Raw genomic sequence first — 57,671 nt, forward strand, 5'->3', positions numbered from 1 at the left:
AACACAGGGCTGAAGCGCCCACATTCTGTTCGATGGCGTACATAACGAGAGCCAATAGTGGACCCCCAGAGTCGGTTATGCGATCCCCCTGTGCTCCAAGCATGGGGTAGTGCCGAAAAAGGTTGATCCAGGTCAATCAGGTGAACAGGGGCGCAACTCTCTAAAAGTAGAAGCCCAGATCCCCGCTGGGAACTCTTGTGTTCGCTAGCGCACGGTGGATATCTCTGCCTACAGGCATGATGACCATTGCTCATGATCTGGCATGCATAAGCATCACCTGTTCGGGGTGGATGAGCGACAACTGACAGGAGGGCCCGGAATGACAGCGTCTGAATCTGGTCCCAAGTCCGACGTGGGCAATCTTGGCACCATCGTCACCGTCCGTGGCAGCGTCATCGACATTCGCTTCGACGGGACACTACCGCCGGTCAATAGCCTACTGCATGCGGGCGACGGTGATCGGGTCACTATCGAGGTGCTGGCTCAACGCGATGAGCGCCACGTTCGAGGAATCGCCCTTACCCCGACCCAAGGCCTGTCGCGTGGGATGCCTGTGAAGGACAGCGGTGGACCGCTGAAGGCACCGGTTGGCAAACCCATACTGTCGCGCATGTTCGATGTTTTCGGTAACACCGTCGATCGCGGCCCACCGCTGGAAGGCGTGGAATGGCGTTCGGTACATAACGAGCCGCCCCCCTTGATTCGCCGCTCGATCCGCTCCGAGGTATTCGAGACCGGCATCAAGGCGATTGATGTACTCACACCGTTGGAGCATGGCGGCAAGGCGGGACTGTTCGGCGGCGCCGGCGTGGGCAAAACGGTACTGCTGACCGAAATGATTCATAACATGATCGGCCATCAACAGGGCGTCAGTATCTTCTGCGGCATTGGCGAACGTTCGCGTGAAGGCGAAGAGCTGTACCGCGAAATGAAGGCTGCCGGGGTACTGCCCAACATGGTGATGATCTTCGCGCAGATGAACGAGCCACCCGGCGCACGCTTTCGCGTAGGACACGCAGCGTTGACCATGGCCGAGTACTTCCGGGATGACGAGCATCGCGACGTACTACTGCTGATCGACAATATCTTCCGTTTCATTCAGGCCGGTTCCGAAGTTTCAGGACTGATGGGGCAGATGCCATCGCGCCTTGGGTATCAACCGACCATGGGGACCGAACTGGCAGCGCTGGAAGAGCGTATCGCCAACACCGACAACGGCGCCATTACTTCGCTTCAGGCGGTCTATGTACCCGCGGACGACTTTACCGACCCTGCCGCCGTACACACCTTTTCGCATCTGTCGGCATCCATCGTGCTATCGCGCAAACGCGCCAGCGAAGGGCTGTTCCCGGCCATCGACCCGCTGCAATCCAGCTCGAAGATGATCACCCCGGGCATCGTCGGCGAATATCACTATCGGATAGCGCAAGCCATTCGGCGCACGCTGGCACAGTATGCCGAGCTGAAGGACATCATTGCCATGCTCGGGCTGGAGCAGTTGTCGCCCGAGGACCGCAAGGTCGTGGCGCGAGCACGCCGCCTGGAACGCTTTCTCACCCAACCGTTCTTCACCACCGAACAGTTCACCAACCTGACCGGCAAGCTGGTCAGTCTGGAAGACGCGCTGGACGGTTGCGAGCGCATTCTCGCTGACGAATTCAAGGACTTACCCGAGAGCGCGCTCTACATGATCGGCGCGATTGGCGAGGCCCGAATAAAAGCTCAATCCAGCGCCGAGGCAGAAGAGCGACCGTCCGAGGAGACCACGCATGCCGATGATGACGCTTAAGGTGCTGCTGCCCTTCGAGGTTTTCGTCAACGAAGCTTGCGTCTCGCGCATTGTGGTCGAGACGGTACACGGTTCATTTGGCCTGCTGCCACAGCGGCTGGACTGTGTCGCTGCACTGGTACCGGGCATCCTGGTTTTCACCGACGACGAGCAGTGTGAAGCGTTCGTGGCACTGGATGCCGGCGTACTGGTCAAGACCGGTCTCGACGTGACGATTTCCGTGCGACAAGCGCTACGTGGCAATGACCTGGCTTGCCTGCACGAAGCCGTGACAGAGCAGTTCATGACCCAGGATGCGCAGGAAGCGTCCATGCGGGCAGCAATGGCCAGGCTGGAAACCGGATTCATGCAGCGGTTCGCATCGCTGCAGGATCGCTCGCCATGAGTCAGGACCCCAAGCGCCAATCTCCGGATTCAAGGCCAGCCGAACCGACCCTGGCGCGGCAGGTTGGCGTCAAGGCGGCGCGTAAGCTCAAGGCACGCCGCAACGGCACGCCGAAGGTCTGGTTCGGGCTCGGCATGATGGGCCTGATCGGCTGGTCGGTGGTGGTACCCACACTGCTGGGGGCCGGACTCGGCCTTTGGCTCGATCAACGCTACCCCGGCGGTCGTTCACTGACGCTGGCACTACTGATGGCCGGGCTGACCGTTGGCTGCCTGAACGCATGGTATTGGGTCTCTCAGGAGGACCGGGCAATGCATCAAGAACAGGAGGACGACGATGCCTGACAATATCAGCTGGATACTGGGCGGTGCAGCGGCGCTGATCGCCGGCTTCACACTGGGAACGATTTTCTTCGGAGGTCTCTGGTGGACCGTGCAGCGTGGTGCCGTATCAAAGCGCCCGGCACGGTGGTTCTTCGGCAGCCTGTTTCTGCGCACGGGGATCGTACTCGCGGGCTTCTATCTCATTGGAACAGGACAGCCCTTGCGTCTGGGCCTGTGCCTGCTGAGCTTTCTGTTGGCGCGCGCGTTCATCCTGCGTGTGACACGCGGCCTGCCTGCCACCATTGTGCCAGGCATGGCGCACACGACGGGAAGACCACCATGCGCCTGACCCCCGATGCCTGGATCTTCTGGCAGTACGGCTTTATCTCGCTGAACGCCACCATCGTGTTCACCTGGGTGCTGATGGCGGTACTCGTTCTGGGCGGCGCGTTGATCACACGCCGCCTGACCACCAGTCACGAACGTTCGCGCTGGCAGAATCTGCTGGAGATCGTGGTTACCACGATCATGAGTCAGATCAAGGATGTCGGTCTGAAGAACCCTCACCACTACCTCGCTTTCCTCGGCACCCTGTTTCTATTCGTCGCCATCGCGGCGCTGGCCACCGTCCTTCCCGGCTACGAGCCACCGACCGCGTCGCTGTCGACGACAGCGGCACTTGCCCTGAGCGTGCTGGTCGCCGTACCGCTGTTTGGCATCTCCAGTCAGGGGCTAATGGGCTATCTGAAATCCTACCTTCAACCCACACCCATCATGCTGCCCTTCAACCTGATCAGCGAAGTCTCACGCACCATGGCGCTGGCCGTGCGCCTGTTCGGCAACATGATGAGTGGCGCCATGATCATCGCCATTCTGTTGTCCATTACGCCTTTTTTCTTTCCCATTGTGATGACGCTACTGGGTCTACTCACCGGCATGGTGCAGGCCTACATCTTCACCATTCTGGCAGCGGTTTACATCGCTGCGGCCACACGCAGCAGCAAGGCGGTCAAGGTCCCCTCTCCGGCGCCAGCCGCATGAATCAAAGCCCTATCTCCCATCGACCCTCACACGAAGGCACACTTTATGGACGCTCTCACCTGGATCGCCGTCGCTTCCATCATCATGGCTGGCGTGACCACGGGCTTCGGCACAATGGGACCGGCTCTCGCCGAGGGCCGTGCAGTAGCCGTTGCACTTACCTCGCTGGCGCAACAGCCCGATGCATCCGCGACCATTACCCGCACGCTATTCGTCGGCCTGGCGATGATCGAGTCCACCGCAATTTATTGTTTCGTGGTGTCGATGATTCTCATTTTTGCCAATCCATTCTGGAATGCCGCACTGGCTGCGGTCAGTCAGGCATCGGGCCAATAGATCATGCTAATCGACTGGTTCACCGTCGGCGCACAGCTGCTGAACTTCATTGTTCTGGTGTGGTTGATGAAGCGATTTTTGTATCAGCCCGTGCTGAATGCCATCGCTGCGCGTGAGCAGAAAATTGCGGCAACGCTGGCGGACGCCGCCACGACCGAGGCGGAAGCGCGCAGGCAGCAACGGGAATTCGAACAAAAGAACCAGGCCTTCGAACAACAGCGCGCAGACCTGCTGCAGCAAGCCACGAAGGCGGCAACGGCCGAAGGCGAACGTCTACGCGCCGAGGCAGCCCGGGTCGCCGACAAGGCAAGCGCCATGCGCGCCAAAGCCTTGGCGACCGACACCGAACACCTGCATGCCGAGATCGTCCGTCGCACCCAGCAGCAGGTATTCGCTATCGCACGCCAGGTGCTGGATGACCTTGCAGGTGCCAGTCTGGAGCAACGGGTCTGCGAGGTATTCGTCCAGCGGCTGCAGGCCGCCGATGACGAGGCACTGTCTGCGCTTGGCAAGGCACTCAGGGACACCTCAGAGGCGACTCCCGCCCTGTTGCGCAGTGCTTTCGAGCTCCCTGCCGCACAACAAACGGCGATCCAGGCCGCAATGGACGAGACGGCCGGACAGACCATAGCGCTAAAGTTCGAGACAGAGCCTGATCTCGTTGCCGGCATCGAAATCAGTGCTCAAGGGCAGAAACTGGCCTGGAGTATCGAGGACTACCTGAGTGCCTTGTCCTCGGCCCCTCACACGGCGCACGAGTCCGATGCGACGGTGGCAGCATGATCACCGCAACACCCGATAGCCCTGACCTGCAATCCGTCCTTGATGGCGCGTTCGTAGACATCCAGCAACGCCTGCAGGCCTTCAGACCGCAACTACGGCTACGCGAAGTGGGCACGATCACCAGTGTTTCCACCGGTATCGTGCGTGTTCACGGCTTGCGGCAAGTCAGCTCCGAGGAGCTACTGGCATTTCCCGGCGGCCTCTTCGGTATCGCCTTCAATCTCAATGAAGACAGCATCGATGTCGTACTGCTGGGAGACTACGCGCATCTTCATGCCGGCCAGGAAGTTCAGCGCACCGGCCGGGTAATGGACGTGGCCGTAGGCGACGCCTTGCTGGGCCGGATGATCGACCCGCTCGGGCGACCGTTGGACGGCCGGGGGCCGGTAGTGACCCATCAGCGTCTGCCTATCGAACGACCTGCAACGCCCATCATGGATCGAGCGCCAGTCACGGAGCCACTACAGACCGGGTTGAAGGTCATGGACGCATTGATTCCCATCGGCCGGGGGCAGCGTGAACTGATCCTGGGCGACCGCCAGACAGGCAAAACGGCGATCGCCCTCGATACCATCTTCAACCAGCGCGGCAGGAACGTGCTTTGCGTCTATTGCGCCATTGGACAACGCGCATCTGCAGTCGCCGGGGCGGTCGCCAACCTGCACGAAAAGGATGCGCTTGCCTATACCGTGGTCGTGGTCGCCGAGGGCAACGAAGCGCCAGGCCTGGCCTACATCGCGCCCTATGTCGCCACCAGTATCGCCGAGCACTTCATGGAACAGGGCCGCGACGTGCTGATCGTCTACGACGATCTGACCCACCACGCCCGCGCCTACCGCGAGTTGTCACTGCTACTGCGTCGCCCACCGGGACGAGAGGCCTTTCCCGGTGACATCTTCTACATCCACTCACGCATGCTGGAACGCGCCACCCACCTGACCAAGGAGCGCGGCGGCGGTTCGTTGACCGCCCTGCCGATCATCGAGACCGAGGCGCAGAATATCTCGGCCTACATCCCGACCAACCTGATCTCCATCACCGATGGGCAGATAGTGCTGTCACCGTCACTGTTCGAACTCGGCGTTCTACCCGCCATCGACGTGGGTCAGTCGGTTTCCAGGGTCGGCGGCAAGGCACAGCGCGCGGCCTATCGTGCGGTGGCGGGCGATCTCAAGCTCGCCTATGCCCAGTTCGAGGAGCTGGAATCCTTTGCCCGTTTCGGTGCCCGGCTGGACGAGGATACGCGGCAGTCCATCGATCACGGCAAACGCATCCGCGCCTGTCTGGGCCAGGCCGAATTCTCACCGGTTTCAGTCCCCGCACAGCTCGCCATTCTGCTGGCGCTGAACGCAGCCCTGTTTGATCTCGTACCGCTTGAGCGCATGGCGGCGGCACAGCAGACAGTGGAAAAGATGGCCAATGATCTGCCTGATGACCTGATCGAACGGCTGACCGCGGGCGGCAAGCTGGCCGATACGGATCGTCGGCAGGTCACCGAAGCCGCGCGCGAGGTACTTAAGGCTTTCCTGTCCCAGACAGAGACCCGACCATCTCAAGAGACGGCTGGCCACACTGACACCGACGAAAACTCATGACAATTCAGCTTAAAACCGGCAGTCATCGCAATGCCAATGGAGCTCAACTCTGATGGCCACCACCCTGATTGCCCTGCGCCGGAAAATGGACAGTGCGGGAGACCTCAAGTCCGTGGTCAGTACCATGAAAGCATCCGCAGCATCAGCCATTGGGCAATATGAACGTTCGGTGTCCGCCCTGGCCGATTACGCACACACGGTCGAACTTGGACTCGGCGTGTGCCTGCGCTCAGCCGAGCAACGCAGTGCGCAGTCTCTCGCCTTGCCACCTCCACGCGTCAACACCCGGATGCGGGCCGTGGTCTTCGGCTCCGATCAGGGGCTGGTGGGCCGATTCAACGAGGTAGCGGTCGAACATGCGGTGGCGGCACTGGCGCAGAACGAGTCCAGAGTCTGGGCGGTTGGTGAGCGCACGCACGCACGCCTTATCGATGCCGGCATTGTGCCCGAAGGATGCTTTCCGGTTCCCGGATCGGTGGAACTGATCCCCCGCCTGGTGGGCGACATTCTGCAGGAAGTTCAGGTACCGAATGCCGCAGCGGAAGATGAAGGGCCTATCGCCATCCATGACACGGCACTGACGCTTTTCTACAACCGACCGAATGCTGCCGGCTATACGCCCGTGAGCCAACGCCTGCTGCCGCTGGATGCCCGTTGGCAGCGTGGATTGGTCAACCAGCCATGGCCCACCGCACAGATACCCGAAGTGCTGGACGTGAGCTCGCTGACTCTGCGCGCCTTTATCCGCGAGCATCTGTTCGTCTCGCTGTTTCGAGCCAGCGCCGAGTCCCTTGCCAGTGAAAATGCCAGTCGTCTGGCCGCCATGCAGCGCGCTGATCGCAATATCGGTGAGCTACTACAGGACCTGCACGCCCGTTTCCACCGATTGCGACAGGCCGGCATCGACGAGGAGCTTTTCGACGTGATCTCCGGCTTCGACGCTCTGCAAGACACCCACACCACGCGCTGATAATCCTGCGTGCGCTGTCGTACAGACCGCCTTTTAGAGAAGGAAGAGACTGAGCAGTAGCCACTTACGGCTCAGACGCTGTGACTGGCAACACCCTACACAGGTAATTGCGATGATCCAGTCACATCTCGACGTCTACAGCTACATCGTCAGAGAGCTTCCATCCTTTGAAAACATGCCGGATCAGGCCCCCATCATCCTGAACCCGTCAGCGGACAGCGCCGCAATGAGTGCGCAGGAAATGGCAAATTCCCTGCACACCAGTGACAAGCGACTCCGTCATCTGCCGTTGAACATGCTCTCAAAAGAATGCAAAGCACTTCCAGCGACTGAGTGAATCATCGGGATTCATAAGAACAACCAGGTAACGCTGCCCAAAACATATCTTCACCAAGGAACTAGATCATGACTAAAAAAATGCGAGCAGCCATTGTCGAACAATTCGGCCAGGATCTCGTCGTTCAAAATATCGAAATCCCTGCGCCGGGACCCGGACAGATTCTGGTCAAGACGGAGGCCTGCGGTGTTTGCCACACCGATCTACATGCCGCTCGCGGCGACTGGCCGCTGAAACCCACTCCGCCCTTCATCCCTGGTCACGAAGGCATCGGCATTGTGGTTGCACTGGGGACCGGCGTCAGCGCGGTGAAAGAAGGAGATCGCGTTGGCGTCCCATGGCTCTATTCCGCCTGCGGACACTGCGAGCATTGCTTGGCCGCGTGGGAAACCGTGTGTGGAGAAGCCGAGTTTGGTGGCTATACCAGGAATGGCGGCTTCGCCGAATACATTCTCGCAGACCCCAATTATGTGGCCCATATTCCTGCCGGCCTGTCAGCCACAGAGGCTGCCCCTCTCATCTGCGCCGGTGTCACCACCTACAAGGGCATCAAGGAAACGGATGCGAAGCCCGGTGAGTGGATTGCCATTTCGGGTATTGGCGGTCTCGGTCATCTCGGCGTGCAATACGCCAAGGCACTTGGCTTACATGTTTGTGCGGTCGATATCGACGACAAGAAGCTGGAACATGCTACCCAGCTCGGCGCCGAGGCCGTGGTCAACGCCAAGCAACCAGATGCCGTCGAAGCCGTGATAAAGGCGACCGGCGGCGGCGCACATGGCGTATTGATTACTGCCCCATCGTTGATCGCCTTTAACCAAGGCATCGCCATGACACGCAAACGTGGCACTTGTGTGCTAGTCGGTTTGCCACCCGGTGACTTTCCAACCCCTCTGTTCGATGTTGTCGCTAACTGCATCACCATCCGGGGATCGTTTGTTGGCACACGCCAAGACATGGCCGAGACACTGGCTTTCGCGGCTGAAGGTAAAGTCAGGGCGGATGTCGAATTACAGCCTTTATCCGCCATCAATGACGTCTTTAAACGATTGGAAAATGGAGATGTACCGTCAAGAGTCGTGATCGACTTTTCGAAATCGGCGTCAATGAGTTGATATGGTCTAAAGGGGCTTTGCGGCCCCCATGGCATCACCGGTGGTCTTCGTTCCATTCAGAATGTTGCGCACAGCTATCATTTTTCCTGAAGCCTTGCCGAGAAGAACGCAGACTAATGCCAGCTCTGTATCAATTCATCAAGGTCGACACCACGACTCTATTTGATGTCATTTGTTTCCATGACGGCGTTTAGCTCAATCCGCCGCCTGGGTCTCATCCTGGCCGCTTTCCTTGAGCGCCCGCTTCACCACCCCCTGCTGCTTCATGCGAGCGAGAAAATCTTCGACGTAGCGGATAACGGCGTCCGAAGCCTGCGCCCTGGGCACCGCCATGCACTGCTCGATGGCGGTGAAGCGCCCTGGCAGAACACGATAACCGGGGTTCGACGCGGCATAGGCCGCAAGTGGCTGACGCACACCGGCGGCGGCATCCAGTCGGCTCTCGACGAACAGCTCGATCGCCGCGGCTGAGGTTGCCGCGCGAACCAGACTTGCGTGCTTCAACGCCCGTGTCAGGTAGAGATCGTAAGCCGCCCCCTTGCCCACCGCGATCCGAATGCCATCCTGGTCCAGCTCGTCGACTGCCTGAATCGGCGCGGCTTCCGGCACCAGGTAGGTGCCTTCGATGATCACGTAGGGATCGGTGAAATGGATCTTCTCGGCCCGCACCGGATCACGGGCGAGAAAGCCGATTCGCCAGGCGTCGTCGTCGATCGCGGCGAACACGTCGCCGGCACCCTCGAAGGTGGCGAATTCGATCGCCACGTCGAGCTCCGATGCCAACGCCCGCGCCAGCGCAACCGAGACGCCGGCCGGCCCGCCGTCCTTATCCCGCTGCGCGAGTACGATATTGCCGTAGTTGATGGCGACACGCAGTCGCCCATGCGGTGCCAGCGCTTCGATTACCGCAGACCTGTCATCGCTCATCGGTTGCTCCCAGTGATCAGCATCGCCGCAAGTTGGGCTATCCGGACTATAGCCGGAGTCGTTGCCAGCGCGAGCACTGAATCTCGTGACATCGGCTTTTGAAGGCGTCTCCGACGGCAACACCTCCGGTTCAATGACGACGGCCCCGCCATGGCAGGGCCGTCGAATACTTGCCGCACTATCCTGGGTATCGGTATCAGGAGACCTTGGCCGGCAGAAACTTCGCCTTGAGCTTACCCGCGAACATCGGCACCAGCACTACCAGTGCGGCGGCGATCCACAGCCCGATAGAAAGACCGGACTGGAACAGGATGGCGACGTCGCCACCGCTGATCGACAGCGCCCGGCGCAGGTTCTCTTCCATCAGCCCGCCCAGCACGAAGCCGAGCACCACCGGCGCCAGCGAAAAACCGAACTTGCGCAGCACGTAGCCAAATACGCCGATGGCCAGCATCAGGTAGATCGCCATCAGATCGGAGTGCAGCTGGTAGACGCCGACGAAGGCGAGGATCGCAACGCTCGGCACCAGAATCCAGCGCGGCACCTGCAGCACGCGGGCGAACACGCCGGCCAGCGGCAGGTTCAACAGCAGCAGCATGACGTTGCCGATATAGAGCGACGCGATCAGGCCACCCACCACCACCGGCTGCTCACGGAACATCATCGGACCGGGATTGATGTTGTAGAGCATCAGCGCGCCCAGCAGGATCGCCGTGGTGCCCGAGCCGGGAATGCCCAGCGTCAGCATCGGCACGAAAGAGCCGGCGGCGGAGGCGTTATTGGCCGCCTCCGGCGCCGCCAGGCCGCGCATATCACCGGTGCCGAACGTATTGTCGCGATCACTGATGCGTTTTTCGGTGGTGTAGGCCACGGCGCTGGCGACCGAAGCCCCGGTGCCCGGCAGTACGCCGATGACGAAGCCGATCACGCTGGAACGCAGGATCGCCCACTTGCAGTACATCACTTCGCTCATCTTGACCATGACCCGGCCGATCGGCGCCATTTCGCCGTCCTGGTCATGGCGGAAGGCGTGCTCGAGCATCAGCAGAATCTCGCTGACGGCGAACAGGCCGATGATCATCACCACGAAATCGATGCCGTCGTAGAGCTCGGGCATGTCGAAGGTGAAGCGCAGCACGCCGGTGCCGGAGTCGACGCCGACGGTGGAGATCAGCACCCCGAGCACGGCGCCGATCAGGGTCTTGATCGGATCCTTGCCCATCATCGCGGACATCGAGGCGAAGGCGAAGATCATCAGCGCAAAGAACTCGGCGGGACCGAACTTGACTGCGACGACCGCCAGCAGCGGCGCGAACAGGGTCAGGCCGACGATCGCCACGGTCGCACCGATGAACGAGCTGACCGCCGACAGGCCCAGCGCGGGGCCTGCCAGGCCCTTCTTGGCCAGCGGGTGGCCGTCCAGCGTCGTCATCACCGCGCCGGCATCGCCGGGCACGTTGAGCAGAATGCTCGACATGCGACCGCCGTACTCGGAGCCGGTGTAGATACCGGCCAGCAGGATGAGCGCGGACTCGGCCGGCAGTCCCAGCGTGTAGGCCAGCGGCATCAGAATGGCGATGCCGTTGATCGGCCCGATACCCGGCAGCGCGCCGAACAGCGTGCCCAGCAGCGCGCCCAGGAACGCCAGGCCCAGATTGAGCGGCGTCAGGGCGACGCCGAAGCCCTGGATCAGAAAATCGAACATTCAGTGGCTCCCCAGCAGCGGCTCGATCCAGCTACCGGTCGGCAGCGAGATTCCCAATCCATAGGTGAATAGCAGATAGCTGCCGAGCGCCAGCAGCAGGCCGCCGACGACCGCTTTCACCGGCGTGGCGCCGAACAGCCAGGCGATGACGACACTGACCAGCGCGGTCGTCACCAGGAACCCCAGGTTGATGAACAGCGCCGCGTAGGCGCCGAGTACCGCCATGGTGAAGACCAGACGCAATAGCAGCGCCCCGGTCGGCCACTCGCCGCCGGCGCCGGGCCGAACGAAGAGCACGATGGCCAGAACCGCCAGCAGCGCCGACAGAATCAGCGGCACTGCCTTCGGGCCCACCGGGTCATAGCTGAACGGCACCTGTAGCTGCCAGGCCTGGACGGCGACGAACGCCGCCAGACCGAGCAACAGCAGACTCAGGACGCGGTCGGCGGCGAGTTTCATTGGGTCAGACCCACTTCCTTGGCGAGCGTCTCGAAGTCGCTGACTTGCTGCTTCACATACTGATGGAAGTCGTCACCGAACTTGGACATCGGGAACAGGCCCCGGCCTTCGCGCAGCTTCTTGAAGCTCTCGGTCTCGTTCAGCTCGCGCAGACGGTCGGCCCACTGCTGATAGGCTTCGTCGCTGACGTTCGGGCCCATGTAGTAACCGCGCCAGATCGGCCATTCGACGTCGTAACCCTGCTCCTTGGCGGTGGGGATATCGGCGTAGGGTCCGCCCATGCGCTCTTCGGAGAGTGCCGCCAGAATCCGGATCTCGCCGCTGTCGAGCTGCGGTTTCAGCTCGGCCAGATCACCGGTAAAGACCTGAATGTGTTCGCCCAGCAGTGCTGCCAGCGCTTCACCGCCACCCTCGAAGGAGACGTAGCGCAGCTTGCGCGGATCGACATCGTCGGCCTTGGCCATCAGCGCCGCTTTCATCCAGTCCTGGCTACCGATCGTGCCGCCGGCGCCGATCACCACGCTGGAGGGATCCTTCTTCATCGCCTTCATCAGTTCGTCGAGGTTGTTCCACGGCGCGTCCTTGCGAACCACCACGGCGCCATAGTCGACACCCAGCGCGCCCAGCCAGCGCACGTCATCGACCTTGTGCTTGATGCCGAACTTGCCCAGCGCCAGGTTGAGCGCAGCGCCGGTGCTGGCGGCCACGATCAGGTTGGGATCGTCGTCGCGCACGCCGGTGACATGGTTATAGGCCACGGCACCGATGCCGCCGGGCATGTAGCTGACCATCATCGGCTCATCGATCAGCTTGGCCTCCTGCAGGCCGTTGGCCGCCAGACGGCAGGTCAGATCGTAACCGCCGCCCGGCTTGGCCGGTGCGATACATTCGGGCGGCTTGGCCTGGGCCTGGACGGCGCCGGCCAGCAACGCGCCGCCAGTCACGACGGCGACCAGCCAGCGAGGAATGATTCGAGAGTTTGGCATGCTGTGCGTCTCCTACCTGGGTTGTTATGCTCGCAAACCTCATGGCGGGCACCGGACTTGGGCCGGCTCTGCCTACCGACAGCGCGATGCTAGAGCGCCAACCTTTCATCAACCTGTCATCTAAACCTTTGTCGCATAAGACATTAGTCTCACAAGACATCAGTCGAACAAGACATCAGTCGAACAAGACATTAGTCGCATACGACAAGGGGTCGATGACGCCGAGACACCGCCATGCACCTGCTCGTGATCGAGGATGACCCGCTGCTGTCGCGCTCGCTGACCCAGGCGATGACCCGCCACGGCTACACCGTCGATGCCCTGTCTCGCGTCGACGATGCCATCCAGGCGCTGCGCCAGGGTCGCTTCGATCTGGTCCTGCTCGATCTCGGCCTGCCGGATGGCAGCGGTCTCGGCGTGCTCGAATGGTTACGTGCCCATGCCGACCCCACGCCGGTGATGATCTTGACGGCGCGGGACGCCCTCGAGGATCGCGTGCGCGGACTGGACCTCGGTGCCGACGACTATCTTGCCAAGCCGTTCTCGATCACCGAACTGGAAGCCCGGGTACGCGCCCTGCTGCGCCGCAGCCAGCAGCGACTCGACAACAGCGTGCGCTTCGGTGCGCTGGTGCTGGATACCCGCTCGGCCAGCGCCTGGTTGAACGACACTTCGCTGGACCTGCCAAGGCGGGAATTCAGCCTGCTGGAAGCGCTGATGCTCAATGCCGGGCGAATCGTTCAGCGCGAGGCGCTGGAAAACCGGCTGTTCGGCTTCGATGCGGTGGGCGCCAACGCCCTGGACGTCTACGTCAGCCGGCTGCGCAAGCGTCTGGCGGGGTCCGGCCTGTCGATCCGCACCCTGCGCGGGCTGGGCTATCGGCTCGAAGCCTCTCGGGAGACGTTCGACGAGGCGCGGCGCGAGTGATTTCACCGCGCACCTCGCTCAAGCGACGCCTGACGCTCTGGCTGATCGTCATTGTCGCCGGTCTCGGCACGCTGTTGCTGATCGAGGCCTACACCAGCGCTCGCAAGGCAGCGGACCGGGCCATGGATGGCCAGCTCGAGGCCGCCAGTCTGACCATTGCCGAGTCGCTGCAGTGGCCGGAAGGGAAGCCGACCCTGGAAATGCCGGCCTCGGCGCTGCAGATCCTCGCCACCCGCTGGCAGGAGCGGGTGTTCTACTGGCTGCAGGCGGATAACGGGGTCTCGATGACACAAAACGCCGATCTGCCCATCACCGACGCGATGCTGGAACAGGCCCGCCATCAGCCGGTCTATCTCGATGCCGTCTACGATGGCCGCCCGATTCGTCTCAGTGGTCGCGAGGTGGATTCCGCCGGCTGGGACACCCAGGAGCCGGTGCAGCTATGGGTGGGTCATACCCGGCGCGGCCGCGACCTGCTGGCGCAGGAGCTGTTTCGCAAGAGTGCCACCCGCTTCGCCGCGATGGTGCTGATCACCGCGGCGCTGGTGGCCATCGCCATGCGCACCATGCTGGCGCCGCTGCGTCGTCTCCGTCAGACGCTGCGTAGCCGGCGCGCCGATGACATCAGCCCGTTGACCCTCGGCGTGCCCCGCGAGATGCAGGAACTGGTCGAAACCCTCAACCGGCTATTCGCCGATCAACGCGATCAGCGCGATGCCCTGCTGCGCTTTATCGCCGATGCCTCGCACCAGCTCAAGACGCCGCTCGCCGGGCTTCAGAGCACCAGTGAGCTGGCGCTGACCAGCCGTGACCCGAACAGCTGGTATCAGGCGCTGAATACCGTCCACGACAGCGCCGAACGCACCAGCCGCCTGGCCGGCCAGATGCTGAGCCTGACCCGACTGCAACATCTGGGCCCCGGGCACCAGCGTGAACCGCTGGCACTGGATCGACTGCTGCGGGAAGTCGCCACCGACTGGGCCGATCGTCAGGACAGCCGCGAGCATGATCTCGGACTGGCCATCGACCTGCCCATACCGATCTGGATCGAAGGGGAACGCTGGGCGCTGCACGAACTGCTCAACAACCTGATCGACAACGCCTGTCGCTACACGCCGCCCGGCAGCGAAATCACGCTGAGGCTCAGCAACGATGAAGATGAGGACCCCAACGGCGCCGCCGAGCGGGTGACGCTGGCCATCGAGGACGATGGCCCCGGCGTCGATACCGAATCACTCGCCCGTCTGACTCAGCCGTTCGAGCGTGGAAGACGCCAGGATACCCGCGGCTCCGGACTCGGCCTGGCCATCGCAGATTCCATCGGGTTACGCCATGGCAGCCGGTTGACGGTCACCAACCGCGAGCCTCGAGGACTCAAGGTTTCTTTGACATTACCGCGCTGTCGGCCACCCGAGGGGAGCGTGACATGAACAGACGCCTTCACGTTGGCCTGGGTTCATGCCTGTGGCTATGGCTCGTTGTCAGCGGCGTTGACATAGCCCAGGCGGACGAAAGGCTGATCATCGAAGCCGCGCTGGATCGTCAGATCGTCGAGCCGGTGCTGGCCGCCTTCGCCATCGAGAATCCGCAGATCGATCTCGACTATCGCGACCGCTCGACGCTGGAGGTCGACCGGCGCGCCCGCTCTCACGATTCGCCGCCGGACGTGGTGATAAGCTCGGCGATGCCGTGGCAACTGGCGCTCAGCAACGAAGGCATGGCCCAGCCCCTCGATGCACCGGAGGTCGATCAGTGGCCGGCGTGGGCGCAATGGCGCAACGAAGTCTTCGGCTTCACTTTCGAACCCGTGGTGATGGCCTATCGCCTCGAACTGGCCTCGCACATGCCGCCACCGGAAACCCATCGCGATCTGCTCGATCTGCTGACGCACTATCGCCAGTGGCTCGACGGCCGCGTGGTGAGCTATTCACCGCGTGACAGCGGGGTCGGCTACGCCCTGCTTCAACAGGACGCCCGCTACACGCCGCGAATGTGGGATCTGATCGCCGCCATGGGCGCCGCCGACGTACAGCTCGAAACCACCACCCAGCGCATGCTCGAAGGGCTCAGCGACGGTCGCTACTGGCTCGGTTACAACCTGCTGGGCTCCTATGCACTGCTCTGGGCCCAGACCCATCCCGACATCATCGTCCAGGTCCCCAACGACTACTCGCTGGTGCTGATGCGTATGGCATTCGTTCATCGCGACGCGCCACACCCGGCGGCGGCCAAGCGCTTCGTCCGCTTTCTGCTGAGCCGCCGCGGCCAGCATATCCTGGCCGGCCAGACCCCACTGTTCAGCGTCCGCGACGACGTGGTCGGCCCCTACACCGCCCAGCGGCTGCGCGATCAGGTCGGCGACCATCTCTACCCGATTCCGATCAATGCCACGCTGCTCGCCTTCGTCGACACCCTGCGCCGGCAGGCGTTCCTGCGCCGCTGGGATCGGGAGATCCAAATCTTGTCGGAATAAGAGCTGTCAAAACAAGAGCTGTCGGAACAAGAGCTGTCGGTGTGAGGGAGGCTGAAACAGGAACTGTTCGAATGAGCCATGTCGAGGTGAGCCCGTTTCGTTGCTCCGTCGATCCCCCCTGTGCCTCCTCTCGCAATGACGTAAGATACGGCGCCGCCAACGTGTCGATGCCTCACCCCGATCGATACGCCTCGATATAAAGACACCGACGACCGAGAGTTCCGGATGAGCGTAGACGCAGCGACCACCACCCCAGCCCACTCGACAAGCCAGGCCCGACGTGCCGCCATCGGCAGCTTCGTGGGTGCCGTGGTCGACTGGTACGATTTCCTGCTCTACGGCATCGTCGCCGCGCTGGTCTTCAATTCGCAGTTCTTTCCCAATGTCAGCCCGGCGGCCGGCACGCTGGCGGCGCTGGCGACCTTCGGCGTCGGCTTTCTGTTTCGCCCGCTGGGCGGGCTGGTCTTCGGTCATTACGGCGATCGGCTGGGTCGCAAGCGCATGCTGATCCTGACGGTCATTCTGATGGGCGGCGCGACGGCGCTGATCGGCCTGCTGCCGACCTACGCCCAGATCGGCGTGTGGGCGCCGATTCTGCTGGTGACGCTGCGCGCGATCCAGGGCTTTGCCGTTGGTGGCGAGTGGGGCGGCGCGGCGTTGATGGCCGTGGAAAGTGCACCCAAAGGCCGACGCGCGTTCTACTCCAGCGGCGTGCAGGTGGGTTACGGCGTGGGCCTGATCCTGGCCACCGGCAGCATTTCGCTGCTCAGCTACTGGCTAAGCGATGCCGACTTCACGGCCTGGGGCTGGCGCCTGCCGTTTCTGTTCAGCGTGGTGCTGGTGCTGGTGGCGCTGAAGATCCGTTCCAGCCTGGAGGAGTCACCGGAGTTCGTCGAAGCGGTCGAACGCAATGACCAGAAGCCGGCCAGGCCACCGATCATCGAGGCGCTCAAACGCCATCCCGGCGCCTTCGGGACCATCATCGCCATGCGTCTGGCCGAACTGTTCACGATGTATATCGTGACCACCTTCGCGCTGAGCTATTCCACCGGCTATCTCGATCTGTCGCGGGACCTGTTTCTGCACATCGGGCTGCTGGTCGGCGCGATTAGCTGCGTCACCATCCCGCTGTTCGCGTTTCTCGCGGACACGCTGGGGCGTCGGCGCGTCTACATCACCGGCGCCATCGTCGGCGTGCTGGCCGCCTTCCCGTTCTTCATGGCACTGCAGGCCGGTTCGATCGTGTGGATCGTGGTGTTCGCCGTGGCGCTCGCCAACCTCGCCCACGACATGGTGGTCAGCGTACAGCAGCCGATCTTCGCCGAACTGTTCGGCACCGCCTACCGTTACAGCGGTGCCGGGGTCGGTTATCAGGTCGCCAGCGTGATCGGCGGCGGCTTCACCCCATTCATCGCCGCCGCCCTGGTCGATCTCTACGACGGCAGCTGGGTACCGGTCGCCATCTACCTCGCTGCTGGCTGCCTGCTCTCCGCCGTGGGCGCCGCCTGGATGCTGAGAAGGCGATAGCGGTACGGCGATCGATCGTCCGTTGCTCGGGCAGCACGGTCTTTTCCAACGGCATTTGCGACCAATGTCGCACATCTTCGCCATAGACGAAGCCCCGCTTTGCCAAACGATAATGGCCATCCGTCGCCACGGCTGGCTATAGTCTCCTCGCTCGCCGCCAGTGGCACTTTTCGGCGTTTTTTGCCGATCTCGCATCGCCATCGCGCACGCCATCGAGGTACTCCATGAAGAAAAACATCAGCGAACCGGTCAAGAAACCGCTGGTCTGGATCGGATTCGTCGTTCTCTTTGCCCTGATCAATCCCTGGTATTTTCCCGCCGGTTCCTGGTCGCCGCTAGTCTTCGGCATCCCCTACTGGGCACTGATCATCCTGACCGCCTCGCTCGCCCTGTCGATCTTCATTACCTGGGTAGTGATGACCCAGTGGGAAACCGGCGCCGACGAAGACGAGGAGCTGTGACGATGGAAGTGGAACTGGCCTTCAGCGGGTGGTCCGGCATCCTGGTATTGATGCTCTACGGCGGCCTGATGCTGGCCGTGGGCGTCTATGCCTTCCTGCGCAACCGTGGTGTTCGCGAGAGTCTCGACGAGTACTATCTGGGCGGGCGCGGCCTCGGCGTCATGGTGCTTTTCTTCACCTTTTTCGCCACCCAATACAGCGGCAACACCGTGGTCGGCTACCCGCCAACGGCCTATCGCCTCGGCTATCAGTATCTGGTCTCGGTGCCGTTCTTCATCATGATCATCATGGTCTATCTGCTGTTCGCGCCCAGGCTCTATGCGTTGGGCCGGCGCTTCAACCTGCTGACGCCGGTGGACTGGATCGATCTTCGCTTCCGCTCGAAGAAGGTCACGATCCTGGCCGCGATCCTGATGCTTTACGGGCTGGGCAACTATCTGCTCGAACAGTTCGTCGCCATCGGTCAGGGCGTCTCCGGCCTGACCGGCGGCACGATCCCCTATCAGGTCGGCGTGGTGTTCTTCATCGTGATCATGGTCGCCTACAGCTGGCTGGGCGGCATGCGTTCGGTGGCTTATACCGACACGATCCAGGGCATCGCCCTGCTGTTCGGCGTGTTCACCCTGCTGATCGGCTCGCTGATCTATCTGGGCGGGCTGCCCACGGCGGCCGAGACGATGATCGCCGAGGCCCCGCAGAAACTCGGCGCGCCGACCGGAGGAAGCCTCACTACCTGGTTCTGCCTGCTGGTGCTGGTCGGCATCGGCGCAGCGATCTATCCGCATGCCTTCCAGCGAATTTTCGCTGCACGTAGCGAAAGGACGCTCAAGCGCTCCTTCATCCGCATGGCCTATATGCCGTTTCTGACTGCCGGTGTGGTGTTCATGGTCGGGATCATCGGCATCTCCGCCTTCCCCGACCTGACCACCGCGGAATCCGAACAGCTGGTCGGCATGATGGCCAACGCTCTCGCCAACCAGAATGCCTTTTTCTACTGGGCGATGGTGCTGCTGTTCGGTGGCGTGATCGCCGCGATCGTATCGACCGCCGATTCGGTGCTGCTGACGTTCTCGTCGATCATCTCCAACGATCTTTACGGACGTTACATCGCGCCGAACGCCGAGGAATCACGCAAGATCCTGATAGGCAAGCTGGTCGGGGTCGCCGCGGTCGTGGTGCTGGTACTGATCGCCTGGTATCCGCCGGGCACGCTCTATCAGATCTTCGTGCTCAAGTTCGAAGTCTTGATCCAGACCGCACCGGCGCTGATCCTCGGTCTCTACTGGAGTCGGCTCAATACGCAGGCGGTGTTCATCGGCATGCTCGCCGGCACCGTGCTCGCCGCCGCCTTCACCTTCGCTGGTTTGCGCCCGCTGGGCGTCTACAGCGGCCTGTGGGGGTTATTGCTGAATCTGGTGCTGTGCGTCGGTGGAAGCCTGGTCAGTCAGGTAACGGAAGCGCATCGACAGCGGGCGGTCGAGGTCATTGGCTGGCAGCGATGAGCGAGGAGGTCTGCTGATCGCGGATGGCGGGCACCGTTCGAGTGAATCCACTTGCCGGTGACCCGTCCCGGGCTCATGCTATTAGGCATAAGTCTAATTCGCAGTGATCAGAGTTTCGTGAATACCATCTTCGGCGCCATCATTCCCATCTTCATCCTGCTGGGCATCGGCTACCTGGCCGTGCTCAAACGTGTCGTCGACAAGGCCCATATCCAGGGCATGGGCCGATACGTGATCAATATCGCCCTCCCCGCGCTGGTCGTCCAGGCGCTGCTGGAACGTCCGCTGGACGATGTCTTCAACGTCTCTTATCTGCTGACCTACGGTCTCGGATCGGGCCTGGCCTTCGCCGCGATGTACCTATGGATGACTTGGCGCAGCGATCTGCCGCTGGAACGCCGGGCGATGTACGCGCTCGGCACTTCGGCCTCCAACAGCGGCTTCATCGGCTATCCGGTGGCGGTGCTGGTGATCGGCCCCACGGCGAGCATCGCCATGGCGCTCAACATGCTGATCGAGAATCTGCTGGTGATCCCCACAGCGCTGGTCCTGGCGGAGTTCGCGCGCCAGCCCGACAACGGCTTCTGGGCCACGCTCAAGCCAGTGGCACTGCGCATCCTGCGTCACCCGCTGATCATCGCCATCGCCGTGGGGACGCTGCTGGCCGCGCTGGAACTGCATCCACCGGAACCCATCGCCCGGGTGCTGCAGATGCTGGCGGCATCGTCGTCGCCGGTGGCGCTGTTCGTGATCGGCGGGACGCTGTGTGGCCTGCGAGTGAGAGGCATGGTCGGAGAGGTCGCGCAGATCGCGCTGGCCAAGCTGCTGCTGCATCCGCTCTGCGTACTGCTGATGATCCTGCTGATCCCCGGCCTTTCGCCGGCATTCGCGACCGCAGCCATCATTTTTGCCTGCGCGCCGATGCTGAGCATGTACCCGCTGCTCGGCCAGCGTTACGGCTTCGCCGAGCTCGGCACCGCTGCGCTGGTGATGGCGACGGTGCTCTCCGCGGTAACGCTGGCGCTGGGGATCTGGCTGAGCCATCTGTGGTTGATGTAGAACGCGCCAGACTCTTTATTTTTCCATTCTTTTATTTTTCCATTCTTCTATCTTTCGATGCCAGCAGCGACTCCAGGGCGTGCTTGCCCTGAAGTGCGGCCATTCCCGTCGGCATGACCGAGAGCGAGTCGCTGAAAATCTCAAGCGACAGTGGCCCGGCGTAACCGGTTCGGTTCAGTGCCGCCAGAAAGCGCTCGAGAGGTAGCTCACCGTCGCCGGGAAACGCCCGCCGGTGGCGGCTCAGCGACTGCAGATCCTGCCCCCGCGGCCAGGGCGAGTCGGCGAGCTGCACCAGACCGATGCTGTCACCGGGAATCGTGGCGAGGGTGTCCAGCTCCAGCTCCCGAGCCAGGACATGATAGCTGTCCAGCACGAGGGAGAGCGCCGTATGATCCACCTGCCGGACGATCTCCCAGGCGTCGCGGTAGTCGAAGACATGACGCCCCCACGCCAGCGCCTCGTAACCCACTCGCATCTCCCGCTCGGCGGCCAGCATTGCCAGATCGTTCAGGGTCTCGGCGGCGCGTAAAGGATCGCTAGAGGCGTCCTCCCGAGTGTTGCTGCAGGCCAGCAGGAAGTCACCGCCGAGATCGGCCAGCGCATCGAATTGACGGTTGGCGTCGTCGAGCATCTTCCGATGCAGAGCGGGCGGTAGCGCCTCGGCGTCCCGAAACGGTTGTAGCGCCACCACGGTCAGGCCAAGCTCGCGGCAACGATCGCCCACGGCTCGCGGCGACAAGCCACTCGACTGCAGGTCGTCGACGAATATCTCCACGCCCTCGAATCCGGCTCGTGCGATCGCCTCCAGCCTGTTCCTCATCTCGCCACTCAGGCAGAGCGTCGCCATCGAAATCTTCGTCACCGGTTTCACCCCCGTTCCTCCCGACCAATGTGCGCCATCGCACTGTTTGCCCAAATCTTTAGCCTAGAAGAAAACGATCACGAGGCCATGCATTCGATACCTCGATACATCATCTACGCTGACCGCATGGTCGTCGATCGGATCCGCGCGGGCCTGGAGCGACAACGACAGATACCGACCTTGGCCAGGGAGGCCGATGCTTTATGTCAGGATCACTGAAGGGAACGCTCTTTATCACGTTGGCAGCGATGTTCTGGGGGATATCCGGCGGCCTGGCGAGCCTGCTGATGCAACAGGGCTGGGACCCTTACCTGATATCGTTCTATCGCGGCGCGATCGGCCTTGCCTGCATGCTGGCCTGGTTCGTCGTCCATCCCTTGCGCAACCTGCGTTTCGACTGGCGACTCGCCGCCTGGTCGGTCGTCGCGGGTTTAGGCGTGGCAGGCAACTTCACCTTCTATTTTCTGAGCATTTCGAACGCCAATGTGGCGATTGCCGCCACCTTGATGTATACCGCACCGCTGTTCGTTTTTCTGGTGTCGTTCGCCTGCGGCCTGGAGAAGCCGACACTGGGCAAATGGGCCTCGATCGCCGCAGTGATGGTCGGTATCGTGCTGTTGACCGATATCCTGCGCAGCGGCACGGGCCAGGTCTCGGTCTGGGGAATCGCCTGCGGCCTGCTGTCTGGGCTGTCCTATGCACTTTTCATCTTCGGCTTTCGCTACGCCAGGGCACAGGGGCCGGCACAGGCCGTGCTGTCGATCGCTTTCCTGGTCCTGACGCTACTGTTGCTGGCGTTCGTCGACTTCGAACAGATGCAGAAAGTGCCATTCACCGACGATGCCTACGGTTTCCTGTTGCTGGGGTTGTTCGGCGCGGGTATCTCCTTTTACCTCTACTTGCCCGGGCTGAGGCGAACTTCGCCCTCGGCGGCTTCGATGGTCGCCATGGTGGAGCCTGTCACGGCATCGCTGTTCGGCTTCGTCGTGCTGGGGCAGACGCTCGCTCCGCTGCAGCTGGCGGGCATGGCGATCATTCTGATTACCATTACCTTATTGAGCCTGCAGCGCTGACGCCGAAAGAGATGGACCAGCGGTCGGATCACGCGCTGGTATACTGCCGCCTCGCTCGTCCTTGGATTCGTCGCGATGTCCTCTTCGGTTGCCGTTCTTCCCTGGCGTTTGGGGGTTTCATTGCTGGCCTTGCTGGGCGCGCTCGGCTGGCTGTTGCTGGGTAGCGCTGACGGCTCGGTGCTGCAGGCCGGTATCGTGGTGGTCCTGTGCATCGGCCTGTGGGCCACCGGTTGGCTGCCGCAATGGCTGACCGCACTGATCTTCTTCACCCTGTGTACCGTGGCCAAGGTCGCGCCGGCGTCGACGGCGTTCGCCGGGTTCGAATCGGCGGCGACCTGGCTGGTGTTCTCGGGCATGGTGATCGGCGCCGCGATCAATTACACCGGCCTGGGCGAGCGCGTTGCCGCCAGAGTCGGGCCTCATCTCGCGTCAGGTTATCCACAAGCGGTCGTCGGCGTGGGCCTGCTGGGATTGATCGCCTCGTTCTTCATGCCGTCGGCGATGGGCCGGATCGTGCTGCTGGTGCCGATCCTGCTGACGCTGGCCGATCGGTTCGGCTACGCCGAAGACGATCCCGGGCGTACCGGCGTGCTGCTCAGCGGCATCATGTCGAGCTTTTTGCCCACTTTCACGATCCTGCCGGCCAACGTGCCCAACAACGTATTGATGGGCGCCAGCGAAGCAGTGCTCGGCTTCTCGCCCAGCTATGGCGAATATCTGCTGTTGCACTTTCCGATCCTGGGACTGCTCAAGTGGCTGCTGATCATGGGATTGATCCTGTGGCAGTTCCGCGCTGCCGCGCCATCGCCGTTCTCGACGGAGCCGCCCTCGAAGCTTGGCCGCGGTGGCGCCATGATGGGGGCACTGCTGGCCTTCGCCGTGTTGATGTGGATGACCGATGCCTGGCACGGCATTTCGCCGGCCTGGATCGGCATGGTGGTGGCGCTGGCTTGCCTGTTCCCCGGCAGCGGCCTGCTGCCGGCCCGGCCACTGCAGCAGATTAATCTCGAGCCGTTCATCTACGTGGCCGGCATCGTCAGCCTGGGCGCCCTGGCGCATCAGAGCGGATTGGGCGAGGCGATCGCCGGCCGGCTGCTCGCGGTGCTGCCACTATCGCCGGATGCGACCGTCGGCAACTTCGCCTGGCTCTCGGTGATCGCCACGGTGCTGGGCATGCTGGTCACGCTGCCTGGCGTCCCTGCCGTGATGACGCCGCTGGCGCCGCAGCTGGCCGATGTCACCGGATGGTCACCCTCCGCGGTGGTGATGTCCCAGGTCATTGGCTTCTCGACCGTGGTGTTTCCCTATCAGTCCCCGCCGCTGATCATTGGCCTGCTTACCTCGGGGGTGAGCATCCGCCAGGCCATGCGGATCACGTTGCCGCTGGCGCTGATCACCATCGTGCTGCTGTGGCCGTTGGACTTCGTCTGGTGGCGATGGCTGGGGATCATCTGAGCGCGACCCGAATTTTTTGACATGGGCGAGGGAATAGATCACCTAGACTGAGCGTCATACGAGGCTTGCCCCACGAGAATCCGCACAAGCGGCCTGGACAGCAAGCCTCGGCGCGCGCCGAATGGCCAAGGCGCATCCAGCCGCGCGCTGCCAGCGTATTCACGACATGCCACTATGGGCGGTTGGAGACTCATCATGTTGATCAAGATTGCCAAACCCAGCGATCTGCGCGAATCGGACGTCACCCCGGAGTCGGTCTATCTCTCGCGCCGTCGCTTCATGGGCGGCCTGGCGGGCGTCGGAGCCGGGCTGGCGCTGGCCGGGCGAGCCCAGGCCGCCGCATCCGACTATCAGGACGTACCGGCTGGCAGCCCGCCGGCCTGGTTCGTCTCCAAACTGGAAAACGCCGAGTGGGATAGCGTGGTACCCGCCGATCGCCAGCTGGACAAGCTGACGCCTTTCGAAGACGCCACTCACTACAACAACTTCTACGAATTCGGCACCGGCAAGGGCGATCCCGCGCGCAACGCCGACTCACTCGAGACCCAGCCGTGGAGTGTGGTGATCGACGGCGAGGTCGCGAATGGCGGGCGCTTCGACCTCGAGGACATCGCCAAACCGTCGCGCCTGCAGGAGCGTATCTACCGGCTGCGCTGCGTCGAGGCGTGGTCGATGGTGATTCCGTGGCTGGGGATCCCGCTGGGGGATGTGATCAAGCGCGCCGAGCCCACGTCGAAGGCCAAATACGTCAAGTTCGAGACGCTGGTGGCGCCGGACCAGATGCCGGGGCAGGACTCGTCGTTTGCGCTAATCGACTGGCCCTACACCGAAGGCCTGCGCATGGACGAGGCGATGCACCCGCTGGCGATTCTCGGGCTCGGCATGTACGGCCGCGAGCTGCCCAACCAGAACGGGGCGCCCTTCCGCCTGATCGTGCCGTGGAAGTACGGCTTCAAGAGCATCAAGTCGATCGTGCGCATCTCGCTGGTCGAGGAGCAGCCAGTGAACTCCTGGCAGGCGATCGCCCCGGACGAGTACGGCTTCTATGCCAACGTCAATCCCGAGGTCGACCATCCGCGCTGGAGCCAGGCTACCGAACGCCGGCTGCCCAACAGCCTGTTCAACCCCAACATCATCGACACGCGAATGTTCAACGGCTATGCCGACGAGGTCGCGAGCCTCTATCAGGGCATGGACCTGAGGAAGAACTTCTGATGTCGATGCCACGCCACACGCTGACGCTCTGGCGCATCGCGGTGTTCATCGCCGCGCTGGTGCCGCTGGCCTACTGGAGTTCTCAGGTCGCGATCAACGCCGCCGGCCCGGAGCCCGGACGCTATCTGCTGCTCAATATCGGCCAGGGCATTCTGTGGATGCTGCTGCTGACGCTCAGCCTGACCCCGCTGACCAAGCTGACGCGCTGGAAAGGCTTCACCCTGATCCGGCGCCAGCTCGGCCTGTGGACGCTGGCCTATGCGTTGCTGCACCTGTTCTGCTATGCCGTCTTCATTCTCGGGCTGGATCTGTCGCGGCTCGGCAGCGAGATCGTTCGTCGCCCCTACATCATCGTCGGCATGCTGGCGCTCACCGGACTGATCGTGATGGGCGTGACCTCCAACAAATGGTCGATGCGCAAACTCGGCAAGCGCTGGAAGCCGCTGCACAAGATCGTCTATCTGGTGCTCGGGCTGGGGCTGCTGCACTTTCTGTGGGTGGTCCGTGCCGACCTGGAGCAGTGGAGTCTCTACGCCGCCGTCGGTGCCCTGCTGATGATCCTGCGTATTCCGCCCATCGCTCGACAGCTGCCGAAGTTCCGCCAGCTGATCAAGCGCCCCGGCCGGGCCCACGCGTGACGCCCGTATCGAACCTTGCTGTGATTGGCGATAGAAGTCGCGGCTGGCGATCAAAACCGCGTCGCGGCATACGGCGCGGGATCGATATAGGGCCTCTCGCCACAGATCATTTCCGCCAGCAATCGGCCGGAAGCCGGGCCTAGGGTAAAGCCCTGATGCGCGTGCCCGAAATGGAACCACAGGCCCGGATGTTTCGGTGCCGGTCCGATGATCGGCTTCATGTCGCTGGTGCAGGGTCGCGCGCCAAGCCACGGGGAGGTTTCGACCGCCTCTCCGAGATCGAGAATCTGACGCGCCGCCACTTCGGCCCTGCCCGATTGCAGCGGCGTGGCGCGGGCGTCGAGACGCGCGAATTCGGCGCCGGTGGTAATCCGCAGGCCCCGGTTCATCGGTGCCAGCATGATGCCGTTTTCGGCATCCAGCATCGCCATGCTGAGCGGCTGCTTCATGGCGTAGTGTCGATGATAGCCACGCTTGACGAACAGCGGCAGACGATAGCCCAGTCGCCGCGTCAGTGTGTCCGACCAGGGCCCGAGCGCGATCACAGCCTGTTCGGCGTCGATGACTCCTTCACGAGTGATGACGCGCCAGCCATTGGCCTGCCGTGACAGCGTCGTGGCGTCGGCGCTGGCGAAATGGCCACCCTGCCGGCGAAAGAGTTCGGCGTAACCGGCAACCAGCGCGCCGGGATCGCGCACCGACCAGGGCTGGGTCCAATGCACCGCCCCGGCCATCGGATGGTTGAGGCCGGGTTCGAGCCGGCCGAGTTCGGCGCCGTCGACGACCGCATGCTCGACGCCGTACTCCTGCTCGAGACGCTCGGCGTAGGCCAGGCCCTGCGCCATGGCCGCCGGAGTGCGAAATGCCGTACGCCAGCCGGTCCGGCGCACCAGCACCTCGGTATCGGACTCCCGGATCAGACTCTCGTGTTCGATCAGGCAATGTTCGATCAGCCGGCTGTACTCACGTGCGACCCTGGCATAGCGAGACGGCGACGACCACCACCAGTACTGTGCCAGCGGCGATGCCAGCGTCGGCAGCGCCAGCGGGTGGTAGTTGACGTCGATGCCGCCCTTGCGCATGACCTTGAAGATCATGCGGCTATCATGAGGAAACGGGTAGGGCTCGACGGCCTCGCGCTGGATCAGCCCGGCGTTGCCGAAGGAAGTCTCCTCGCCCGGCGCCCGCCGGTCGATCAGTGCCACCTGCCTGCCCCGCCGCTGCAACTGCAACGCCGTCGACACGCCGATCATGCCGGCACCCAGCACCACTACGTCCGCTTGCATCGTCACGCCTCGCGTCATCACGAATATACCGTCCACATTACAAGGTTCCGCCAACGGCGCCACCCCAGGGCGGCAGCCATCGCTTCGAGTTTCACTCGCCCAGGCGTTCGTCGGACCAGTCACGCGATGACATTCCCGGCCACTCGCGCGCTCACTGATCTAAGCTCTGTCTGAAAAATCGGCGAGCGATGGCAAGACCGGGGCGCGTAGCTAAGGCAAAAATTGACGAAAAAAGGACCGGGCTGGCGCTCCAGTTTACGAGGTGTAAATGAGCATTTTGATCGGGCTGGCGCACCAGTCAATTTTTAACGCCGGTTGGGCGAGCGCAGGCATTTTTCAGACAGAGCGTAGACTTTCGTCGAAGCACCGCCGCTTAGGGCAGGGTTTGTCGGTTAAGCTCGTGCGTCCCTCGTTTCGTCGGCGATGCCGTTATCGCCCGCGAATCCTCCGACCTTTCAGATGGAGAGTCCTTCATGAGCAAGCGCATCCTGGCGTACCGTCGCCTCAACGATCAGCAGCTCGATCAGCTACGTGACCGCTTCCACGTCGATTATTTCGACAAGCTGGGGTCACCCGACGATCCGGCGTTTCGCGATGCGCTGGGCGAAGCTCACGGCCTGATCGGCGCAGGCGTCAACATGACCCCGGAACTGCTCGATGCCGCCCCCAAGCTGGAAGCGATCGCCACCATTTCGGTGGGCGTCGACAACTATCCGGTCGATGAACTGACGAAGCGCGGCATTCTGCTCTGCAACACCCCGGACGTGCTCACCGAAACTACCGCCGATACCGGCTTCTCGCTGATCATGGCGAGTGCCCGGCGGGTGGTGGAGCTGGCCGAGTACGTCAAGCGCGGCGACTGGAAGGCGAGCATCGGACCGGCCCAGTTCGGCAGCGACGTGCACGGCAAGACGCTGGGCATGGTCGGGTTCGGGCGTATCGGTCAGGCCGTGGCGCGTCGCGGTGCGCTCGGCTTCGGCATGAAGATCCTCTACGCCAAGGCCTCGCCCAAGCCGGCGCTCGACGCGGAACTGGGCGCCCGCCACTGCGAACTGGACGAACTGCTGCAGCAGTCCGACTTCGTCTGCGCCATCGTCCCGCTGACCCCGGAGACCCGCCAGCTGATCGGCGCCCGCGAATTCGAGCTGATGAAGGAGAGCGCCATCTTCATCAACATCTCCCGCGGGCAGGTGGTCGACGAACAGGCCATGATCAAGGCCCTCGAGAGCGGCCAGATCCGCGGCGCCGGCCTCGATGTGTTCGAGCAGGAACCGCTGCAGGCCGAATCGCCACTACCGAAGATGCCCAACGTAGTGGCGCTGCCGCATATCGGCTCCGCCACCCATGAAACCCGCACGGCCATGGCGCAGCGTGCCGTGGACAACATCATGCTCGCGCTCGACGGCAAGCGCCCACTCAGCCCGTTCAACGAACAAGCCTGGGCCGGACGCTTCGCCTGACCCTCCTCCCGGGATCGCGATCGGCCTGCCGATCGCTTCCTTGCCTTGACCCGCGACCGGGTCTTTCCGAGCGTCTCCCCACCCCGTCACCCGCCTCAAACTTTCGGCCCAGAAGCGGGCCGGGTTCGGACGATCAAAAAGTGTGCAATTTCTGGGGAGCCTCTTGCCTCGGCTTGTCAATCTCGTTCGGGGCGACTAAAGTTGCAACATAGATTAGAAACAGTGTTCCGTAATCCTGTACTTTTCGATACCGCGGCCGATATTGGAACAACTGGATACAGCGGAACTGGAAACGTCAGAACCGGAAACGAGAACTGGAGCCAGTAATCGGCAGACCGATTCACCGACGGTCTGCGTCTATATCCACTGACAGCGCCCTCGAGGCGACCCATCATGCCCGATCCCCTCTGCTTGCTTTTCGATTGCGACGGCACTCTGGTCGATAGTGAACCGCTTCTTGCCGAAGTCATGGCGAAATACCTGAATCAGGCCGGCCTGCCCTTCCAGCCCGACGATTACATGAAGGCGTTTCGCGGCGCGCGATTCGCCAGCATCGTCTCGCATCTGGAGCGCGAGCACGGGGCGCTCGACGAAGCCGTTCGTCAACATATCGAGACTTCAATGCGCCAGGAGATGTACGAGCGCATGGCAGACGAACTCGAGCCGATCGCCGGCGTTCCTGAAGCGCTCGATGCGCTGGGTTCGCTGCCACGCTGCGTCGCGTCCAACGGCCCCGAGACGAAGATTCGGCGGGCGCTGGACAGCACGGGCCTGCGCGGCTTCTTCGGCGATCATATCTACAGCGCCTATACCGTGGGGAGCTGGAAGCCGGCACCGGGCCTGTTCCTTCATGCCGGGCGCGACATGGGCTTCGACCCCGCCGACTGCATCGTGATCGACGACGCCCAGGTCGGCGTTCGTGCGGCGCTGGCAGCAGGCATGCGAGTCGTCCATATCAATCGCTTCGCCGATCTCGAGCCCACTCCCGCCGGCGCGATCGGAATCCGCGACATGCGCGAGCTTCCCGGCGTGATCGATAGACTGATGCCGGCCCTGGCCGTCGGCAACCTCTAGCGCTTCGGGTGCCTATCAACCCCGAGTGCCGGGATTCGATGGCCGGCCACCGGCGCTCCGTCGGACCAGATGATCACTGCCCGGGCCAACCGCTCGGGCCGTGATCGTTGCGCCATCGCCAATTTCAGCTCGACCGATTCCCGTTCGATTACTTCGCACGTTCGTTCCTCATCGGGCGGCCGAGTTATCATCCATCGCTCGAGTATCGATTCGGAGTTCTCATGCCTTCATTGCAGGATCAGCTAAGCAGCCTGGTCTACTCGACCGAACACGGCGAGACCTGCCCCGACTGTCGCCGGCCCGTGGCCGAGTGCGAATGCCGCGAACGCGAGGAGGCCGAGCGGCTCGCCTCCCTCGACGGCATCGTGCGCATTCGTCGCGAAACCAGTGGCCGCAAGGGCAAGGGCGTGACGACGATCCAGGGCGTGCCACTGAATAGCGACGAGCTGAAAATCCTGGCCAAGACGCTCAAGAAACGCTGCGGCACCGGCGGTGCGCTCAAGGATGGCATGATCGAGATTCAGGGCGACCATCGCGAGGTGCTCAAGCGCGAGCTGGAGTCGCGCGGGTTCAAGGTCAAGCTGGCCGGAGGTTGATCTGTCCTCCCTCACGGTCCCCTTCTACCCTGACACGCGCAACGACAGGAATTTTCCCCCCTTGTGCGTGTCACACCTCTGCCGTTTCCGCCTCTTCCTTGATTAGGGATCCCGATGTCTTCGCTCAAAGCACTGCGACCGCTTGTCCTGATCATGACGCTGCTGGCACTGGGTATGCTGACCGGGTGTGCCGGCGGGCCCCAGTTCGAGACGCTCGCCGCCCGGGTGGTATCCGACAAACCGATAACGCTCCCCAAGTCTGCAGCACTCGAAGTCCAGCTGAAGGACGTTTCCACCGGCGACGTGCTGGCCAGCAGCCGTTACGAGCAGTTGGGACAGCTTCCGATACCGATCACCCTGCAGTACGCCGCCGAGGCGATCGACCCCGACGACCTCTATCGCCTTAGCGCGCAGATTCGCGACGACGACCGAATTCTCTATCTGAATCCGGAGCCGGTATCGGTCTTCGGCCATGGTGACGCCCCCGAGCCGGACATTCCGGTGACCACCACCGGCGCGGCGACCGCTCGCTAAGCCGAACCGTCGAAGCCCGAATCCGGGAAACCCGTCGCTAAGGTCGACTTGCCGAAGACAGGCCAGCGATTCACTGTAGTGCAATCCGATTCATCACCAAGGAGGGCAGGATGGAAACACTGACACTACCCGGTACCGACATCGTCACGTCCCGCATCGGACTCGGCACCTGGGCCATGGGCGGCCGCCAGTGGGGCGGTACCGACGATCCCAACGCCATCCGCACCATTCACGCCGCCATCGATCGTGGCGTCAACCTGATCGATACCGCACCGGCCTACGGTTTTGGCCATTCGGAAGAGGTCGTCGGCAAGGCCGTCGCCCAGTCGGATCAGCGTGACAAGCTGGTGCTGGCGACCAAGGCCGGCCTCGAGTGGTACGACGATGCTACCGTGGCACGCAATGCCACGGCGAAACGTCTGGAGAAAGAGCTCGACGACTCGCTGCGTCGGCTGAACACCGACCATATCGACCTCTACCAGATCCACTGGCCGGATCCGCTGGTCGAGATCCAGGAGACCGCCGAGGCGATGGCACGCTTCCATCGTGCGGGCAAGATTCGCGCGATCGGTGTCAGCAACTTTTCTCCCGCACAGTGCGACGTCTTCCGCCAGGCCGCGCCGCTGCATACGCTGCAGCCGCCCTACAACCTGTTCGAGCGCGATATCGACAGTGAAATCCTGCCTTATGCCGAGAACAACGATCTGACCCTGCTGACCTACGGCGCCCTGTGTCGCGGTCTGCTCACCGGCAAGATGCAACAGGGCTATGCATTCAGCGGCGACGATCTGCGCAACAAGGATCCCAAGTTCCAGTCGCCGCGCTTCGCGCAGTACCTGGCCGCGGTCGAGGCGCTGACCGAGCTGGCTCGCAGCCGCCACGACAAGAGCGTGCTGGCGCTGGCCGTCCGCTGGATTCTCGATCGCTCCCCCAACATTGTCGCCCTGTGGGGCGCCCGCAAGCCGGAACAGGTCGAGCCGCTGGGCGATATCACCGGCTGGAAGCTGAGCGACGAGGACATGGCCGACATCGATGCCATTCTGACCCGCCATGTCAAAGATCCGGTCGGCCCCGAGTTCATGGCGCCGCCGACACGTCGATAAGCGGTAAATCACCTGTCATCGACTCGGAACCCGGCCTTGGCCGGGTTCTGTCATTTCGGCGCTGCCGGCATTTTGCCGCCGCTGCCGCTATACCGTTTCCAGTTCGTCGATCAGGGCCGTCAGCGTCGGCCCGATCGATGTCGTGAGCTTGAGATCGAACAGTTCATCGGCCCGCGTGGTGCCGAGATTGACGCAGGCGATCGGCTTGCCCGCCTTGGCCGCCTGCCGGGCGAACCGAAACCCCGAGTAGACCATCAGCGATGACCCGATCACCAGCATGGCCGAGGCATCCGCGAGCGCGTCGAAAGCTCGCTCGACCCGGGCCTTGGGCACGTTGTCGCCAAAGAACACCACATCCGGCTTGAGAATGCCGACCCGGCAGCGAGCGCAGCCGGGCACTTCGAACGTGGAAAAATCGTGGCCATCGAGATCGGCATCACCATCCGGTCCCACCTCGGCGCTCAGCGACAGCCACTCGGCGTTGCGGCGCCCGAGTTCGTCATGCAACGCATGGCGCATCAGTGTCGCGTCACAGTTCATGCACCTCACCACATCGGCCTGGCCGTGGAGATCGATGACGCGTCGCGAGCCCGCTCGCTGATGCAGGCCATCGACGTTCTGTGTGACCAGCGAAGCGATTCGCGACTGCTGCTCGAGTACCGCCAGCGCCTTGTGCGCCTGGCCGGGATGCGCGGACGCCAGCGCCCGGAAACCGACCAGACTGCGCGCCCAGTAACGTTGCCGTACGGCGTGGCTGCCCATGAAAGCCTGATGGCTGACCGGGGGCGGCCGCTTCCAGTCGCCTCGCACATCGCGATAATCGGGAATGCCACAGTCGGTACTGACCCCGGCACCCGTTAGCACGAACAGGCGCGGTTGGCGCTCGACGAAATCGAGCAGCGCCGAGACGTCCGGAATGGATTCGTTGGACATACTATTTTCTGCCGATCGATGTTAGATAAGAAAGTGACGATTCCTTAACACAAGATAAGCGTCCTCGACGCTGGATGGCTGCCGACATGCCCGATACGCCCCTGGATCCCGTGGTCGAAAAGCGTTTAAGGGGCACCCGTCTCGCTAAACGTATCTACGCACCGCGGACCCTGGGACTCCTGGTCGGCGGCCTGTGCATCGGTAGCGCGCTCCATGAATTGCCGACCCCGCCCTGGGTCTGGACGCTATGGTCACTGCAGATCCTGTTCTGGTCCCACCTCGCCTACTGGCGAGCGAGGTATCACAAGTCACCCTATCATGCCGAACGTCAGAATCTCGGCGCCGACAGTTTGCTGGGCGGCTTCTGGGTGGCAGCCATGCATTTCAACGTGCTCCCCAGCATTGTGGTAGTGACGATGATCTGTCTCGACAATATCGCGGTTGGCGGGACACGTATGGCGTTGCGTGGTCTCGGCCTGCTGGCCACGGGCACGCTGATCGGGATGTGGTTGATCTCGCCGGGCTTTCCAAACATCGTACCATCGGCAACCGTGCTGCTCTGCAGTCTACCGATGATCATCACTTACCCGCTTGTGATCGGCTATATCACCTATCTCCAGGCCCGCCGACTCAGCCGCCAGAAGACGGCATTGATCGAGTTGAGCCGCTCCGATGGATTGACCGGGCTGTTCAATCGCCGCTTCTGGGAGGATCAGGTAGCCGCAAACCTGCCAACCGATTCGCCCGCAACGATCGCGCTGCTCGACCTCGACCATTTCAAGCGCATCAACGACGAGCATGGTCATGGTGTCGGCGACCAGACCCTGCGCACGTTGTCTTCGCTGCTCCGCCAGTCGTTTGGCGATGACGTGCTGCTCGGGCGTTACGGTGGCGAAGAGTTCGGCCTGCTGATGCCGTCGACCACGCTGGATCAGGCCTGGACCGCGATTCAGCGGTTTCAGCAACGGCTGAGACACTATCCGCCACCACCGCCGCTTTCCAGGATGCCAACCTGCAGCATCGGCCTGGCCGCCAAGAGCCCGCTGACGAGGAATCACGAGCAATGGCTGCTGCAGGCGGACCAGGCGCTTTACTCGGCCAAGCATGCCGGGCGCAATCGGATCTGCATCGACGGCGCTCCAACATCGCAGACGACGCTCGACCTCGGCTAGAATGGCCTCTTCCCGCCCACGCCACTGCAAGGACAACCGCTCATGGCCTGGTTGGAGTATGTACTGCCGCTGATCTTTCTGGCCCCGCTGGGCGCCGCCGCCCTGGTGGCGATCACCCTGCGCGACGTGCAGACCGTCGGCCTGCGCTCTCCGCATGACGGCGAGCCGATCCACGAGATCGCCCAGGCGCACCGCGATCGCCTGGAGAAGGCGCGCATGGTGTTCTTCATGGACGCCACGCTGGCGCCGACGCTCACCCTGATGCCGATCGTCTACGGCATGGGCCGAATGCTGTTCGCCGAAGAGCAGAGCTGGCTGGAGTGGTCGCTGTATGGCGTCGTCAGCACCCTGCTGGCGATGCTGTTCTGCTTTCTGATTCTGCGTGACGTCCAGCGTGTCCGCCGCCTGACGCGCAGCCTTGCCTGCGAACTGGCAGTGGGTCAGGCGCTGGATCATCTGATTCGCCCGTTGGCCAAACCCTACTTCGTTTTCCACGACTTCCCGGCCGACAGTTACACCATCGATAACGTGCTGGTGACGCCGCAGGGCGTGTTCGTGATCCAAACCGTGGCGCGCGAGTTTCCGCTCGATCTCGAAGGCCGCCCTGTCAATACCGTATCGGTCGAAAGCGAACGCCTGCGCTTCCGAGGCTGGAACGAGCGCCAGGTACTGCGCAAGGCGCGACTGTCGACGGTATGGCTGCGCCAGTGGCTTTCCCGCCACGCCAAGCTGAGCGTGCCGGTAAGAGGTTTCCTGGTGCTCCCGGGCTGGGTCATCGATGACGAAACCGAACATCTCGGCGACAGCCGCGACATTCGCGTGGTGGACGGCATCGACCTCGCCACGCAACTGGGTATCGGCGACGGCGACATCATCGATGACACCCAGCGCCAGCATCTGGTGGATGTTCTGAATGCGCGCTATCAGCGGCTGGAAAGCAAGCCGCCGGCCAACTGACGATCACCGCGCGATCGTGCGCCGGTCCTTCCCTGCAAGACTTTTTCGCACAAGCCTGGAGACGCCATGCCTCGTTCCGAATCCCGCTCAGACTCACGCCATGATTCTGGCCACGACTCACGCTACGACGTACTGACGTTTGGCGAGGCCATGGCGCTTTTCGTCGCCGACGATGATGGCCCGCTGGACCAGGTCACAAGATTTCATCGGCGCACGGCGGGCGCCGATACCAATGTGGCCATCGGGCTATCCCGGCTTGGCTTTGGCGTGCGTTGGCTCAGCCGCGTCGGGGCGGATCACAACGGCACCTTCCTGCAGCGAGCGCTGGAAGCCGAGGGGCTGGACTGCCGCCACGTGCAGCGGGACGACACTCATGCCACCGGGCTGGTGTTCAAGGCCCGTGCCGTCGACGGTGCCGACCCGCACGTCGAATACGTCCGCCGCGGCAGCGCTGCCAGCCATCTGAGCATCGCCGATGGCCGCGACGTCGAGCTGGAGTCCGCTCGTCATCTGCACGCTACCGGGATTCCGCCGGCCATTTCCGATTCGGCGCGCGAGTTGTCGTTTCATCTGCTGCGCCAGGCTCGCAGCGCCGGGGTATCGGTCTCGTTCGATCCCAATCTGCGCCCCAGCCTGTGGCCCAACGAAACGGTGATGATCGAGACCCTCAACGCGCTGGCTGCCGAATCCGATATCGTGATGCCGGGACTGAGCGAAGGGCGTCTGCTGACCGGCCGCGACACCGCTCATGATATCGCCGGTCACTATCTCGACCGGGGCGCCAAGGTTGTGGTGATCAAGCTCGGTCCGGAAGGCAGCTACTTTCGTACGGCCGACAGCGAAGGCACCGTCGACGGCTCACCGGTCAAGCAGGTCGTCGATACCGTCGGCGCCGGTGATGGTTTCGCAGTGGGCATCGTCAGCGCGTATCTCGACGGCCTGGACTGGCGGGCGGCACTGCACCGCGGCAATCTGATCGGGGCCCGGCAGGTTCAGGTCATCGGCGACATGGAAGGTCTGCCCAGTCGAGAGGAACTGATCGCCATGGAGCGCAGCGGCGACGCGATCTAACCGGGTACGGAGCCGTCGTTTGGCGCCGCCGGGCGGGTGACGCCCGGCACGGCGCCGGCTCGATCGCGCAACCCCGACAGTACCGCCGGCTTGAGTGCTCCCAGCGCTTCGCCGGACAGCCCGCTGAGTACGATCAGCCGAGCCTGACGCTCCTTCCCATAGCCGAGCCGCCCTTGCGAATAGCCGAGCCACAGCGGCAGCTCGACGGCGCGTAGCGTCGAAGGCTGCACACGTAGCGACCAGCGTCGTGGCCGAGCCAGCCGCTCCCACAACCACCAACGCTCGAACTGCGAAAGCGTCGGCCTCGGCCCTCCGTCGAGCAAGAGAACGCCGTCGTCCGCTGGCGGCGCGAGATTCAATTCCCCCGCTATCAGCAAGGCTCTTGGCAGATGCGCGGCCGCCAACAGCCAGGCCAGCGGCTTCTCCGCTTCCCTCCCGATCGCCAGCGCCCATAGCGACAGCCACGCCGGCTCGAACCGCCCGGCGCCGAAGTGGCGCAGTCGGGGCTCGGCGGCGGCTGCGTTCAGCCGTCGGGGCAACCGCGCGATTGACTCCCCCGTTTTCTGCTGCGGTTCACGCGTTCGCTCAGCCATTGGCCCACCACTGCAGCAGCCCCAGCGCGGCGAGCGAGATGAAGAACCATGCCACCAGCCCGAGGCAGCGCCGCCGCGTCAGGCGAGCATCACCGCCAATCTCGGCGGCACCGCCACTGCGCCCCTTGAGAATCGCCTGCATGTCGGGTGCGGTTTCGTCGATCGACACATCCGTCAGTTGGGACGCCGATGGCGCCGGTGCCGTCAGACTCACCCCATAGCCGACGACGACCGAAACGATCAGCCCCACGAAGTTCTGATAGAGCCAGGAGATATCGGTCTGCGACACGGCCCACACGGCCGCCATGCCGAAAATGATGCCAGCTACCGCGCCACGCCCGTTGCTGCGGTGGCTGAGCACGGCCAGCAGAAACGTTCCCAGCAGAGCCCCATAGAACCAGGAGCCGATACGATTGACGGCTTCGATGACCGGCCCGAGATTGCCCGCGAAGAACGCGAATGCCGTGGCATAGAGCCCCCAGAAGACCGTAGCCCAGCGCGATGCCTTGAGATAGTGCTTTTCGTCGGCCTCGGGCTTGACGTAGCGGGCGTAGAAATCGCGTACCGTCACCGCGGATAGCGAATTGAGCGCCGAATCCAGGCTCGACATCGCGGCCGCGAAGACCCCAGCGATCACCAGGCCGGTAATTCCGACGGGAAAGGCATTGACCACGTAGCGCGGAAACAGCTCATTGAGGTTGTCCGGTGCGGTCAGACCGTGCTGCTGATAGTACGCGGCCAGCATCACGCCGATGAACAGGAACAACAGCATCTGCGGCACCAGCAGATAGCCGCCGATCAGCAGCGAGCGCTGCCCCTCGGCAATCGTCGGGCTGGTGAGCACTCGCTGAATCTGGCTTTGATCGGTACCGAAATAGGCGATATGCATGACGATGCCCCCGATCAATCCGGCCCACAACGAGTAGGTCACGGTAGGATCGATCGACAGATCGAGGGTATCGAACATGCCATTGGCGGCACCGTAGTCGAACACGTCGCTCCAGCCGCCGGGCAGGCTCGACACCAGCAGCACCATGCTCAGAATCGCCCCCAGCCACAGCACGAACATCTGGATCACGTCGGTCCAGATCACCGCGCTGATGCCGCCGAGTACGGTATAACTGACCGCGATGACCGCCATCAGCACGATCGTCAGATTGACGTCCCAGCCGGTGACCACCGACAGCACCAGCGCTGGCGCATAGAGCACCACCCCGGTGGCGAGGCCGCGAGCGATCAGGAACAGCAGCGCCGCCAGCGACCGGGTCAATGCGCCGAAGCGACGTTCGAGCAGCTCGTAGATGCTGTAGATGCCGGCGCGGTGGAAGATCGGCACCAGCACCACGATCAGCACCGCCATCGCCAGGGGCACGTTGATGAAGGTCGCCAGGCGCTCCAGGCCGCCCTCGAAACCCCAGCCGGGCGCGCCGATGAACGTGATCGCACTGGCCTGGGTCGCCATGACCGAAAGACCGATGGCCCAGCCGGGGATCTTGCGACCGCCCAGAAAGTAGTCCTGCGTGTTCTCCTGATCCTTGCCGAAACGGGCGCCCACCCAGGCAATCCCCACGACGTAGACGATCAGAACAGCGGTATCCCACCACGTGAAAGCTCCCACATTCGTGCCCTCGGTTTTTGTTATCGACAAAATTGAGCGTAGCACGTCGTCTCCGCGATGCCCCCGAGCGAGCTTTTGGCGTGCCAAAATGAAAAACCCCGGCCAGAGGCCGGGGCAAGTTAGAACAGAATGAGTGTGGCGTCAGATCAGCCTGGCGGCTGTTCCGGACTATCGGGCATGTTGACGCTGCCCGGTTCCATGCGATTGAGATGCAGGAACTGCAGATGACGCTCGTACTGATCGAGAATGTCGTCGATGACCTGTTCACGGGTATAACCCATCAGGTCGTAACCCTGACTCCCCTCCAGCAGATATACCTCCAGACGATAGTAGCGACTGCTGCTACGCGGCGTTCGCATCGCGAAGGAGGGCGTGGAAAACGGATGCGTCCAGATCTGGTAAGCGAAGTTCTGCTCGCTGCCGAGATCGACGTAGAGCGACAGATAGTCATCGTCATTCTGGGTACCGTCGCTGATGTCGACCTTGACGCCCTGTTTCACCAGCTCGTCGCGCACCGCGTCCATCGCCGGTCGCCCGGTCTCTTCGAGGAACTGCTGCGCCTGCTGTCGATTGGGGAACGACATGGCACGCTTGAGACGTGTCTTCCAGTCGTGATTGCTGTCGCGATTACCTGAGGACATGCGACCCGAAAGCGAACCGGAAAGACTCAGGCGGTGGCTATCTTCCTTGAAGGCTTCGACCTTCAACGCCTTGTAAAGGCCGGCAATCATGAAAAACAGCACGATCGAGAACGGCAAACCGGTAATGACAACGGCACTCTGCAGCGTCGACAACCCTCCGGCCAGCAAGAGCGACAAGGTCAGAACCCCGATCACCGCCGACCACAGGATGCGCATCCAGATCGGCGCATCGCTGTTGACGTCCTTGAGCTTGGACGTGAAGTTCGACAGAACCAGCGCGCCCGAGTCACCGGAGGTGACGAAGAACACGATCGCCAGAATGCTGACGGCGATGGTGGAGAAGACCGGGAACGGATACTGCTGCAGGAACAGGTAGATCCCCGCCGGCGGCGTATCCATGACCTGCTGGCCGAAGTCCGTGGCGCCGTTCATCGCCATGTCGAGCGCACTGTTACCCCGAATCGACATCCAGATCATCATGAACGCGATCGGCAGTGTCAGCGTGCCGGCGACGAAGGTGCGGATGGTGCGCCCCCGCGAAATGCGCGCCAGGAACAGGCCGACGAACGGGCCCCAGGCAATCCACCAGGCCCAGAAGAACAGCGTCCAGCCGTTCAGCCATTCGGTGGGCTGATCGAACGCATAGGTGTTGAACGACATCGAGACGAAACTGGACAGATAATCACCGACGTTCATCACCAGAGCGTTGAGCAGGAACACCGTCTTGCCGGCGAACAGGACGAACAGCAGCAGCGCGATCGCCAGCAGAATGTTGAACTCGGAGAGACGACGAATGCCTTTCTCGACACCGGTTACCGCGGAGATCGTGGCGAACAGCACGATCATCAGCACCAGAATGGTCTGGGTCCAGGCACTTTCCGCGATGCCGAACATGAAGTTCAGCCCGTAGTTGAGCTGGATGACACCGATCCCGAGGCTGGCCGCAATGCCGAATACCGTGCCCCGTACGGCGGCAATGTCCACCACGTGGCCGATGGGGCCATAGATCTTCTTGCCGAAGATGGGATAGAGCGCACTGCTGATGGTCAGCGGCAGATTGTGGCGATAGCTGAAGAAGGCCAACGACATCCCGACCAGGGTATAGATACCCCAGCCCGACAAGCCCCAGTGCAGAAAGGTGAGCTGCATCGCATAGCGAGCGGCGGCGACCTGATCACTCGGGGCATTGGGCGCGTTGTAGAACTGGGTCAGGGGTTCCGCCAGGGCGAAAAAGATGACCCCGATTCCGATCCCGGCCGAGAACAGCATCGCCGACCAGGAAAAGATGTTGAAGTCGGGTCGCGAATGTTCGGGGCCAAGGCGAATATTGCCGAAGCGGGAAAAGCCCACGAAGATCACGAACGCCAGATAGATGACGACTGTCAGAAAGTAGTACCAGCCGAAGGTGTTGGAGATCCAACCCAGCATCGCGTTGATGATGCCATTCGCTTGCTCGGTAGCCACCATCGCCCACACCGAGAAGGCGACGATGCCAATGACCGACCCATAGAATACGACTGGATTCAGTCGATCCTGGGTACTGGAATTATTATCGGGGCTTGTACTCATGCGGCTCCCATCATGTTCAGATAGTTTTCGTTGACGAGTGACGAAGGCGCCCGGAAGCATCGTGCCGCGCTTCAGGGGTCGCCAGGCGATAATGGCCTCCCACTCGTTTCCGTGTTCCCGCCGCGAGGCCTCGTGGCCTCGGATTGAGTTAAGTCGACTTCGGCCGTTGAATCCAGCGTTGCCTTCAACGAAGGCGTCAACTCAATCCATCCTCACTGCTGTTTCGCCTCCCCTTGCCGGCTTCATGTCAGGGAGACGCCGTCACCCTGTCGCGGTCACGGGTTTCGCGCCCGCCGTCAGTCCGAACCGATGACTGAACTATGATTCATCGCTACGCAAAAGCGAGCGCTATTTCCTGCCACTCGCACTCTCCCTCGATTCCACGCCGTTCCGGCACATGCAGACGCCGATGGCTGTCTGGTCGATGACACAACCGACCAGGGCATTTTTTTATTAATTAACCGTTCAATTAAAATACGGCGTTATGCGACGAGTTTCAACAGCCATACCCCCAGGCTCTCACGCGACCCTCGTCATTCGAGCCCCAGAAACGACGACGCCGGACACGAGCCCGACGCCGGAGAGAGACAATCAACAAGAATCAACAAGAATCAACAAGAGAGATAATCGACGGGAAGTACTGGACGAGAAATACTGGACGAGAGACGACTAGTCGGCCTTGAGGCGTCCACCCATTTCCTGGGCGAGCTCGACCGCATAGTGATCGGTCATGCCGCCGATGAAATCGAGCATCCGGCGATAGCTGTCGTAAAGCGGCCAGCCCGGCTTGGGCGTATTCTCGCCGATCAGTGCAAGGACGCGCTGGTGCTTGAAGGAAGAGTGCCCGGTGTGATGCAACTCGTGGGCCGCGCCGATGAACGCCTCGAGCAGAATGCCGAGCGTGGTATAAGCCCCGATCTCGAGCTTTGCCTTGCGCTCGTTCTGAAAGATACGCTCGCGGGCCAGCTGTTTGGCCGAGGAGACACCCCAGCTCAGATCCGGATGACACAGTTCGAGCAGATCATCGTCCAGCGTGCCGTTGAGCAGCGCCTTCTCGTGCTGCACGAAGACATCGCCGACTTCATTGACCGCCCGCTCCATCGCCGCACCGCGCAGCGCCGCGATGCGGCGACGTTGCGAGACGCCCTCGGCTGCCATCTGCTCGTACCCGGCCGGCGGCTCGCCGGCGATCTGCAGCAGCACCTGCGCGACTTCCTCGTAGCGCAGAATGCCCATCTCCAGGCCATCTTCGAGATCGAGCAACGCATAGCAGATATCGTCTGCCGCCTCGACCAGATAGGCCAGCGGATGGCGGCACCATTTGGAGCCGTCGACTGCCTTGAGCCCCAGACACTCGGCCACTTCGACCAGCAGATGCTTTTCGGACTGGTAGCAGCCGAACTTGCCCATCTGACCGCCGTGTTCGACCGTCCACGGATACTTGAGCAGCGTGCCCAGCGTCGCGGCGGAGAGCCGCATGCCGCCGCGGAACTGGTTGTACTCGATCTGGGTCACGACCCGGAAGCCCTGCGCGTTTCCCTCGTAGGTCAGCAGATCGCGGCGCTGAGCCTCGTCGAGGCCTTCCAGCAGACCGTTACCCTGAGCCTCCGCCCATTTGAACCAGTCGCGAATCGCGTACTCGCCGGCATGACCGAACGGCGGATTGCCGATGTCGTGCCCCAGGCAGGCTGCCTGCACGATGACGCCGAGATCGGCGGGCGTGACCCGGGCCGGCAGGCTGTCGCGCAGCTGTTCGCCGACGATCATTCCCAGACTGCGGCCGACGCACCCGACCTCGATCGAGTGGGTCAAGCGGGTGTGGATATGATCGTTGTCGGTCAGCGGATGCACCTGGGTCTTGCGTCCCAGACGGCGGAAAGAGCCGGAGAAGACGATGCGATCGTAATCCTTGTGGAAAGGCGTGCGACCGGCTTCACCACGCGAGGTCCGGGCATCGTGCAGGCGGACGGGATCGAGCAGGCGTTCCCATTGCATGGCGGTCATCGTGGTCTCCGTTATCAGTAAAGGCTGCTACAAGCAGCTCAGAATGCCTACCGACGCCAGCGAAGGAAAGCGCTACCCACAGGTCCAGGCCAGTGACGAGTGCCCTGAACGACCCACTTCCGAGTCAATCGCCGAGTCCCATGAAGCGCTAGCCGCCTGGAGCACGGGAGGCGAGACATCACTTGGGGTTAGGCGAGATTTCCGTGCTCCGGGCAACACCGCGATTCGCGTGCGCAGATATTGAATGTGCTTACTCTTTGACGTCCATGTATTCGCGCGCCCAGATCCGATATTCGTCGACCGTGGAATAACGCGTCGAAAGCTGCGAAGCATCCAGATCGTTGGTAGCGATGTCGCGCTGCTCGCGCAGACAGTCGTAGGTCGCCTTGATTGCCGCGAAATAGGCAGCGTGACCGTTGACCACGATCCGTACCCCGAGCTTGGCCAGACGCGCACGGTCACGCAGTGCCGGGTTGTCGTAGGTTACCAGCATCAACGGCACCGTCAGCGGCGCGGCCAGCTTTTCCAGATGCTCGAAGTCGCGCACGCCGACCAGACAGATGGCATCGACGCCCGCGGCCTGGTAGGCGCGAATGCGCGCCACGGCGGCATCGTCATCGAGCTGACCGGCGTGGGTGCGCGCGATGATCGACAGGGCAGGATCGATACGCGCCTCGAGCGCTGCCCGCATCTTGCCGACGCCCTCCTCGACGGAGATCAGGTCGGTCGACTTGTGCCCGTACTGCGCCGGCAGCAGGGTATCCTCGATGGTCAACGCCGCGATACCGGCCCGTTCGAGTTCGGTAATCGTGCGCATGACGTTGAGGGCGTTGCCGTAGCCGTGGTCGGCATCGGCGATCACCGGCAATCGGGCCACGCGACCGATGCGGGTCGCCTGCTCGACGAACTCGCTCAAGGTGATCAAGGCGAAATCGGGCGCCGCCAGCACCTGCAGCGAGGCGACCGAACCCCCGAGAATGCCCACCTCGAAGTCGAGATCGGCGGCGATGCGAGCCGACATAGGATCGAATACCGATGCCGTGTAGTAGCAGGCGTCGCTGGCCAGCAGCCGACGAAATTCATTACGTAAATCGTGTTGCGAGGGGGTCGTCACGGAACACTCCTGTTCTTTTTCACTGTCGTTCAAAATTCAGTCGTTCAAAATTCAGTCGCTCGGGCGCGAGGGGCGCCATCGAGAAAGACTCCCGCCGATCGCCGGTGACGTCGCGATGAAGGCGTCGGCCTGGAGCGATAATCCTACCACTAAAGTTTGAGAAACGACGCCGCCAGCGAAGGTTGCCGGGAGCGGGAATGAATGCCGTGCATCCCGATCCTGAGTCGGCTTCATTGGCCCGCCTTCTCCGAAACCCGCATCATTGGCGGTCTCAGCATCCCTACTCGCCGGTCATGCCGCTGACATGCCCCAAGGCGCCACCGCACGACAACAGGAAAGATTCATGTCACAAGCGCATCCCCCATTCCGAGCCGATATCGTCGGTAGCTTTCTTCGTCCAGCGGCGCTGAAGGACGCCCGGGCAAAATATCACCAGGGCGACATTGATGCCGCGGCCCTCGCACGCGTGGAAGATCGGCAGATTCGAGAGGTGGTCGCGCAGCAGGAGGCAGCCGGTCTTCAGGTCGTGACCGACGGCGAGTTCCGACGCGCCTGGTGGCATTTCGATTTTCTCGAGCAGCTCGACGGCGTCACCGGCTATCAGGGTGACCAGGGCATCCAGTTCCAGGGCGTGCAGACCGGCGCCAAGCAGATCCGCGTAGACGGCAAGGTCGGCTTCAATCCAGCGCATCCGATGCTGGATCACTTCCGCTACCTGGCCAGCATCGCCAACGTCATGCCCAAGATGACGATTCCGAGCCCCAGCGTGCTGCACTTCCGGGGCGGTCGAAAGAAGATCGACAGCGGCGTCTATCCGAGCCTGGACGCGTTCTTCGCCGACACGGCCGATGCCTATCGCGGCGCCGTCCGGGCGTTCTACGACGCTGGCTGTCGTTACCTGCAGCTGGATGACACGGTATGGGCCTATCTCTGCTCCGAGAAGGAGCTGCAGGCGGCGCGGGATCGCGGCGACGACCCGGACCGGCTGCAGGCGATCTACGCCGAGATGCTCAATCATGCGCTGGCCGACAAGCCGGACGATCTGTACGTCTCGCTCCACGTCTGTCGCGGCAACTTCCGCTCGACCTGGATCAGCGAGGGCGGCTACGAGCCGGTCGCCGAGACCCTATTCGGCAAGGTCGACGTGGATGCCTGGTTCCTCGAGTACGACAGCGACCGTGCCGGCAGCTTCGATCCACTGCGCTTCATTCCGGAGGGTCGCCAGCAGGCCGTACTGGGGCTGATCACGACCAAGATGGGTGAACTCGAAGACCCGCGCGCCATTACCGCACGTCTCGATGAGGCAGCGCGGTTCGTCGACAAGCGTCAGCTCTGCCTGAGCCCACAGTGTGGTTTTGCCTCCACCGAAGAGGGCAACAACCTCGCCGAGCAGGCCCAGTGGGAGAAGATCCGACTGACGCTGGAGATCGCCAACGCCTACTGGAGCCAGGACTGAAAGGCCGGCAGGACAACCCTGCCACGGGGAGGCGCCACGCCTCCCCGTGTTCTCGCCAGTCAACGGTATCGCTGTCAGTCAAAAGCTCACTGTCGGAATAAGCGAAACTCACGTCAGTGAGACTCGCCATCCTCGTTGCGCATCAGCGATCCCAGCAGGCGGCTGAGGAACCCCTTGCGCTCGGGATCGGGCTCCTGCTCGATCAGCGCCCGCGGGTCGATGCTGCTGCGATCGATATGCACGAACGCCGCCTGGTAAGCCGGCAACGTCAGTCGGCCATCGCTCAGCTTGGGCGTAAAACCGGCCTGGTAGACGATCTCGCCGGCACCGGCGGGCAGACTGGTCGCGCGCGATTCATTGGTGAGATTGAAAACCGCCAGAATCGCCTGATCATGGGAGACGCGCAGCCAGCCCAGCAGCTCGTCGTCGAAATCGCTCAGGATCAGGGTACCGTCGACCATGGCCGACTGCGATTTGCGCCAATGCAGAAACTCCCGCGTGACCCGCAGGGTGCTATCGGCGTCGGCAAGCTGCCGCTCGACCGAGAGCTGGCGATGGTGCCCATCTACCGGCAGCCACGGCTCCATCGAGGTAAAACCACCCAGCTCGCCGCTCGTCCAGGGCATCGGCGTGCGGCAGCCGTCGCGTCCCTTGTACTCCGGCCATAGCGCCAGACCGTAAGGATCGACCAGCCGCTCGTAGGGCACGTCGGCTTCCGGCAACCCCAGCTCCTCGCCCTGATAGAGGCAGATACTGCCGTAGAGCGAACAGAGCATGACCGTCGCGACCTTGGCCACCAGCGGCCCGTGCTGCTCCAGATTCTCATGCTCGGTCCAGCGCGACACGACGCGCTGGACGTCATGGTTGGAGAGCGCCCAGCATGGCCAGGCGTCTCCGGCGTAATACTGGAAATGTTCGATGATGTCGCGCAATCGCTGAGCACTGAACTCGGCATCGAACAGATCGAAGGTATAGGCCATATGCAGGCGGTCGTCGCCGATGGTGTACTCGACCATCCGCTCCAGCGGCCGATCGTCGGAGATCTCCCCCACCGTCATGGTGCCGGGATACTCGTCCATCAGTGCACGCAGCTCGTTCAGGAACCCGATGTTTTCCGGCTGACTGATATCGAACTGGTGGCGTTGCATCGAATAAGGGTTCGATGCCGGTACACTCGGCGTCTTGAGCTCGCCGCTCCCGAGCGCCGGATTGTTCTGCAGCGCCAGGCTGTGAAAATAGAAGTTCGAGGTGTCCAGGCGGAATCCGTCGACGCCGAGATCGAGCCAGAAGCGGGCGTTGTCGAGCTGCTCCTTGCGCACCGCCGGGTTGTGAAAATTGAGATCCGGCTGACACGACAGGAAGTTGTGCAGATAGTACTGGCGCCGCCGGCTATCGAAAGTCCAGGCGCTGCCGCTGAAGAACGACAGCCAGTTGTTGGGTGGCGTGCCGTCGGCCTTGGGATCGGCCCAGACGTACCAGTCGGATTTCTGATTCTCTCGCGAGCTGCGACTCTGGATGAACCAGTGGTGCTGATCCGAGGTATGACTCAGCACCAGATCGATGATCACTTTCAGGCCCAGGCCATGGGCACGCTCGAGCAGCATCTGGAAGTCGTGGAAGGAGCCGAACATCGGATCGACACCTCGATAGTCGGTCACGTCATAGCCGAAATCCTTCATCGGTGACGGAAAGAACGGCGAGATCCAGATGGCGTCGACGCCCAGTTCGGCGACGTAGTCCAGCTTGGCGGTGATGCCGGGAAGATCGCCGACCCCGTCGCCGCGCGCGTCCATGAAACTTCTGGGATAGATCTGGTAGATGACGCTGCCACGCCACCATTGGGTCGAGTCGAGCATGGAGCTCCCCATGTTGGTGAAATTGGATCTCGGCGTTACCGCCAGCCTCAGCAGTGACACGAACCAAGGCAACGCCCGGCGACCCACCGGGCAGTGGCCGCCATTCGAGATTCATGATTCGAGCGACGCCGGCCTGAACGTTTCCGATCCCCCCGATGTCGAGCGCTATTCGTCGGCCAGCGCCGGCAGCAGTACCTTGACCTTGCGCGTCAGGGTGTTGCGTCCCCACCCCAGCAATTCGGCAGCCTCGCCCTTGCGCCCGCCGGTATGTTTCAAGGCAGTCTCGATCAGGATGCGCTCGAAATCCGGCACGGCCTCTTCGAGCAGATGCGTGTGACCCGAGGCCAAGGCCCGGTCCGCCCACTCCCGGAACGCATTGCGCCAGTCGCCGCTGGGCGCTTCGCTGCCCTCTAGGTCACGCAGTTCCGGCGGCAGATCATCGACCAGCACTTCACGCCCGGAGGCCATCACCGTGAGCCAACGACAGGTATTTTCCAGCTGACGAACATTGCCGGGCCAGGGTAACCGGGTCAGATGCGTCTCGGCATCCTTGGTCAGAACCTTGGATTCGGCCGAGAGTTCCTTGGCGGCCTCGGCCAGAAAATGCTGGGCCAGACGGGGAATGTCCTCCCGGCGCTCCGACAGTCGGGGCAGATGAACGCGAATCACGTTGAGCCGGTGGAACAGATCCTCTCGAAAACGGCCGTCCATCACCAATTTTTCCAGGTTCTGGTGGGTCGCGGCAATGATCCTGACATCGACCTTCACCGGCACATGGCCGCCTACCCGGTAGAATTCGCCGTCCGCCAGCACGCGAAGTAGACGGGTCTGGGTGTCGGCGGGCATGTCACCGATCTCATCGAGGAACAGCGTGCCACCATCGGCCTGCTCGAAGCGCCCGCGACGCTGGGCTGCGGCGCCGGTGAACGCGCCCTTCTCATGGCCGAAAAGTTCCGACTCCATCAGATCCTTGGGGATCGCCGCCATGTTGAGCGCAATGAACGGATGGCCACTGCGCGGGCTGTGCTGATGCAGCGCCTGAGCGACGCGCTCCTTGCCGGTACCCGATTCGCCGTTGATCAGTACGGTAATGTGCGATTGCGATAGCCGACCGATGGCCCGGAACACCTCCTGCATCGCCGGCGCCTCGCCAATGATCTCGGCGGAAAGCCCCTCCGGCATCGCCGCTGGCGAGCGCCGTTCGCGGGCATGAGCCACGCCCCGCCGGACCAGCGCCAGCGCATCGTCGACATCGAACGGCTTGGGCAGATATTCGAACGCCCCGCCCTGATAGGACGCCACGGCACTGTCCAGATCCGAGTGCGCCGTCATCACGATGACCGGCAGGTCGGGATGCATCTCGCGAACCTTGGCCATCAGGTCGAGCCCGTCGAGCCCCGGCATCCGAATGTCGGTCAGCAGTACGTCCGGTGGGTGTCGCTCGATCGACGCGAGCGCGGCATCGGCCCGCTCGAACGACTGCACCTCGAGATCCGGCTGCGCCAGGGCCCTTTCCAGAACCCAGCGGATCGCACGGTCGTCGTCGACGATCGCGATACGGGCGACTTCAGTCATGGCAGTTCTCCAGCAGAACGGTGAATCGCGCTCTCGGCGACTTCGATACTTTCGATGACTTCGATATTTTCGATGACTTCGATACTTTCGATGACTTCGGTACTTTCGATGACTTCGGTACTTTCGATGACTTCGGTACTTCGAAACTCCCGACAACATGGGTCGGCAGCCCGCGTGTCCGAGGTGGCAACGGCATCCGGGTGCGAAGTGGAAACGCAGTCCAACTCACTGCGGCGCCTCGAAAGGAATCAGCAACCGGAACTCCGTCGCGCCCGGGTGCGATTCGCATTCGATCAAGCCCTGGTGCTGATGCAGAATCGACTGCGCGATCGACAGACCCAGGCCGCTGCCCTCGGCACGCCCGGACACCATCGGGAAGAACAGGGTCTCGCGAATGTGCTCGGGGATTCCGGGGCCGTTGTCGATGATCGCGACTTCGCAAACCAGTCGGTGGCGCTCGGCGCCCAACGTGAACTGACGACGAACCCGAGTTCGCAACAGCAGACGCGGTTCGAGCGTGCCGGACTCCTCCATGGCCTGAACCGCATTGCGCGCGATATTCAGAACGGCCTGGATCAACTGCGGCTCGTCACCGATCAGGTCCGGCATGCTGGGGTCATAGTTGCGCTCGAAACTCAGCTGATGGTGCTCCGCCTCGAGCAGCACCCGCACCCGCTCCAGCACTTTGTGCACGTTGAGCGGCTCGTGGTGCACCAGCGTATTGGGGCCCAGCATGCGGTCGACCAGATCTCGCAGCCGATCCGCTTCCTCGACGATGATCCGGGTGAACTCGGTGAGTTGCGGATCGGGAAGATCCCGCTCCAGCAGCTGCGCGGCGCCCCGAATGCCACCCAGCGGGTTCTTGACCTCGTGGGCGAGACCGCGCATCAGCACCTTGACCGTCTCCTGACGCGCCATCAGGGCCTCTTCTCGCGAGATTCGCAGCAGCCGGTCCCGCGGTTCGATCTCGAGCAGCAGTTCGCGACTGGTGATCGGTGTCGCAGTGAAATCCACCGTGATCACGTCACCCGCGGTCAGCACCAATGCCGCTTCGCGCTGGGTATAAGGATGAAATTCCTGCATCGCCTTGTGTAGCACCTGGCGAACGCTGCCATCCTCGCCGTTCAGGCACTCGAGCCATTGCCCGACGACCCGGGGGCGGCTCGCGGCCAGCAGCGCCTCGGCGGCAGGGTTGAGCCAGCGCACGTGAAGACTCTCGTCGAGTAACAGGACGGCCGTCGTCATGTGCTCCAGCAAACGTTGATACATGCGTTGTTCCATCGTGGTGATCCGGTATGTGCTTATACAGTGCAAAAACCGCGCCACTCCCAGATTCGAGCCGCTGCCGTAGGAGTGCTCGATGAGAGCCTGATCTTTCGTTCATCGAACCAGAACTTCATTCACCAAAATAGTGCACGCGCTTGAAAGAACGCCCACCGATCGGGATTACCGTTTGCGGTTGGGGTTATTGGGATTGGCCGGCAGGTTGACGCTGGCCCGTTGCACGTAGAGCGTTACCGTCGGCGTCGACAGGCGTACTCGGCCCTGGGCATCGAGCAGCTCGGCCTGAAGCTGATGTTCGCCGCGGTCGAGCTGGCTCAGCGCGAAGACGCTGGTGTGCATCGGTGACTGGCTGATCTTGCCATCGACCCGGAGTTGAACACGATCGTCTCGCTGCAGCGCGGGCTCGATCGCCAGCTTCACCTGGACGTTACCGGCCTGGCCGGTCGGCAGCGTCTGGCCGTTGGCCGGGCTGGTGATCGCGAAGCGGTCGTACTCGATGGCCGGCGTCGGTGCCGCCGCTGGCTTGGGAGGGTACGTGCCGGATTCGATCTCGACGGGATCGACCACCGTGATCGGTTTGAGGTCGATCCGTTGGCCCGCTTTCGGCTCGTCGCTGTAGACCACCTTGCCATCGGCATCGACATGCCGATAGACCGAGGCCGCCATGACCGGCATGGCGAACGACAGCGCCGTACCCCAGATCATCCACCCCACCACCCGTGTTTGCATCGTCGCCACTCCTCGCCATTCATCCATCGTCATCGGCCCGGTGACGAAAAAGCCCCACCGAAGTGGGGCTCTGTCAGGCCGCAGGTCAGGGCTTGAACCTTGGACGCTGTGTCGACGCTTAGACGCTGTAGTACAGATCGAACTCGACCGGATGCGTCGCGAGGCGCAGACGCTCGACGTCCTCGTTCTTCAGCGCGATGTAGGCATCGATCATGTCGTCGGTGAACACGCCACCTTCGGTCAGGAAGGCACGATCGGCGTCGAGCGCTTCCAGGGCCTGATCGAGGCTGGTCGCCACGGTCGGGACCTTCTTGCCTTCTTCCGGCGGCAGATCGTACAAATTCTTGTCCATGGCATCGCCAGGATGAATCTTGTTCTTGATCCCGTCGATACCGGCCATCAGCATCGCAGAGAACGCCAGGTACGGGTTGGCAGTCGGGTCGGGGAAACGGGTCTCGACGCGCTTGCCCTTGGGGTTGGAGGTGTACGGAATACGAATGGACGCAGAGCGGTTACGCGCACTGTAGGCCAGCATGACCGGCGCTTCGAAGCCCGGCACCAGACGCTTGTAGGAGTTGGTCGAAGCGTTGGTGAAGGCGTTCAGCGCACGCGCATGCTTGATGATACCGCCAATGTAATACAGTGCCATTTCGGACAGGCCGGCGTACTCGTCGCCCGCGAACTGGTTGGTGCCGTCCTTCCAGAAAGACTGGTGAACGTGCATCCCGGAACCGTTGTCGCCGACCAGTGGCTTGGGCATGAAGGTTGCCGTCTTGCCGTAGGCATGCGCGACGTTGTGGATGACGTACTTCATCTCCTGAACTTCGTCGGCCTTCTTCACCAGCGTGTTGAACTTGACGCCGATTTCGTTCTGACCGGCGTTGGCCACTTCGTGGTGATGCACTTCGACGCTCTGGCCGATCGCCTGCAGCGTGTTGCACATCGCGCTGCGAATGTCGTGGAAGCTGTCGACCGGCGGCACCGGGAAGTAGCCCCCCTTGACGCGCGGACGGTGTGCCAGGTTGCCACCCTCGACCTGACGATCGGTGGACCAGGCGCCCTCTTCGGAGGAGATCTTGTACATGGAGCCTTCGATATCGGTCTTCCAATGCACTTCGTCGAAGATGAAGAACTCGGGTTCCGGACCGAAGAACGCGGTGTCGCCCAGACCGGTGCTGTTCAGATAGGCTTCGGCGCGCTTGGCGATGGAGCGCGGATCACGCTCGTAACCCTGCATGGTCGCCGGCTCGATGATGTCGCAGCGCAGAATCAGGGTGGAGTCTTCGGTGAACGGGTCGAGGAATGCGGTTCCGTCTTCCGGGCGCAGAATCATGTCGGACTCGTTGATGCCCTTCCAGCCTTCGATAGAAGAGCCGTCGAACATCTGGCCGTCTTCGAAGAATTCCGTATCGATGGCGCTGGCAGGAATGGTGACGTGCTGCTCCTTGCCCTTGGTATCGGTAAAGCGCAGATCCACCCACTTGACGTCGTGTTCTTCGATGAGGGCGAGGGTTTTCTCAGACATGTCTTCCTCCACTGTGAGCCATGGCTCGATTCGTTGGCGAATATCCAACACCGTTTTTTGGCATGCGTGTTTTGTAGCACGAAGTCGGCGCTCTTGCCCACGCGCACACCGTTTTTACATGGACATGCAGAGAATGTGCCAAAATGAGGCATAGCCACGATCAGATTCATTAACCACATGATGTGACGGAGATTTTTAAACCTTTCCGCGGAATCAAAACTGCTGCGCGAGGGGAAATTCGCTGGCCGAGGATGCTTGAAAATTCTCATAGGCATCAATTTGGTGCACTAGACTGATCGTGTGCACCAAAACAACACTTTGCGAGCATTGCCGGAAACTTTGCCGAACATCGTCGGGCAACGGATACTGTTCCAATGCACTCCAACTCGGTGCAGGCTCTGCTTGCAAACGCTTTCAAGGGACCCTTTTACAGGACCCTTTTACAGGACTCTTTCAACGGATAGCGACGGATACGCTCGTAACGAATACTATCGACGGACGCCTTGCTTGGTGGCGCTCAATGACTTCAGTAATGGAATGACTCATGCCCAGGCTGGATCGCACACAGGATGTGGTACAGCGCCTACGCGGTCACTGGCGTCTCAGCCTGAGTGAACCGCTGTGGGGGCGAAGCGCGATACTCGCGCTGCGCCGAGTGCTGGATGACGAAGCCGAAGCCCGCCTGCCTCATCGGGCAGACTGGTGCCTGGGCCCGGACAGTTTTCGGCAGCTGCTGGAAAGTCTCAGCGAAAGCGCGCAGATCGTCAGCCTCGAAAGCGTGCTTCAACTGCACCACGATCAACTGCCGAGAGTCGCGCTCACGTTCGACGGCGGCTGGCGCGATACCCTCAGGCAGGTCTCGCCGATACTGGAACGGCTGGCCCTGCCGGCCAATGTCTTTCTCCCCTGTCCGGTCACCCAGCAGGCCTGGAGCACTTGGCACGAAGCGCTGAGCGAATCCCTGTGGCGCGAAGAAACGGCCGACACTGCCCATCGGCGGCTCGCCGAGGCTGGCCTGCCGGCGCCTCCGATCGTCACCGGTCAGCGAGACGAACGCTACAGCCAAGCCATCAGGAACTACATCGATGAGCTCGATCAGTCGGAGTCGGCCGCCACGCTATGCGCTGTGGCGGCTGGCCTGGGTACTGAAACGACGTTCACCGACGAAGCGCTGGATGCGTTCAGCATCCGTCGTCTCGAGCAGGGCGGGCTGTTTCGCTTCGGCAGCCTGATGCCGCCCCGATCGGTACCTCGTGATGCCCGAGCACTGGCTCGACTACGCGAAAGTCGTCACCAGCTTTCGGTTCTATGCCGCCACCCGTTGCCGATCGCCGCCGCTGTCGACGAGTTCCCGGACGACGCCTTGATGCAGCTGGCGGCAAGTGCGGATATCGAGCGCGTGTTGACCCGCCGCGCGGGCTGGCTGGAGCCACCGGTCGATACCGTGCTCCTGCCACGTTTCGTGATTACGCATCCGGTTGCCAACAGTCCCGGCCGGCTGTTCGATTGGCTATTGGGCAACCTGCACACTTAGTAGCTAGTAGCGGCCGTTTCGCGCTTTCTCAAAACCCTGGATCTCGAGCTGCGGCCACTGTCGTCGCCAGCCCTTGGCAACCACGCGCCGCCGGAATACCTCGGGGTCGCCATGGCGCGGGTTGTGGGTGACGCGTCCGGCCAGCAGCGACGACAAACCCAATGGCGCGATCAGGTGAAGACAGTCGTCATCATCCAGCGTCACCCCCACCGCCGTTTCACACTCGACCCACACACTCAACGCTTCTTCTATGGAGACATAGGGAAGATGACCATGGCGCTCATGCATTCGGGCCTGATTCTTGACCGACCAGGGCAGAGAAGAGGCATCCCTGAGCCGGCTCGCGCGCTCGCGATCGATAGACTCGCTGCTGCCGGCAGGGTCGAAGTAGACGAGATCGATATCGTTCAGCGGCGACGCCACCGAATAGCCGTGCAGCCGATCCCACACCAGGTTGCGCACGAATCCGGCGGCCAGCCACCACTCGGGCAGACGCAACGCGCGCGCCTGGCGCAGTGCGCTCATCCGCCAGGCGTCGGCTCGCACCCACTCGCGCACTCTCTCGAGGTCGTCCATCGGCCCTTCAATGCCCTCCTTCCGTCTTTCGCCATTCTCTATCTGCGTTCTCAAGTATCGGCTCCGTCACGGCATCTCCTGTGCGATGCGGCCGCACTGCGCCGATAGCCCATGCACCGACAGCGTTTTGACCTGCGGCCGATGGGCTCTCGTCACCCCCCAATGGATCTTGCCCCCTGCCCGTAGACTAAAGTAGCCAGTGTCGCGCGCTAGGCTGTACAATGCGCGCCCGACCCTCCTACTCAGTGCCCAGGGGACTCGTCGATCCAGCGCTAGAGCGTGGATCATCGACTTAGACATGGGCGCACACATTTTACGATGGAAACCGCCCCATGAGTGACAACGCCTCTAACGCTCGGATCGAGAGCATTAGGAACATTGCCATTATCGCCCACGTCGACCATGGCAAGACGACACTGGTCGACAAGCTCCTGAGCCAGTCCGGCACGCTGGATCGCAAGGCCGAAGGCCAAGACCGGATCATGGATTCCAATGATCAGGAGAAAGAACGCGGCATCACGATCCTGGCCAAGAACACCGCGATCCGCTGGGATGACGGCAAAGGCCGCAACTACCACATCAATATCGTCGATACCCCGGGACACGCCGACTTCGGTGGCGAAGTCGAACGCGTCATGTCCATGGTGGATTCCGTATTGCTGCTGGTCGATGCCGTAGACGGCCCGATGCCGCAGACACGCTTCGTGACCCAGAAGGCCTTCGCCCAGGGTCTCAAGCCGATCGTCGTGGTCAACAAGGTCGACCGCCCCGGCGCGCGTCCGGATTGGGTCGTCGACCAGATCTTCGATCTGTTCGACAACCTCGGCGCCACCGACGAGCAGCTCGACTTTCCGATCATCTACTGCTCCGCGCTCAACGGCATCGCCGGCATGGAGCCGGATTCGATGGCCGAAGACATGACGCCGATGTTCCAGTCGATCGTCGACATCGTCGAGCCGCCCAAGGTCGAACTCGACGGCCCGTTCCAGATGCAGATTTCGGCGCTGGACTACAACAGCTACGTCGGCGTCATCGGTCTCGGCCGCATCAAGCGCGGCAGCGTCAAGCCGAGCCAGCAGATCAGCATCATCACCAAGGAAGGCGCGACCCGTAAGGGCAAGATCGGCCAGGTGATGACGCATATGGGTCTGGAGCGCGTGCAGACCAACGAGGCCACTGCCGGCGACATCGTCTGCATCACCGGTATCGACAACCTGGCGATCTCCGACACGCTGTGCGACGTCAACGTCGTCGAAGCGTTGCCGCCGCTCTCCGTCGACGAACCGACCGTCTCGATGACCTTCCAGGTCAACGATTCCCCGTTCGCGGGCAGGGACGGCAAGTACGTCACCAGCCGCAACATCAAGGATCGTCTCGACCAGGAGCTGATCCACAACGTGGCGCTGCGCGTCGAGCAGGCGGATACGCCGGAGAAGTTCAAGGTCTCCGGACGTGGCGAGCTGCACCTCTCGGTGCTGATCGAGACCATGCGTCGTGAAGGCTTCGAGCTGGCCGTGGGCCGCCCCGAGGTCATCATCCGCGAGATCGATGGCGTCAAGCAGGAGCCATACGAAGAAGTCATCATCGACTGCGAAGAGCAGCATCAGGGCTCGGTGATGGAAGAGCTCGGCTACCGCAAGGGCGAGATGACCAACATGAACCCGGATGGCAAGGGTCGTGTGCGTCTGGACTTCATCATCCCCGCGCGCGGTCTGATCGGCTTCCGTGGTCAGTTCCTGACGCTGACTTCCGGCACCGGCATCCTGACCAGCCGCTTCGATCATTATGGCCCGCTGAAGCCGGACGCCTCCATCGAGCGTCGCAATGGGGTGCTGGTCTCCATGGTCGGCGGCAAGGCACTGGCCTATGCGCTTTACGCATTGCAGGAGCGCGGCAAGCTGATCATCGATCACGCCACCGAAGTCTACGAAGGCATGCTGATCGGCATCAACAACCGTGCCAACGACATGGTGGTCAACCCGACCAAGGGCAAGAAGCTCGATAACATGCGCTCCACGGGTAACGATGAAAACATCGTGCTGACGCCACCGATCAAGTTCACGCTCGAACAGGCGATCGAATTCCTCGATTCCGATGAACTGGTGGAAGTGACGCCCGGATTCATCCGCCTGCGCAAGAAGCACCTGACCGAAAACGAGCGCAAGCGAGCCGGCAAGAAAGGCTGATCACGCGCTGCTGCAAGATCCACGACACCCGCCTCCCGGCGGGTGTCGTCGTTTGGGGCTCTCAAACGTTGATTAAGAAAAACTACTCATGGCGTACCACCGCTGTACAATCGGCAACATCATCAGTACATGACGCCCAAGCGCCGCCCACCGGCGTGCACGCTTCGACAATAGCAATAACGCGCTGAGGGAAACCCGATGATGCCGATCATCGATGTCCGCAACATTCGCAAGTCGTTCGGGGGCCTGACGGTCATCGACGACTGCTCCATTCAGGTCGCCAAGGGTTCGATCACCGGCATGATCGGTCCCAACGGTGCCGGTAAATCCACGCTGTTCAATATCATCGCCGGTAGCCTCGCGCCCGACAGCGGCGAGGTCCTGCTCAACGGCCAGGCGATCACTCACCTGTCCGCCAACCAGCGCTTCCACAAGGGGCTGCTGCGGACGTTTCAGATCGCCCACGAATTCAGCCACCTGACTTCACTCGAGAACCTGATGATGGTCCCGCCGCGTCAGGAAGGCGAAAACCTGTTCAGCACCTGGTTGAAACCCGGAGAAGTGCGCCGCCAGGAGACCGAAGTTCGCCGCCGAGCGCTCGAAGTGCTCGATTTCGTCGGGCTCTCTCATGTCCGCAACGAGCTGGCCGGCAATCTTTCCGGCGGCCAGAAGAAGCTGCTCGAGCTCGGTCGCACCATGATGACCGACGCCGAAGTCGTGCTGCTCGACGAGATCGCCGCTGGCGTCAATCGCACGCTGCTCGGCGACCTGATGGGCAATATCGAGCGACTCAACCGCGAGCTGGGCTATACCTTCCTGGTCATCGAGCACGACATGGACATGATCGCGCGGCTGTGCGACCCGGTCATCGTGCTGGCTCAGGGGCAGGTGATGATGGAAGGCGCGATCACCGATATCCAGAACAACCCGGAAGTGATCGAAGCCTACTTTGGCGCTGAACCCGCGTGAGGTTACCGGACCGTTCCGGGCTTCACAACGGCGAAACGACTCCGAAGCGCTATCAGCAGCGACAATCACTCGCCAAGCAATAACAAACGAGCACATCAATGCCACTACTCGAAGCAGTTGACGTTCATGGCGGCTACGGCGGCATGAACATCCTGAACGGCGTCAACATGACGATCGAGGCCGATGAAATCGGCGTCATCGTCGGGCCCAACGGCGCCGGTAAATCGACCATGCTCAAGGCCGTCTTCGGACTGTTGACGATCACGCAGGGTGAGATCCGGCTGCGGGGCGAAGCTATCACCAATCTCTCTCC

53 protein-coding genes (1 of these 53 running past the window's edge) are annotated in these 57,671 nt (G+C 62.4%); 35 read left to right on the plus strand and 18 right to left on the minus strand.

Annotated features, from left to right (window positions below; all coding sequences use genetic code 11):
• Positions 1–319 precede the first annotated feature (319 nt).
• The 11 genes from atpD (at position 320) to adhP (ending at position 8,674) form a co-directional block, all read left to right on the plus strand.
• The gene (gene atpD, locus BTW07_RS08540; RefSeq protein ID WP_075569759.1) at positions 320–1,789 is read left to right on the plus strand and encodes a F0F1 ATP synthase subunit beta; all 1,470 of its coding nucleotides are present in this window, start codon (positions 320–322) and stop codon (positions 1,787–1,789) included.
• Positions 1,770–2,174 (plus strand): F0F1 ATP synthase subunit epsilon, encoded by a 405-nt coding sequence (locus BTW07_RS08545; RefSeq protein WP_083941692.1) that lies wholly within the window; start codon positions 1,770–1,772, stop codon positions 2,172–2,174. The genes atpD and BTW07_RS08545 overlap by 20 nt, the downstream gene beginning before the upstream one ends.
• A complete protein-coding gene (locus BTW07_RS08550) occupies positions 2,171–2,518 on the plus strand; it encodes an AtpZ/AtpI family protein (protein ID WP_075569760.1) in 348 nt (115 codons plus the stop codon). The genes BTW07_RS08545 and BTW07_RS08550 overlap by 4 nt, the downstream gene beginning before the upstream one ends.
• The gene (locus BTW07_RS08555; protein WP_075569761.1) at positions 2,511–2,846 is read left to right on the plus strand and encodes an ATP synthase subunit I; all 336 of its coding nucleotides are present in this window, start codon (positions 2,511–2,513) and stop codon (positions 2,844–2,846) included. The genes BTW07_RS08550 and BTW07_RS08555 overlap by 8 nt, the downstream gene beginning before the upstream one ends.
• A complete protein-coding gene (locus BTW07_RS08560) occupies positions 2,837–3,538 on the plus strand; it encodes a F0F1 ATP synthase subunit A (RefSeq protein WP_075569762.1) in 702 nt (233 codons plus the stop codon). Before BTW07_RS08555 ends, BTW07_RS08560 begins: the two co-directional genes overlap by 10 nt.
• Positions 3,539–3,583: 45 nt before the next feature.
• Positions 3,584–3,874: a F0F1 ATP synthase subunit C gene (locus BTW07_RS08565; RefSeq protein WP_075569763.1), complete on the plus strand. Its 291-nt coding sequence runs from the start codon at positions 3,584–3,586 to the stop codon at positions 3,872–3,874.
• 3 nt (positions 3,875–3,877) lie between these two features.
• Positions 3,878–4,657: a F0F1 ATP synthase subunit delta gene (locus tag BTW07_RS08570; protein ID WP_075569764.1), complete on the plus strand. Its 780-nt coding sequence runs from the start codon at positions 3,878–3,880 to the stop codon at positions 4,655–4,657.
• Positions 4,654–6,252 (plus strand): alternate F1F0 ATPase, F1 subunit alpha, encoded by a 1,599-nt coding sequence (locus BTW07_RS08575; RefSeq protein ID WP_075569765.1) that lies wholly within the window; start codon positions 4,654–4,656, stop codon positions 6,250–6,252. Before BTW07_RS08570 ends, BTW07_RS08575 begins: the two co-directional genes overlap by 4 nt.
• Before the next feature lie 52 nt (positions 6,253–6,304).
• Positions 6,305–7,222 (plus strand): F0F1 ATP synthase subunit gamma, encoded by a 918-nt coding sequence (locus BTW07_RS08580; RefSeq protein WP_075569766.1) that lies wholly within the window; start codon positions 6,305–6,307, stop codon positions 7,220–7,222.
• 112 nt (positions 7,223–7,334) lie between these two features.
• Entirely contained in the window at positions 7,335–7,559 is a 225-nt protein-coding gene (locus tag BTW07_RS08585) for a hypothetical protein (RefSeq protein ID WP_075569767.1), read from the plus strand.
• Positions 7,560–7,627: 68 nt separating this feature from the next.
• Positions 7,628–8,674 (plus strand): alcohol dehydrogenase AdhP, encoded by a 1,047-nt coding sequence (gene adhP, locus BTW07_RS08590; RefSeq protein ID WP_075569768.1) that lies wholly within the window; start codon positions 7,628–7,630, stop codon positions 8,672–8,674.
• A gap of 195 nt (positions 8,675–8,869) precedes the next feature.
• On the opposite strand, the gene BTW07_RS08595 is transcribed toward adhP, so the two are convergent.
• The 4 genes from BTW07_RS08595 to BTW07_RS08610 all read right to left on the minus strand — a co-directional run bounded on the left by BTW07_RS08595 (position 8,870) and on the right by BTW07_RS08610 (position 12,751).
• A complete protein-coding gene (locus BTW07_RS08595; protein WP_075569769.1) occupies positions 8,870–9,601 on the minus strand; it encodes a transporter substrate-binding domain-containing protein in 732 nt (243 codons plus the stop codon).
• Positions 9,602–9,797: 196 nt separating this feature from the next.
• Entirely contained in the window at positions 9,798–11,306 is a 1,509-nt protein-coding gene (locus tag BTW07_RS08600) for a tripartite tricarboxylate transporter permease (RefSeq protein WP_075569770.1), read from the minus strand.
• Positions 11,307–11,765: a tripartite tricarboxylate transporter TctB family protein gene (locus BTW07_RS08605; RefSeq protein ID WP_075569771.1), complete on the minus strand. Its 459-nt coding sequence runs from the start codon at positions 11,763–11,765 to the stop codon at positions 11,307–11,309.
• Positions 11,762–12,751: a Bug family tripartite tricarboxylate transporter substrate binding protein gene (locus BTW07_RS08610; protein WP_075569772.1), complete on the minus strand. Its 990-nt coding sequence runs from the start codon at positions 12,749–12,751 to the stop codon at positions 11,762–11,764. Before BTW07_RS08610 ends, BTW07_RS08605 begins: the two co-directional genes overlap by 4 nt.
• Positions 12,752–12,985: 234 nt before the next feature.
• Between BTW07_RS08610 and BTW07_RS08615 the strand changes: the two genes are divergently transcribed.
• From BTW07_RS08615 to BTW07_RS08645, 7 genes are all read left to right on the plus strand, one after another.
• A complete protein-coding gene (locus BTW07_RS08615; RefSeq protein WP_075569773.1) occupies positions 12,986–13,678 on the plus strand; it encodes a response regulator in 693 nt (230 codons plus the stop codon).
• Positions 13,675–15,108, plus strand: coding sequence for a sensor histidine kinase (locus BTW07_RS08620; protein WP_083941694.1), 1,434 nt, complete (start codon positions 13,675–13,677; stop codon positions 15,106–15,108). Before BTW07_RS08615 ends, BTW07_RS08620 begins: the two co-directional genes overlap by 4 nt.
• On the plus strand, positions 15,105–16,151 hold the full coding sequence (locus tag BTW07_RS08625; RefSeq protein ID WP_075569774.1) for an ABC transporter substrate-binding protein: 1,047 nt from the start codon (positions 15,105–15,107) through the stop codon (positions 16,149–16,151). The genes BTW07_RS08620 and BTW07_RS08625 overlap by 4 nt, the downstream gene beginning before the upstream one ends.
• Positions 16,152–16,376: 225 nt before the next feature.
• Positions 16,377–17,678 (plus strand): shikimate transporter, encoded by a 1,302-nt coding sequence (gene shiA, locus BTW07_RS08630; protein ID WP_075569775.1) that lies wholly within the window; start codon positions 16,377–16,379, stop codon positions 17,676–17,678.
• Positions 17,679–17,902: 224 nt separating this feature from the next.
• A complete protein-coding gene (locus BTW07_RS08635; protein WP_075569776.1) occupies positions 17,903–18,139 on the plus strand; it encodes a hypothetical protein in 237 nt (78 codons plus the stop codon).
• A 2-nt stretch (positions 18,140–18,141) separates the two neighbouring features.
• Positions 18,142–19,641: a sodium:solute symporter family protein gene (locus BTW07_RS08640; RefSeq protein WP_075569777.1), complete on the plus strand. Its 1,500-nt coding sequence runs from the start codon at positions 18,142–18,144 to the stop codon at positions 19,639–19,641.
• Between the two features lie 117 nt (positions 19,642–19,758).
• Positions 19,759–20,700, plus strand: a complete 942-nt coding sequence (locus tag BTW07_RS08645) for an AEC family transporter (RefSeq protein ID WP_075569778.1) — start codon at positions 19,759–19,761, stop codon at positions 20,698–20,700.
• A 31-nt stretch (positions 20,701–20,731) separates the two neighbouring features.
• On the opposite strand, the gene BTW07_RS08650 is transcribed toward BTW07_RS08645, so the two are convergent.
• Positions 20,732–21,571 (minus strand): sugar phosphate isomerase/epimerase family protein, encoded by an 840-nt coding sequence (locus BTW07_RS08650; protein WP_075569779.1) that lies wholly within the window; start codon positions 21,569–21,571, stop codon positions 20,732–20,734.
• Between the two features lie 194 nt (positions 21,572–21,765).
• Between BTW07_RS08650 and BTW07_RS08660 the strand changes: the two genes are divergently transcribed.
• The 4 genes from BTW07_RS08660 to msrQ all read left to right on the plus strand — a co-directional run bounded on the left by BTW07_RS08660 (position 21,766) and on the right by msrQ (position 25,943).
• Entirely contained in the window at positions 21,766–22,635 is an 870-nt protein-coding gene (locus tag BTW07_RS08660) for a DMT family transporter (RefSeq protein WP_075569781.1), read from the plus strand.
• Positions 22,636–22,710: 75 nt separating this feature from the next.
• The gene (locus BTW07_RS08665; protein WP_075569782.1) at positions 22,711–24,090 is read left to right on the plus strand and encodes an SLC13 family permease; all 1,380 of its coding nucleotides are present in this window, start codon (positions 22,711–22,713) and stop codon (positions 24,088–24,090) included.
• A 195-nt stretch (positions 24,091–24,285) separates the two neighbouring features.
• Positions 24,286–25,305 carry a protein-methionine-sulfoxide reductase catalytic subunit MsrP gene (gene msrP, locus BTW07_RS08670; RefSeq protein ID WP_075569783.1) on the plus strand — a complete coding sequence of 340 codons (1,020 nt, stop codon included), beginning with the start codon at positions 24,286–24,288 and terminating at the stop codon, positions 25,303–25,305.
• The gene (msrQ, locus tag BTW07_RS08675; protein WP_075569784.1) at positions 25,305–25,943 is read left to right on the plus strand and encodes a protein-methionine-sulfoxide reductase heme-binding subunit MsrQ; all 639 of its coding nucleotides are present in this window, start codon (positions 25,305–25,307) and stop codon (positions 25,941–25,943) included. Before msrP ends, msrQ begins: the two co-directional genes overlap by 1 nt.
• Before the next feature lie 50 nt (positions 25,944–25,993).
• Here msrQ and BTW07_RS08680 read toward each other — a convergent pair whose 3' ends face one another.
• Complete coding sequence (locus BTW07_RS08680) at positions 25,994–27,229, minus strand: NAD(P)/FAD-dependent oxidoreductase (RefSeq protein ID WP_075569785.1); 1,236 nt, start codon at positions 27,227–27,229, stop codon at positions 25,994–25,996.
• Between the two features lie 473 nt (positions 27,230–27,702).
• Between BTW07_RS08680 and BTW07_RS08685 the strand changes: the two genes are divergently transcribed.
• The 5 genes from BTW07_RS08685 to BTW07_RS08705 all read left to right on the plus strand — a co-directional run bounded on the left by BTW07_RS08685 (position 27,703) and on the right by BTW07_RS08705 (position 31,996).
• Positions 27,703–28,689 (plus strand): 2-hydroxyacid dehydrogenase, encoded by a 987-nt coding sequence (locus tag BTW07_RS08685; protein ID WP_075569786.1) that lies wholly within the window; start codon positions 27,703–27,705, stop codon positions 28,687–28,689.
• Between the two features lie 393 nt (positions 28,690–29,082).
• Positions 29,083–29,763 (plus strand): HAD family hydrolase, encoded by a 681-nt coding sequence (locus tag BTW07_RS08690; protein WP_075569787.1) that lies wholly within the window; start codon positions 29,083–29,085, stop codon positions 29,761–29,763.
• A gap of 221 nt (positions 29,764–29,984) precedes the next feature.
• Complete coding sequence (locus BTW07_RS08695; RefSeq protein WP_075569871.1) at positions 29,985–30,359, plus strand: translation initiation factor Sui1; 375 nt, start codon at positions 29,985–29,987, stop codon at positions 30,357–30,359.
• 114 nt (positions 30,360–30,473) lie between these two features.
• Positions 30,474–30,893, plus strand: coding sequence for a YbaY family lipoprotein (locus BTW07_RS08700; RefSeq protein ID WP_075569788.1), 420 nt, complete (start codon positions 30,474–30,476; stop codon positions 30,891–30,893).
• Between the two features lie 110 nt (positions 30,894–31,003).
• Complete coding sequence (locus tag BTW07_RS08705) at positions 31,004–31,996, plus strand: aldo/keto reductase (protein ID WP_075569789.1); 993 nt, start codon at positions 31,004–31,006, stop codon at positions 31,994–31,996.
• 87 nt (positions 31,997–32,083) lie between these two features.
• Here BTW07_RS08705 and BTW07_RS08710 read toward each other — a convergent pair whose 3' ends face one another.
• On the minus strand, positions 32,084–32,929 hold the full coding sequence (locus BTW07_RS08710; RefSeq protein WP_075569790.1) for an NAD-dependent protein deacetylase: 846 nt from the start codon (positions 32,927–32,929) through the stop codon (positions 32,084–32,086).
• An 86-nt stretch (positions 32,930–33,015) separates the two neighbouring features.
• Here BTW07_RS08710 and BTW07_RS08715 point away from each other — a divergent pair, with 86 nt between their 5' ends.
• The 3 genes from BTW07_RS08715 (at position 33,016) to BTW07_RS08725 (ending at position 36,129) form a co-directional block, all read left to right on the plus strand.
• Entirely contained in the window at positions 33,016–34,101 is a 1,086-nt protein-coding gene (locus BTW07_RS08715; RefSeq protein WP_075569791.1) for a diguanylate cyclase, read from the plus strand.
• Positions 34,102–34,143: 42 nt separating this feature from the next.
• Positions 34,144–35,058, plus strand: coding sequence for a nuclease-related domain-containing protein (locus BTW07_RS08720; RefSeq protein ID WP_075569792.1), 915 nt, complete (start codon positions 34,144–34,146; stop codon positions 35,056–35,058).
• 66 nt (positions 35,059–35,124) lie between these two features.
• Complete coding sequence (locus BTW07_RS08725; protein ID WP_075569793.1) at positions 35,125–36,129, plus strand: sugar kinase; 1,005 nt, start codon at positions 35,125–35,127, stop codon at positions 36,127–36,129.
• On the opposite strand, the gene BTW07_RS08730 is transcribed toward BTW07_RS08725, so the two are convergent.
• The 5 genes from BTW07_RS08730 to BTW07_RS08750 form a co-directional block, all read right to left on the minus strand.
• The gene (locus BTW07_RS08730; RefSeq protein WP_144076873.1) at positions 36,126–36,722 is read right to left on the minus strand and encodes a hypothetical protein; all 597 of its coding nucleotides are present in this window, start codon (positions 36,720–36,722) and stop codon (positions 36,126–36,128) included. The two genes, BTW07_RS08725 and BTW07_RS08730, sit on opposite strands and share 4 nt — an antisense overlap.
• The gene (locus tag BTW07_RS08735) at positions 36,715–38,340 is read right to left on the minus strand and encodes a sodium:solute symporter family protein (protein WP_075569795.1); all 1,626 of its coding nucleotides are present in this window, start codon (positions 38,338–38,340) and stop codon (positions 36,715–36,717) included. The genes BTW07_RS08730 and BTW07_RS08735 overlap by 8 nt, the downstream gene beginning before the upstream one ends.
• Before the next feature lie 146 nt (positions 38,341–38,486).
• A complete protein-coding gene (gene betT / locus BTW07_RS08740; RefSeq protein WP_075569796.1) occupies positions 38,487–40,550 on the minus strand; it encodes a choline BCCT transporter BetT in 2,064 nt (687 codons plus the stop codon).
• 669 nt (positions 40,551–41,219) lie between these two features.
• Positions 41,220–42,554, minus strand: a complete 1,335-nt coding sequence (locus tag BTW07_RS08745) for a deoxyguanosinetriphosphate triphosphohydrolase (protein ID WP_075569797.1) — start codon at positions 42,552–42,554, stop codon at positions 41,220–41,222.
• A gap of 250 nt (positions 42,555–42,804) precedes the next feature.
• A complete protein-coding gene (locus BTW07_RS08750; protein ID WP_075569798.1) occupies positions 42,805–43,668 on the minus strand; it encodes an isocitrate lyase/PEP mutase family protein in 864 nt (287 codons plus the stop codon).
• A 343-nt stretch (positions 43,669–44,011) separates the two neighbouring features.
• Between BTW07_RS08750 and BTW07_RS08755 the strand changes: the two genes are divergently transcribed.
• Positions 44,012–45,124 (plus strand): cobalamin-independent methionine synthase II family protein, encoded by a 1,113-nt coding sequence (locus BTW07_RS08755; RefSeq protein WP_075569799.1) that lies wholly within the window; start codon positions 44,012–44,014, stop codon positions 45,122–45,124.
• Between the two features lie 113 nt (positions 45,125–45,237).
• Here the strand turns inward: BTW07_RS08755 and BTW07_RS08760 are convergent, their stop codons facing one another.
• From BTW07_RS08760 to glnA, 5 genes are all read right to left on the minus strand, one after another.
• The gene (locus BTW07_RS08760) at positions 45,238–46,980 is read right to left on the minus strand and encodes an alpha-amylase family glycosyl hydrolase (protein ID WP_075569800.1); all 1,743 of its coding nucleotides are present in this window, start codon (positions 46,978–46,980) and stop codon (positions 45,238–45,240) included.
• A gap of 165 nt (positions 46,981–47,145) precedes the next feature.
• Positions 47,146–48,555 (minus strand): nitrogen regulation protein NR(I), encoded by a 1,410-nt coding sequence (gene glnG, locus BTW07_RS08765; RefSeq protein ID WP_075569801.1) that lies wholly within the window; start codon positions 48,553–48,555, stop codon positions 47,146–47,148.
• A gap of 225 nt (positions 48,556–48,780) precedes the next feature.
• Entirely contained in the window at positions 48,781–49,824 is a 1,044-nt protein-coding gene (gene glnL / locus BTW07_RS08775; RefSeq protein WP_075569803.1) for a nitrogen regulation protein NR(II), read from the minus strand.
• Positions 49,825–50,001: 177 nt separating this feature from the next.
• Positions 50,002–50,568 carry a DUF4124 domain-containing protein gene (locus BTW07_RS08780; RefSeq protein ID WP_075569804.1) on the minus strand — a complete coding sequence of 189 codons (567 nt, stop codon included), beginning with the start codon at positions 50,566–50,568 and terminating at the stop codon, positions 50,002–50,004.
• 118 nt (positions 50,569–50,686) lie between these two features.
• Positions 50,687–52,093 carry a glutamate--ammonia ligase gene (gene glnA / locus BTW07_RS08785; protein ID WP_075569805.1) on the minus strand — a complete coding sequence of 469 codons (1,407 nt, stop codon included), beginning with the start codon at positions 52,091–52,093 and terminating at the stop codon, positions 50,687–50,689.
• Between the two features lie 544 nt (positions 52,094–52,637).
• Here glnA and BTW07_RS08790 point away from each other — a divergent pair.
• Positions 52,638–53,627 carry a polysaccharide deacetylase family protein gene (locus BTW07_RS08790; protein WP_075569806.1) on the plus strand — a complete coding sequence of 330 codons (990 nt, stop codon included), beginning with the start codon at positions 52,638–52,640 and terminating at the stop codon, positions 53,625–53,627.
• 3 nt (positions 53,628–53,630) lie between these two features.
• Here the strand turns inward: BTW07_RS08790 and BTW07_RS08795 are convergent, their stop codons facing one another.
• Entirely contained in the window at positions 53,631–54,257 is a 627-nt protein-coding gene (locus BTW07_RS08795; protein WP_244158336.1) for a nucleotidyltransferase family protein, read from the minus strand.
• Positions 54,258–54,535: 278 nt separating this feature from the next.
• Between BTW07_RS08795 and typA the strand changes: the two genes are divergently transcribed.
• The 3 genes from typA to BTW07_RS08810 all read left to right on the plus strand — a co-directional run.
• Entirely contained in the window at positions 54,536–56,389 is a 1,854-nt protein-coding gene (gene typA, locus BTW07_RS08800) for a translational GTPase TypA (protein WP_075569808.1), read from the plus strand.
• A gap of 198 nt (positions 56,390–56,587) precedes the next feature.
• Positions 56,588–57,358 (plus strand): ABC transporter ATP-binding protein, encoded by a 771-nt coding sequence (locus tag BTW07_RS08805; protein WP_075569809.1) that lies wholly within the window; start codon positions 56,588–56,590, stop codon positions 57,356–57,358.
• 98 nt (positions 57,359–57,456) lie between these two features.
• A protein-coding gene (locus BTW07_RS08810; RefSeq protein ID WP_075569810.1) for an ABC transporter ATP-binding protein crosses the window boundary here: on the plus strand, positions 57,457–57,671 show its 5' portion. Its footprint extends 490 nt past the window's final position; only the first 215 of its 705 coding nucleotides appear in the window; its start codon is at positions 57,457–57,459; the stop codon falls past the right edge of the window.

It is taken from the genome of Salinicola socius (assembly GCF_001937195.1).
In the GTDB taxonomy this organism is placed as follows: Bacteria; Pseudomonadota; Gammaproteobacteria; order Pseudomonadales; family Halomonadaceae; genus Salinicola; species Salinicola socius.

Bases quoted from the DNA above. Each gene is read 5' to 3' on its own strand.
- atpD (WP_075569759.1), top strand. From the start codon at position 320: ATGACAGCGTCTGAATCTGGTCCCAAGTCCGACGTGGGCAATCTTGGC.
- BTW07_RS08545 (WP_083941692.1), top strand. From the start codon at position 1,770: ATGCCGATGATGACGCTTAAGGTGCTGCTGCCCTTCGAGGTTTTCGTC.
- BTW07_RS08550 (WP_075569760.1), top strand. From the start codon at position 2,171: ATGAGTCAGGACCCCAAGCGCCAATCTCCGGATTCAAGGCCAGCCGAA.
- BTW07_RS08555 (WP_075569761.1), top strand. From the start codon at position 2,511: ATGCCTGACAATATCAGCTGGATACTGGGCGGTGCAGCGGCGCTGATC.
- BTW07_RS08560 (WP_075569762.1), top strand. From the start codon at position 2,837: ATGCGCCTGACCCCCGATGCCTGGATCTTCTGGCAGTACGGCTTTATC.
- BTW07_RS08565 (WP_075569763.1), top strand. From the start codon at position 3,584: ATGGACGCTCTCACCTGGATCGCCGTCGCTTCCATCATCATGGCTGGC.
- BTW07_RS08570 (WP_075569764.1), top strand. From the start codon at position 3,878: ATGCTAATCGACTGGTTCACCGTCGGCGCACAGCTGCTGAACTTCATT.
- BTW07_RS08575 (WP_075569765.1), top strand. From the start codon at position 4,654: ATGATCACCGCAACACCCGATAGCCCTGACCTGCAATCCGTCCTTGAT.
- BTW07_RS08580 (WP_075569766.1), top strand. From the start codon at position 6,305: ATGGCCACCACCCTGATTGCCCTGCGCCGGAAAATGGACAGTGCGGGA.
- BTW07_RS08585 (WP_075569767.1), top strand. From the start codon at position 7,335: ATGATCCAGTCACATCTCGACGTCTACAGCTACATCGTCAGAGAGCTT.
- adhP (WP_075569768.1), top strand. From the start codon at position 7,628: ATGACTAAAAAAATGCGAGCAGCCATTGTCGAACAATTCGGCCAGGAT.
- BTW07_RS08595 (WP_075569769.1), bottom strand. From the start codon at position 9,601: ATGAGCGATGACAGGTCTGCGGTAATCGAAGCGCTGGCACCGCATGGG.
- BTW07_RS08600 (WP_075569770.1), bottom strand. From the start codon at position 11,306: ATGTTCGATTTTCTGATCCAGGGCTTCGGCGTCGCCCTGACGCCGCTC.
- BTW07_RS08605 (WP_075569771.1), bottom strand. From the start codon at position 11,765: ATGAAACTCGCCGCCGACCGCGTCCTGAGTCTGCTGTTGCTCGGTCTG.
- BTW07_RS08610 (WP_075569772.1), bottom strand. From the start codon at position 12,751: ATGCCAAACTCTCGAATCATTCCTCGCTGGCTGGTCGCCGTCGTGACT.
- BTW07_RS08615 (WP_075569773.1), top strand. From the start codon at position 12,986: ATGCACCTGCTCGTGATCGAGGATGACCCGCTGCTGTCGCGCTCGCTG.
- BTW07_RS08625 (WP_075569774.1), top strand. From the start codon at position 15,105: ATGAACAGACGCCTTCACGTTGGCCTGGGTTCATGCCTGTGGCTATGG.
- shiA (WP_075569775.1), top strand. From the start codon at position 16,377: ATGAGCGTAGACGCAGCGACCACCACCCCAGCCCACTCGACAAGCCAG.
- BTW07_RS08635 (WP_075569776.1), top strand. From the start codon at position 17,903: ATGAAGAAAAACATCAGCGAACCGGTCAAGAAACCGCTGGTCTGGATC.
- BTW07_RS08640 (WP_075569777.1), top strand. From the start codon at position 18,142: ATGGAAGTGGAACTGGCCTTCAGCGGGTGGTCCGGCATCCTGGTATTG.
- BTW07_RS08660 (WP_075569781.1), top strand. From the start codon at position 21,766: ATGTCAGGATCACTGAAGGGAACGCTCTTTATCACGTTGGCAGCGATG.
- BTW07_RS08665 (WP_075569782.1), top strand. From the start codon at position 22,711: ATGTCCTCTTCGGTTGCCGTTCTTCCCTGGCGTTTGGGGGTTTCATTG.
- msrP (WP_075569783.1), top strand. From the start codon at position 24,286: ATGTTGATCAAGATTGCCAAACCCAGCGATCTGCGCGAATCGGACGTC.
- msrQ (WP_075569784.1), top strand. From the start codon at position 25,305: ATGTCGATGCCACGCCACACGCTGACGCTCTGGCGCATCGCGGTGTTC.
- BTW07_RS08680 (WP_075569785.1), bottom strand. From the start codon at position 27,229: ATGCAAGCGGACGTAGTGGTGCTGGGTGCCGGCATGATCGGCGTGTCG.
- BTW07_RS08685 (WP_075569786.1), top strand. From the start codon at position 27,703: ATGAGCAAGCGCATCCTGGCGTACCGTCGCCTCAACGATCAGCAGCTC.
- BTW07_RS08690 (WP_075569787.1), top strand. From the start codon at position 29,083: ATGCCCGATCCCCTCTGCTTGCTTTTCGATTGCGACGGCACTCTGGTC.
- BTW07_RS08695 (WP_075569871.1), top strand. From the start codon at position 29,985: ATGCCTTCATTGCAGGATCAGCTAAGCAGCCTGGTCTACTCGACCGAA.
- BTW07_RS08700 (WP_075569788.1), top strand. From the start codon at position 30,474: ATGTCTTCGCTCAAAGCACTGCGACCGCTTGTCCTGATCATGACGCTG.
- BTW07_RS08705 (WP_075569789.1), top strand. From the start codon at position 31,004: ATGGAAACACTGACACTACCCGGTACCGACATCGTCACGTCCCGCATC.
- BTW07_RS08710 (WP_075569790.1), bottom strand. From the start codon at position 32,929: ATGTCCAACGAATCCATTCCGGACGTCTCGGCGCTGCTCGATTTCGTC.
- BTW07_RS08715 (WP_075569791.1), top strand. From the start codon at position 33,016: ATGCCCGATACGCCCCTGGATCCCGTGGTCGAAAAGCGTTTAAGGGGC.
- BTW07_RS08720 (WP_075569792.1), top strand. From the start codon at position 34,144: ATGGCCTGGTTGGAGTATGTACTGCCGCTGATCTTTCTGGCCCCGCTG.
- BTW07_RS08725 (WP_075569793.1), top strand. From the start codon at position 35,125: ATGCCTCGTTCCGAATCCCGCTCAGACTCACGCCATGATTCTGGCCAC.
- BTW07_RS08730 (WP_144076873.1), bottom strand. From the start codon at position 36,722: ATGGCTGAGCGAACGCGTGAACCGCAGCAGAAAACGGGGGAGTCAATC.
- betT (WP_075569796.1), bottom strand. From the start codon at position 40,550: ATGAGTACAAGCCCCGATAATAATTCCAGTACCCAGGATCGACTGAAT.
- BTW07_RS08745 (WP_075569797.1), bottom strand. From the start codon at position 42,554: ATGACCGCCATGCAATGGGAACGCCTGCTCGATCCCGTCCGCCTGCAC.
- BTW07_RS08755 (WP_075569799.1), top strand. From the start codon at position 44,012: ATGTCACAAGCGCATCCCCCATTCCGAGCCGATATCGTCGGTAGCTTT.
- BTW07_RS08760 (WP_075569800.1), bottom strand. From the start codon at position 46,980: ATGCTCGACTCGACCCAATGGTGGCGTGGCAGCGTCATCTACCAGATC.
- glnG (WP_075569801.1), bottom strand. From the start codon at position 48,555: ATGACTGAAGTCGCCCGTATCGCGATCGTCGACGACGACCGTGCGATC.
- glnL (WP_075569803.1), bottom strand. From the start codon at position 49,824: ATGTATCAACGTTTGCTGGAGCACATGACGACGGCCGTCCTGTTACTC.
- BTW07_RS08780 (WP_075569804.1), bottom strand. From the start codon at position 50,568: ATGCAAACACGGGTGGTGGGGTGGATGATCTGGGGTACGGCGCTGTCG.
- glnA (WP_075569805.1), bottom strand. From the start codon at position 52,093: ATGTCTGAGAAAACCCTCGCCCTCATCGAAGAACACGACGTCAAGTGG.
- BTW07_RS08790 (WP_075569806.1), top strand. From the start codon at position 52,638: ATGCCCAGGCTGGATCGCACACAGGATGTGGTACAGCGCCTACGCGGT.
- typA (WP_075569808.1), top strand. From the start codon at position 54,536: ATGAGTGACAACGCCTCTAACGCTCGGATCGAGAGCATTAGGAACATT.
- BTW07_RS08805 (WP_075569809.1), top strand. From the start codon at position 56,588: ATGATGCCGATCATCGATGTCCGCAACATTCGCAAGTCGTTCGGGGGC.